Source organism: Paenibacillus sp. MAHUQ-45 (assembly GCF_058133325.1).
Genome location: NZ_JBYUPV010000015.1, coordinates 1 through 57,671 on the forward strand (window position 1 = coordinate 1; position 57,671 = coordinate 57,671).

Sequence of the window (57,671 nt, forward strand, 5' to 3'; positions counted from 1 at the left end):
TTATATCGTTGTCTTTGTTCTCCCAAGTGAACACACCTCCACTGATTTCATTATCGGTCTGTCCGTTAACGGGTGTCCACTATTTATTCTAATTGCATTTTGTATGCTAATTCTTCCTGAAGCGGTCCTAGGAGGACACTTTTCACAAAATAAGGTACAATATTGCTCTTATATCCTTAATTTCCCTTAAAACAAGAAATATAAGGTACAAAAATGCCGCTAATTTGGAATGCAGAATGAAATACCGTTGATCATCTTTATGGAGTCCAAGACAACGGTGGCCGAAAGCTCGTCTTTGCTGGAGAGCCACGGGGAACACTGTTTGAATTTTAAATTCCCATATAACTAAGGTAATAAATAGTCATCTAAATAACAAGGAGTTAACGAGATATTAAAGGGCTAACAAGACATTAAAGAACTGTTGAGATAACAAAAATAGCTAAAAGATCAATAGAAAGGAGCACCTCTATTATGGAAACAACACAAAATACCTTCGATGCCGCCGCAGTGTGGGGGAGATTGGAGCGGAAGACGGAGCTTATGCTCCGCCTGATTGGTGATAAATCCCCGCATGTAGCCGGGAAAGACGGTAAGTATGACGATAAACGGATCGACTGGTGGACGTCCGGCTTCTGGCCGGGCATCCTGTGGCTCATGTATGACATGACCGGCAAAGAAGCATATAAAGAAGCCGCCTGGAGCTGGGATGAACGGCTTGAGCGGCTCATGCTGGAGCCGAATAGCTACGATCATGATGTGGGCTTTCAATTCCTGCCCACAGCGGTGTTTAAGCATCTGCTGATTGGCGATGCAGATGCTTTGCGCCGCGGATTGTTCGCGGCGAATTTCCTCGCCGGACGATACAATCTGAACGGCCAGTTTATCCGGGCCTGGAATGGCGACAAGCATGGCTGGTCCATCATCGATACCTCGATGAACCTGTCGTTGCTGTTCTGGGCATCGCAGCAGTCCGGCGATCCCCGGTTCGCGCAGATCGCCCGGTCCCATGCGGAGACCGTGCTGAAGCACTTCATCCGGGATGACGGGTCGGTGAACCACATCGTGGTGTTCGACCCGGATTCCGGCGAGCGCCTCGAAGTGCTCGGCGGGCAGGGCCATGCCCCGGATTCCGGCTGGAGCCGGGGCGCGGCATGGGCGCTCTACGGCATGGCGAATACCTATCGCCACACCGGCGATGAGGTATTCCTGCATGCGGCGCGGCGAGTCGCCCATTTTTTCCTCGCGAACCTCCCGGAGGATGGTGTCGCACACTGGGATTTCCGCGCGGCAGCGAGCCTTGATGGCGAGCCGCGCGATTCCTCAGCAGCCGCCTGCGCAGCGTCGGGGCTGCTGGAGATCGCCGAGCGTCTGACACCGGCCGAAGGCCGAGTCTATCGCGCGGCGGCGGAGCGCATCCTGTATTCGCTGGATGCGCACTACAGCACATGGGAGGATGAAAGCCATGAGGCCATCCTCCGCCACGGCACCGGCCACAAACCGGCCGGTGAGAACGTGGATGTGTCGCTGATCTATGGCGACTACTTCTTCGTGGAGGCCATCGCGAAGCTGAAGGGCTGGGAGCACCGGATTTTTTGATGGCAGCACCAATTTTTTAAGGTGTTGTCACCACATATCCGCGTGGTTGCGGCTTTTTCCAGATGTAAACACCCAAATGACAATGACCCGAAATGGAACCCTCCACTCGGGTAATTGTCATTTTTATCTATCCGTTTTAACTTTTTGAACATTCCCTCTGCTGAAATGATCGCTATAATAAGGATACGCCGAATTCAAATCATATCAGAAGATGAGGGGTTTTTTTGAATCTAAAATTTTTGTGGGAGAAACGGAAAAGTATCATCGTGACCTGGTTAATCTCATACAGCGCCGTCTTGTTCGTGCCGATGATCGTCAGCTTGCTGGTATACGCTCAGTCAAGTCAGGCACTGAAAAGTGAGATTCATCGTGCCAATGACTCCATGCTGAGACAGGTTCGATATACCATTGATACCCAGATTGATCTCATGAAGCGTCTGAATATGGAGATGACCTGGAACAGCAAGCTGCAGGATCTGATGTATTCTAGCAAAACCCAGGGCGATGCCCAGTTCACGGTCTATCAATTGGTCAAAGAACTGCGGATGTACCAGACTTCGTATGCCTCTATTGATGAGTTCTATGTCACCTGGGATCAAGACGGTTCCGTCATCCGGTCTGGTAATGTGCGTGATTTGGAAACCGCTTTCAATACAATTCACAATAACGGTGTCCTGACCTATGAACAGTGGCTGGATACGATCCATCAATCGACGAATAACCGTTTTCTGCTACTACCTCATCTAGATTCGGCCAAACCGCAGACCAGCATAGCCTACCTAACCCACTTGCCCAAGGATCTGAACGGTAGGGAGACGGGGACAGTAGTGGTCATGGCGGATACCGCCAGGTTCCAGCAGGCCATCGAGAGCATATCCGGCTTCAGCGGCGGGCAGGTCCTGGTTCTTAATGAGGAGAACGAGGTCCTGTTGTCCAACCTGCCAGTCTCGATCAATCAGGATCTGTTATTGCAGGATTTGCCGGCCGACAGCAGCCAAGTGATGAATATCCCGACACGAGACGGGGATTCCGAGCTTTTTTACATCCAATCTTCCATCTCCAAATTAAAATATGTCCTGATGATCCCGAGCAGTATTTATTGGGAAAAAGCGGAGTATGTCCGCAGATTCACTTATATCAGCCTCTTTCTCAGTGTTGTGAGCGCAGGGGTGCTGACCTGGTTCTTTATGCGCCGCAATTATTCACCGATTCAGCAGCTTGTGCAGCTTCTGACAGACAAGAACTCTCATGAAGAACGTAGGGACTGGAACGAGCTAAGCTTTATCCAAAGATCGATTTCGAAGACGAGAAGTGAAAAGGAAAAAATTGCACTACAGCTGGAATCACATCAGCATGTGCTGCGTTCCAATATGCTCAATCGGCTCCTCAAAGGCAAGTCGGACCATCTTATTCCCTATGAAGAGGCTTTCGAGTCTTTTGACATCAAGCTGTTATCCGAGGAGTTTGCCGTGATCCTGTTCATGGTGGAGAACGGCGAAAGTCTGTCCGCTCAGCTACCCGGTATTGATCTGCATGAGAAAAGCAAGCTGATTCAGTTCATTATTAGCAACGTGGTGGAGGAACTGGCCGCTCAGTACCATCATGTTGGATATGTGGTGGAAGTGGATGACATGATGGTGTGTCTGGTGAATTGCGGAGAGCCGGAGTCGGCTGTTTTCAAAGAAGACCTGAAAGCTATTGCCGCGGAAGCGCAGCGTTTTCTAGCCAGCTATCACATGGTACTGACTCTGTCTATTGGCGGTATTCATTCCTCCCTGACAGGTATCGCTGAAGCATACCGCGAAGCTGTAGATGCTATGGCCTACAAAATGGTGCTGGGCAAGCAGGAGATCATCACCTATGACGAAATTCGCAGAGAGACTACGGAGCATTCGCAGACCGGATATTATTATCCGCTGCAGGTGGAGCAACAGATTATCAATCTAATCAAGGTTGGAGATATAGAGCAGGTCACGAAAATCATCGATGAGGTGACAGACCGCAACTTCAATCAGCCGATTATTTCACTGACGCTTGCCCGCTGTCTGATCTTTAATTTAGCTGGAACCATGGTGAAGGCGATGAACGAGCTTGGCGACGGGAACAGCGGCATGTTGGGCGATAACCCGTTATGGCTGGATCAAATCATAGCTTGTGACACAATCCTGGAGATGAAGGCAGAGCTCCAGACACTGGTTGCGGAAGTCTGTGCATTTGCCGCGGCCAAGCTGGAGCAGAACGTCTCACACGAACGGGCAGAATCGCTGCGTGATCTGGTTCTCAAGGTTACAGCGCATATCGAAGACGAGTACAGTAATTCCAATCTGAGCGTCAATATGATCGGCGAGCATTTTAACATGAAGGGCAGTTATTTATCGAAGCTGTTCAAGAGTCAGACCGGGGAAGGCGTGCTGGATTATATCAATAAATACCGGATTGGACAGGCCAAGGAGATGTTGAAGACAAGACAGGCTTCAATTTCCGATATTGCCAAGCAGGCCGGGTACAACGAGGTGGCAACCTTTATTCGTGTGTTCAAGAAATATGAGGGAATTACTCCGGGGAAATTCAAGGAAATGACGTGACATATCCGGAAGAAAGGAGGACGTTTCATGAGGGGGGAAGGAACGGAAAGCAATGGTGAAGAGAGAGGCGGGGGAGAACAGAATACAGCCAGTGTGCAAGATCATAACGTATCAGCTAAGGCTGACAAGCAGAATCGATTCCGGCGATCCCGGTACATCCTGTGGCTGCTGCTGATACTCGCAATGTTAGGTTCCTCTTGCAAGGCACAGGCGCCGAAGCAGCAGGAGGCCTCATTGCCATCTTTGGCGCAAAAGAGCATAGAGGAGATTCCCCAAGAGGATGGTTATCCGCTCCATACGAACAAGACGCTCACTTATTGGGCAGAACTGAATGGCAACGCTGGCAATATCAAACCCACCTTTCAGGACGTTCCCTTCTTTCAGGAATGGCAGCGCCGGACCGGGGTGAAGCTGAATTTCATTCAGCCTCCGGCCAACCAGGCCAGAGAAGCCATGAATGTGCTACTAGCTTCCGGAGATCTACCGGATATGCTGGAATATGAATGGGCCGGCTTTCCTGGGGGACCGGAAAAAGCGATTAATGACGGGTACATTTTGCGCCTGAATGAAGTTATAGACCAATATGCACCCCATCTGAAACAATATCTCCGTGAGCATCCCGAGATCGATAAGCAGATCAAGACGGACAGCGGCAGCTATTATGTATTCCCGTTTATTCAAGGGGATGAAAGGCTGCTTACGTATCAGGGTCCGATTATCCGCAAGGATTGGCTGGATGAACTGGGGCTTCAGGTGCCTGTTACCATTGACGATTGGCATACTGCCCTTAAGGCCTTCAAGGAGAAAAAGGGTATTGCGGCACCCTTAAGTTTTCTGGGCGTTCCTAGCCCCTTATTCGGTATCGAGAGTGGGGCTTTTGTCGGGGCCTACGGGATCAAGAAAGGCTTTTATCTGGATCAAGGTCAAGTGAAGTACGGGGCAGTAGAACCTGGGTACAAATCCTTTCTGGCTCTATTTCGACAGTGGTATGCAGAAGGTCTGATCGACAAAAATATGGCTTCGGTTGACACCAAGACGCTTGATGCCAATATGATCTCTGGCAGAAGCGGGGCCAGCATTTGGAACGCGGGTGCAGGTATTGGCATGTGGCAGCCCGCAGTGAAGGACAAATGGCCGCAGGCCAAGTTCGTTCCGGCTCCCTATCCGGTGCTTCATGCCGGAGAGAAGCCGAAATTTGGGCAGCGGGCCAATGCCTACATGGGCAGTGGTGGCGTAGCGATTTCCAGCAGTAGCAAGAATGTGGAGGAAGCAGTTCGTATGCTGGATTACGGCTACAGCCCGGCAGGACATCTGCTCTTCAACTTTGGTATGGAGGGCGTCAGTTATGAGATGAAGGACGGTTATCCTGCCTACACCGATCTCATCATGCAGAATCCAGACAGACTGGCTCCAGCCCAGTCGCTTGCCATGTACACGCGAGCCAGCTATTTTGGCCCTTTTGTGCAGGACGTTCGTTATCTGGAGCAGTACTACTTCCTGCCGGAGCAGCAGGATGCCGTTGAGATCTGGTCGGGAACCGATGCCAGAAACACCCTGCTGCCGCAAATTTCCAAGACGGAGAAGGAGAGTGCGGAATTCTCTGCGATCATGGCGGATGTTACGACTTTGGTAGATGAAATGTCTCTGAAGATTATTTTTGGCATCGAGCCGTTGGAGAGCTTCGACGACTATGTAGCCCAGATCAAGGATTTGAAGATCGACCGGGCTATAGAGATCCAGACAGCTGCGCTTAATCGGTACTCCGAGCGGTGAAGGAGACAGGTTAATGAAGATATAGCATCATAAGAACGCTGCCGGATAAGTGGCAGGGTTCTTTTTTATGCATCCTGGGCAAACTGGATGAGGTTCCGTTTGAAAAACTGGATGGTGTAAAAGATGCAGTCTTGTCTTAAACTAATCATTGATAATAATTATCATTTTCATAAGAGGGGAAGAAAAATAGAGATGCGTAAAAGAAAGCTACATATGGGGATTGTTTTTACTATTCTGCTAAGTCTAGCTTTGGCTGGCTGCGGCAATAAAGACCAAGCGGCGGTTTCCGGCTCTAACACAAAATCAGAGGGTGCCGCTCCTACCGAGCAAGCTTCCAAGTCCGTTTCTATAAAACATGCATGGGGCGAGTCAGAGTTTGCACAGACGCCGCAAAAAATCGTTACGCTGGATTTTTCCTTTATTGATACATTGACTGCCCTTGGAGTGACGCCAGTCGGGAATGCGGGCGTAGGCAAAACCAAGATTCCTGAATATTTGGCGGATAAAGACACTGGAGTGGCCGATGTGGGAGAGCGCAAGGCACCCAATCTGGAGGTCGTCCAGTCCCTGCGGCCGGATCTGATCATTGCCAGTGTGGACCGGCACAGTATGATCCAGAAGGAATTGGAAGGCATTGCGCCTACCATTGCTTTTGACGATGCAAGCTATGATCAAGTGATTGCTAATGTAACTACCATCGGCGAGTTACTAGGCAAGAAGGAAGAAGCCAAGCAGGTGATTCAGAACCTGGAGGATAAGATTGCTTCTCTCAAACAGGAGGTTCAGGGAAATCCGACAATTCTGGTCAGTGGTTATTTTGACGACAGCTTCTCTGTATGGGTTAAGGATTCCTTCATTGGTACATTGATAGATCGGGTAGGCATGAACTATTCGTTCAACGGTGAAGTAACCAGTACGGAAGGCAAGGGCGAGGTATCGAGAATGGCGCTTGAGCGGGTGCATGAATTGAATCCGGATTATCTGCTACTCTATGGAGATAGCCCCGATAAGCTTAAGGACAATCCGTTGTTTAAGGACCTGAAGGCTGTAAAAGAGGGACATTTCCTTACTGTGGACCGGAATCTTTGGGCGCGTGGACGCGGTCCGATTGCCGCCACTAAAATCCTGGAAGAATTTCAGGAAATACTGAAAGCAAACAGTGCATCCAAGTAGGGAGAGATCTCTTTTGAGTGATATTGGTTTGAAAAAAGAAGGGGAGGCGCGTAAAGCGCTCCCCTTGTGGTTGGTTTTCAGCATTCTCGGAGTGATTCTGCTTGTTATAGCGGCTGTCACCCTCAGCTACCGGGTAAAGGGGTTGACCTGGTCGACGCTTTTCTCCACGACTAGCGATGAAGTCTTGAATTACACATTGTGGTCCATACGCGCACCCCGGCTGCTTCTGTCCATCATTTTGGGCGCCGGACTTGCGATTGCCGGCTGTCTGCTGCAGAGTATGACCCGCAATCCGCTGTCTGATCCTGAGATTCTGGGCATTAACCAGGGTGCTTCCTGCTTTGCCGTCATTGCCATCGTCGGATTTGGTGAAAAGGACAGCTCGACAGTGATCCTGCTGGCTTCTTTATGCGGTGCCGGGGCAATCGGTCTCTTAATTTCCTGGCTATCCCGTTACAGTGGAAATGATGCCTCCCGGCTAATGCTGGCGGGTGTTGCGATAAGCGCATTCATGGGTGCTTTAACGACCGGATTTATTTTGCTCTATGAGACGCAGCTTATCGAGATTTTGTACTGGATGGCTGGAAAATTGACAGGGACGACCTGGAGTGACAACAAACTGGTCTGGGCATTGGATATTCCTGCCCTGATCGTGGCTTTTTTGTTGGCCAGAACGTTGAATTTGCTGGGTCAAGGGGAAGAACTGGCCACCGGGCTTGGGGTAAATGTACCCCGTGTCCGGCAACTGATCGGTGTACTGATCGTTATTCTGACAGGCAGTGCCGTCGCCGTAGCGGGACCGATCGGTTTTATTGGTCTCATGGTGCCGCATATGGCCAAACGGCTGGGCGGTCTAGATCACAAGGTCATTTTGCCGCTATCCGCTATCATGGGAGCGGTGCTGCTGTCTGCTGCTGATTTTTTGTCACAATGGCTGACTTATCCTGCTGATCTGCCAGTAGGTATTATTACAGCATTCATGGGGGTACCTTTCTTTCTGTACCTGCTGCGTAGGCAGAAGGAGGGCCATCGATAATGAAACTGAGAAAATGGAGTCGTTTTGGGCAGATCGTTGCGGTGTTAATATTGCTGCTGATAGTAGCGGCGGTCTTGAGTCTCCGTTTTGGTGCGGTGAATACGCCGCTGCGGGAGATTCTGGCCGAGCTGGCTGGCGGAGAACCGCTGGTGCTTAAATATCGTCTGCCGCGGCTGATTATCGCAGTCCTGACTGGGATCAATATGGCCGTCTCCGGGGCCATTCTGCAGAGCATCACCCGGAACCCGCTGGCTGCACCTGATATTGTCGGTGTCACCGCTGGCGGCGGCTTTGGTGCGGTGGTTGTGTTGCTTGCCTTTCCGACATGGAGCGCGGCGGGACTCCCGTTAGCGGCTTTTGCCGGGGCAGTGACCGCTGCTGTGATCGTCTACCTGTTCGCTTACCAGCGCGGCGGAATCCGGCCTACCCGGCTTGCACTGACTGGTGTGTCTGTATCCCTGGGCTTTCACTCACTGATTACGTTCCTGATCGTCAAATATGCGCTGGATTCTTCCCAGGCGCTTGTCTGGCTGAAGGGTAGCCTCTATGCCCGCTCATGGCAGCATGTGGAGATGCTCTGGCCCTGGACACTGGGGGGAGTGATTCTGGCATTGTTCAGTCACCGGCAGATCAATGCGCTGCAATTGGACGAAGATACCGTAACCGGTCTAGGGCTGCGCATCCAGATGGTGCGCGTGCTGCTGCTGCTTACAGCGGTAGGCCTGTCTGCTAGTTCTGTGGCTGTCTCCGGCACGATCGGCTTTGTCGGCCTGGTCATCCCGCCGTTGTCCAAATGGCTTGTCGGTCCTGACAGCCGATTGTACTTGCCAGTAGCGGCTCTGCTCGGAGCTTTGCTGGTAACGCTGGCAGATCTGGCCGGCCGTGTAGTTCTGCCGCCGCTGGAAATTCCGGCAGGAATCTTCACCGCGCTGATCGGTGCGCCTTATTTTATCTATCTGCTGCTCATTCGCAGAGCACAACCAAACAAGAGCCGGTCCCGCTAAGGGCTGGCTCTTGTTTGGTTTGTTTAATGTCATCTTCAAATATTATTTCTGCAATTCGGCGCGTACAGCGTCTGCTAGCCTGGCTATGCCAGGTAGAATGTCTTGGTCTGTCGGCCTGCCATAGGCCAGCCGCAGATAACCTGACTCAGCGCCGTATACCCCGCCCGGCACAAACGCCATCCCTCTCTGCAGCGCCGCCTCCAGCAATCGACTTTCATTGATCTCGCCTGGCAGCTTGCACCACAAATAGATTCCCCCCTCAGGCTTGTTGAAGCTAACTATCCCAGGCAGCTCTTGTTCCAATGAGCTGATGGTTAAATCTCGCTTGTACAGCAGCCTTTGCCGTAAAAACTCCAGGTGTGACACGAAGGTGGGCGAGGACATAAACTCAGCCGCAATATGCTGAGGTATGATACTGAAGCCAAGATCCATCTGCCGTCTGGCATCGGCTAGGCGACTGAGGACGGACTTCGGTGCAACAATCCAGCCGATGTGCAGGCCCGGTGCAGCTATTCTGGAGAAGGAGCCTGTATAGAGCAGACCGGAGGCCGTATCCTCTGATTTCAACGGGAAGGCCATTTCTCCGTTGTATCCGGTCAAGCCCAGCGGATCATCCTCTACAACGGGAAGCCGCAGCTCGCTGGCTGTCTCCAGCAGCAGCCTGCGTCTTTCCCTGCCCAGCAGCGTTCCAGTGGGATTCTGGAAATTGGGGTTGATGAAGAGCATCTTGATCCGGTGCTTCCTGTGCAATGTGCGCAGACTGTCCGGGCAGATGCCCTGATCGTCCACTGGCAGCCTGAATAACCGCAAGCCTGTCGACTGGAACATTGACAATGAACGGAAAAAAGAAGGGGACTCGACCCCAATGGCATCCCCTGGAGACAGCAGGCATTGGGTTATTAAGTGAAGCGATTGCTGTGAACCCGAGGTGATCATTATGGAATCCGGGGTCGTCTGGATACCTCTGTAACGCGCAAGAAATTCCGCCAAGGCCTGACGTAAGGGGAGATACCCCTGGGGGAGATCAGGCCCTTCATGGGGCGAATAACGGTACTCGGAAATAATCCGATTGATCTCATCTGTCGGTAACAGTTCTAGCGAAAGCTTTCCGCTGGCAAAATCAATCAGCGCTGGATCATGCCCCAGCGCTTCGCGGACACGACGGAGCAGCGGAAGATTGGGCAAAAAGTTGCCGCTGTCCGCGTAAGCCTGCCAACTCGGCGTAGAGAGCGCACTTTTTTGTCTGAGCGGGCTGACAAGTGTCCCGCTGCCGGGCCGGGTCTCGATTATGCCCTGTGAGCGCAGCTCCGAATAAGCAAGTACCACCGTGCTGCGATTGACTTTGTACTGCTCCGCCAGCTTCCGTTCCGAGGGCAGCCGACTGCCCGGCGGGTACTCACCTTGTACTATTTTTTCTCCCAGAAGATCAGCGATTTGAAGATACACTGGCCTGCTGCTTTGCCGATTCGGTTTCCACATATATTCATCACCTGCCATAATGCTATTCTGTAATAGAACTAACTTGATTTTCCAAACTGCTAGTCCTAATTAGGATTGTTTTTTCATTCTACACTATCCAGCGTGGACAACCCAGTCTAACCGTATTCCAACTTTTGAGGTAAATATGTTGTCTTGGAGTACAGACTTAACAACGTATTTAGTGTAAACTGAATGTAAAGCGGTCACGGATAAGTTGGTATTTTTCATGAAAAGGCTCTTCATATGAAGAGTTTTTTCCAATTTTACAGAAAAGAATGTGATGATGGTTATGCAGCTTCGCGCTCGTCTTCCGAAGAAAGGCTTGCTGGAGAAATATCTGTCCGGGGAGAGTATGGATTATCGGCAAATTATAGCTTTGTTTATTCCGATTCTGATTGATCAGGCCTTTATTATCGGGCTCAACCTGGTGAATACCGCGATGATCAGCTCGTCGGGGGTATCGGCGGTCAGTGCGGTAAATATGGTGGATTCGCTGAATATTTTCCTGATCAACGTCTTTGTCGCGGTTGCCACTGGGGGAACGGTAGTAGTCGCACAGTATAAGGGGAGCGGCAATGACCGTATGGTCTCTCAGGCGACAGCAGGCTCCGTTACTTCGGTGTCACTGATCGCGCTTGGTATCGGCCTTCTGCTAATGGGCTTCCACACCCCTATACTTAATCTTCTGTTTGGTTCAGCTTCGGCTGATGTGCTGGATAGTGCGCGGATTTATCTGATCGGCAGCAGTATCTCTTACCTGGGGATTGCCGTAGTTCAGGCGGTGTGCGGGGCCTTACGCGGTGTCGGCAAGACCCGGGCATCCTTGATGCTGTCGTTGATTATGAACCTGCTGTACGTCGTTCTCAACGTGGTTTTCATTAGCCTGCTGCATATGGGTGTGTTGGGGATGACGCTTGCGATTAATATCGCCCGTTATGTGGGCATGGCCTGTGCCCTGTACTATCTGTTCAAGATAGACACTACACTGCGTGTCCGTGTGCGCGACTTATTTCATATCCCAATGACCATGCTTCGGAAAATCATGTTCATCGGCCTGCCATTCGCCGCGGAGCAGATGTTCTTCAACGGCGGAAAGCTGTTGACCCAGGTGTTCATCGTTAGCTTGGGCACCTATGCTATTGCGACCAATGCTATTGCCGGCTCGCTGGCGATGGTGTTCCAGATTCCGGTCAGTGCACTCTCCTTGACGATTGTAACGGTGGTAGGTCAATCTATCGGGCGAGGTAATGTCTCTGATGCAAGAAAATTCATCAAGGCCTTTCTCTGGATCGGTTCCGGATCGTTAGCAGTGATCGCCTTGATTCTGATGCCACTGTTCCACCCGCTGGTATCGATCTTCTCGCCGCCACCGGAGATCATTCATGATCTGTTTGTGGTATTGCTGGTCAATTCCATCGCTCAGGTGCCGCTATGGGCCATCAGCTTTGTCTTGCCATCCGCGCTACGGGCGGCGGGAGACTCCAAATTTACTTCCATCACCTCGATGCTGACCATGTGGCTGTTCCGGGTAATTCTTGGCTACATCTTGGGAATCGTACTCGGCTACGGTATTCTGGGGGTTTGGCTGGCCATGAACAGCGAATGGGCGGTCCGCGGAGGCATTTTCCTGTGGCGGTTCCGTGGCAAGAAGTGGTATGCGCATAAATTGATTTAGAGCTATAAGGAACAAAATGGGATCGACCATTTAGTTTAGCGAGGGCTGAACACACGATGTGCAGCTCTCTTTATTTTTACTAGAGTACCTTTTCTTTAAAAGATAGATTGCCTATGACTGGATATTCGTGTAAAATAAACTTTTGCGCATAAATATACAGAGGTGATTTTACCATGGCAATGCTCCTTACATACGTTTTACTAGGTTTCTCTATAGCCCTTCCAGTCGGTACGATTACGATCGAAATGACAAAGCAAGGGCTCAAAAATGGATTTATGCACGGCTGGATCGTCGGACTTGGCGGGATGACCGTAGATGCGCTGTTAATCATCGCATTGTATTTGGGCCTGGCTTCCGTGCTATCTCTACCTATTATACAAGTCATTATGTGGTTGGTTGGGGCGCTGTTCTTGTGTTACGTAGGCTATGACAGTATTAAAAATGCAGATCATGATATCTCGCTGTCTGGGGAAAAGAAGACCAAATCGCTATTTTCTTCTTATAAAAATGGACTGCTTGTAGCCGTTTCACCAGGGAACCTGGTGTTTTGGGTGAGTGTCTTCGGTACTGTGTTGGCCGATTCATTCGACAAATCCAATACCGGCAGTTTTCTGATTGTCGGTCTAGGCATTATGCTGGGCATCCTGATTCACGATTTGGGACTAATGACGATTGTAGCTACCACCCGTAAGGCCATGAACCACACAGCGATCAAATGGGTGACGATTGCAGCAGGCATTGTCCTGATTGGATTTGCAGGATATTTCTTTTACCAGTTCGGTGTGAGTGTGAAAAAATATTTTTGATCTTTTATGAATTTTCTGTAACGAAGATTGGAAAACCGACAAAATTAGCTGCGCAGTACGCCACAAGCAGCATGTGGTGACTGAACGCGGCTTTTTTTTATTGACGGTAAGGCTTATTATTTAATCGAAGTACGGGCTACCAGGTGTTTAAGCTGGATGCATTTCTGGTTAATACAATACACCTAATGCTGGAAATTAGAGAAGGATAGTTCCATGTAAGGGTTTTAATTAGTAGGCCCGAAGTTACAAACCAGTAAGCTTTCTTTCATTGAATCGTTACTTACCGCAGGATTCTCCATGCTAAGATGGTCTGGTCCTATCATAAGTGCTATACACAAGGAGGAAGTTTACGATGAGTTTGAAACAGTCATTTCTAAAAATCACCCTTGCAGCGTCATTGACCGGTGCGGTTGCCGCAGGGGCCGTTATAGTAAGTCCGAGCTTTTTACCGGCGGGTCAGGCTGCAGCTGCAAGCGCACCCGTAGCCGATACAGCGCAAGCACTCAAGACATTAAACAGTTTCTACAAGCCAGCATTGAAAGGTCAGTTTCCTGGTTCTGTTAGCGGCCTGACCGTAGGCAAAAGTACACGTAAGGATGTGTACAAAACAATTGGTAAGCCGGAACAAAAAGGCAATGATGCGGACGCTTTTGAACTCTATCATGCTGAAATGGGCCATCCGGGATATGCCTTCTCCTACAAGCTGGACAAAATCCGCGAAATGCGTTATTTCGGTACGAATATCGAACGCCAAACCAACATTGGCGGGATCACCATGAGCATGCTGAAGAAAAATTGGTTTGCCCCTAACTCCACAACTACCATTAAAAATGGCAAGCTCAAACAAACCAAATTAACCTATGTTCGCGGTGATTATAAGCTGGAGTTTATTTTCAACAGCAGCACGGATTTGGATCATATTAATTTGCTGCATTCTTGATGACATGATATAAGAAGCCGATGTTATCGGCTTGAAATAGAAAAAAGCAGAACAGCGCTTCCCTAATAAGGAGGCGCTGTTATTTATTCAAATATAGAATAGACCTATTTACTCTTCATAGGATAATATGAAGTGACCAAGAGTGATAGGAGTTATTGGGAATTGAAGGAATTAATTGTTTCTATTGTAGTGTTGTCTTTATTAAGTACTGGGAGCGCTTCGAAGTCATCCTTATCCGAAGCCTTAGCTGATGCTGAGACAAAGTCTGCACAAATGAGTCAAATCATCAAAGATAAGATATTTAAGCTGTCTGATCAAACCCTGAGCGATGCGATTGCCTTGGCTAGAGCAGATGATACTGTCCTTCAATCCTTCGAACGTTCTCGGTATTTACCGATCACTACTGATAAGGTGCATCACGATCAACCAGAAGTAAAATTAATTACACCTTATCTGTTGACTGTGAGAAAAGCTTATATGAAATTTGAAAATGACGAAGATTTTTCTTTGACCGATGCCAAGAAGGTAGTAGATGATTATGCAAATTTGCTATTGTTATCTTTTGAAGTCACAGCCAAGGGGGATGAGATTGATTTTGCACGCAACGTTGATATTTCCTTAAAGCAGGGAAGTACAGTTCTCCATTCTTACGTCATCATCAATAAAGATAATGATGCTGCAGAATCTGAAAACTGGCCGAATTCGCCTGCGTACATAAATCGGTTATTTGTACCTTTTGATATTTTTGAGATTAACTATGCTCAGGATGCGGAGTTAATCTATCAATATGGCAGTAACAAAGATACTGTTACTTATAAAGTGGATTTCTCGAAAATCAAGTAGTGTCTGCGCTCTATCACACCAGTATATCCCAATCCTTGAACACCGGCTGCAGCCTGTTCTGATACAGCATCTCCCGGATCTCGGATACACTGCGTCCGTCGGAAATCTCAAACTGGGGCGTGCCTCCGTCGCTGACGTGTCCGCCTACTGCGGTGGATACACCTGCTGACATTTTGGTTACGCCAAGATGGATGAGGCGATCGCGCAGATGCGCTGGCTCGCGGGTGGAGAGAGTGATCCCGGCCCGGGGCAGAAAAAGACGATAGGCAAGTATAACCTGCACCAACGCACTGTCGGTTACATCCGAATGTGGGTGATAGTCTCCCAGAAACGGGCGGAATCTCGGGATCGACAGGCTGAGTTCACAGTCGGGATATTTGCTTTGCAGATAATTAGCATGCAGTGCTGTAATAAAAGCCTCTTGCCGCCAATCATGCAGGCCGAGCAGCGCGCCTATCGTGACGGAGCGATATCCAGCCGCACAGCCTCGTTCAGGAGCATCCAGACGAGCCCGGAAATTTCGTTTAGGGCCCTTAATATGTAGCTTTCTGTATGTCTCCTGATGATAGACTTCCTGAAATAGCGTCAAGCTGTCTACGCCGGCCTCTCCAAGCTCACGGTACTCCTGAACGGACAATGGGTTGACTTCGATACCGATGGAAGAGAAGTGCTTCCGCAGCACCTGAACGCATTCCTTCATATAACTGACAGGGGAGTCCTTAGGAGATTCGCCGGTCAACAGCAGGATATGCTGGATGCCTGTCTCAGCAATCGCCCTAGCTTCTTTTTCGACTTCAGCCATGTCTAGTTTCTTGCGCGGAAAATCATAGACGTAGCTAAAGCTGCAATATTCGCAATGATTCACACAGTAATCTGATACATAGATCGGCGTAAAGAGCTGCATCACATGACCGAATTGACTGCGGGTGACTTGCTGCGCTTTCTGAGCGATAGCCTCCAGATGTCTGCTGGCGGCAGGGGAGAGCAGGGCAAGCAGGTCTTCTTCAGTGATTTTTTGTTTAGTCAAAATGCGCTGGATATTCAGGTCTGTATATTCCGACAACCGCTCTCGAAACGGGAAGCGTTCCAATTCCAGTAATCTATCATAGAAGCTCATATTTATCCTCCTATTGGCTCAGAAATCCCGTCAAGGGCGAAGAAGCGGCGGCTTCTTGTTGTACCGGGCCCAGCCCTGACAAATAAGCAAGCCTTCCTGCTGTTACCGCATTCCGGAAGGCAGCCGCCATACCTAGCGGATCACGTGCCGTGGCGATGGCTGTATTCAGCAGTACAGCGGCGGCGCCCATTTCCATGGCTTCCGCTGCTTCCGAAGGGCGGCCGATCCCTGCATCCACGATGACAGGCAGATCTACTTCCTCAATCATGATGCTGACCAGCTCTTTGGTCCGCAGTCCCCGGTTGCTGCCGATGGGTGATCCAAGCGGCATAACCGCTGCCGCCCCGGCATCCCGCAGCCGCAGAGCAGCGCCCAGGTCGGGGGTCATGTAAGGGAGCACGATAAAGCCTTCTGCAGCCAGCACTTCCGTTGCGCGAATCGTCTCCATATTGTCAGGCAGCAAATAGCGTTGGTCTTTAATAACCTCAAGTTTGATCCAATTGCCCATATCAGCCGCCTTGGCGAGCCGGGCGATACGGATGGCTTCTTCTGCGTTTCGGGCACCGGAGGTGTTGGGTAGTAGCGTCATACTGTCAGGGATATGCTGCAAAATATTTTCCTCCCCCCACTCAGGATTGACTCTCCTTAACGCAACAGTAATGACTTCTGCACCTGATGCTGCAATCACCTCGGGAATCAGGGTATTGCGGTTATACTTGCCGGTGCCGATGAACAAGCGGCTGGTCAGCGCTTTGCCGCCAATCTGGAAGATATCGTTCATGCTGAGAACCCCTCTCTATAATCCGATTTTTTAGCCAAAATATCGATGGTATACTGTACGGGCCTCAGCAGTATCTGAGGTTCCGTGGATGAATACCCGGCCATCCGGGAACAGAGCAATCCGGTGTTTTGCTAAGTCCAACGACAGCATGTATGGATTTCGTCTCACCTCTCCATGCACTGCGAGAATTTCTTCCCATAGTTTCAGATTTAGGCGGCTTGAACGGGCCGGGCGGATCTGCACGGTCTCTCTGCCGCATAATACAGCGGTCTTGGACAGATTGGTCGCAGACAGGAAGGGATAGAGGGGTTTTTCGCCGCAGCTGGGACAGTCGGTACGTTTAAGCTGTTCCGTAACGATCGAGACATGCCGATTCTCCCACAGGTCAAAGGAAACCAGTGTCCCGCGTAGAGATTCCTTCTGTCCGGAGAGCCATTTTAACGCCTCGGCAGTCTGGTAAGCAGCAGTCATCTGTACAGCCGGCTGAATAATACCCACCGAGTCGCAAGTATCCCCTTCGGCGTGAAGCTCGTCAATCAGGCAGTGGAGGCAGGCGCTCTCTCCGGGGACGACCGTCATAGATATACCGCTGCTTCCTGTGCAAGCTCCGTAAATCCAAGGGATACCTGTCTTGGCCGAAATATCGTTAATAATCATTCTGACCTCAAAATTATCGGAGGCATCGAGAATCAAATCGACCCCACGTGCATACTCTACAATCTCATCGGCGGCAGCATCGGCTACAATTCCTTCCACAGTCACATAAGAGTTCACGCTCTGTAGTCTCTGTGCCGCTGCGATTGCTTTGGGTAATCTTTGCTCTGCATCGGCTTCACTGTACAAATTCTGGCGCTGGAGATTGCTCCACTCCACGTAATCCCGGTCGACGATCACTATTTTGCCTACCCCGGCGCGGACCAGCGTCTCGGCAATAGCAGACCCCAGTGCGCCTGCACCCAGAATGAGCACACTGGAGGCGGCTAGTCTTGCTTGACCTTCCGCGCCTATGCCGTGAAAACGTACCTGCCTGCTGTACCGCTCCTGTTCTTCCGTAGTTAGAGTCAATTCGTTCAACCTCCCCCCACAAAATGTACAAACTCTATCCGGTCACCTTCGGACAGCCGGGTGACGCCATATGCGTCCTTGGGCACCACTTCACCGTTTACTTCCACCAGAACTCGCCGCCCTTTCCAGGGTGTCTCTGCCAAAATATCGGCAACAGTAACACAATGCTGTCTTAGTAGGGTGTCTTTTCCATTCAGTTGAACCTGCATATCTTCACCTCCCCTCAAGCCATGCAGTCTGAATGGCTGTGTGGTAAGCTTCTGCTTGTGCCACTGGATCTGCTGCGCTGCTAATGCCAGATAGAATGGCAATCCCCTCTGCACCGCGCCTGATGACTGCTCCGGCATTGTCCGGCTGAATTCCTCCGATGGCAATGACCGGAACCGGGCATCTAGCTGCGGTTTCTTCGAGAATGTCCAGACCACGTGGGGGCAGACCCGGCTTGCTGGCAGATTCATAGACATGGCCAAAAAGGCAATAATCTGCTCCTTCACCCGCCGCGCTGACTGCTTCTTGTGGCGAATGGATGGAGCAGCCGATGCGCATTCCTGGGGCTAAAGGTCGCGCCGAAGTTACACGTAAGCTATGTCCTGCAAGCTGTACACCGCCGGTCCCTGCGGCAAGAGCGACATCCAATCGATCGTTCACAACAATAGCTTCCAGAGGGATGCCTGCTTGGTGCATTTGGGTTACGATTTCGAAAAGCGCTTTGGCTGTAAGCTGTCTATCCCGCAGGTGGAAATAGTCTACATAGGGGAGAACAGCTAGGGAAAGACGCAGCCAATCTGCAAGCGATATTCCTTCCGGGGAGATCAGATGCAGTTCAGGGCCGTTAGCGGCGGGAAATCGTTTTTTCATAAAAGGAATCGCTCCATGTTACGTAATGGTGTTGCACTCCATAAAATCCAACACAAAAAGCCGCCCTCCTGATCGGAAGACGGCTAAGCACGACAACGGAAAACAAGCCATAACAAAAGGCAAGCCCGGACTCTTAACGCGCACTTCCCTACGCTGGTATTAACCAGATCAGGTTCAAAGGGTCCGAATATTGCATTCGTCTCAGCCACGCGGCTCCCCTAGTGTCGGTTCGTATGAGATTGTTAATGTCACTATACACGATTATTCAGGGAGATACAATTGGAAATTGGGAAAATGTTGAATAAGAGTAGACGGATAAAATTCATAGAAATGAGGGCGAAGGTTGTTCTATCTTGGTATAATAAACGATAAGAAGAATGGAGCTAACCGATATGGAATTGCTCGATCCGAGAGTCGATTTTGTGTTCAAACGAATCTTTGGCAGTGAGAATAACAAGGATGTGTTGTTGGCTTTTCTGAACCGTATATTTATTCAGGCTGGAGAACCACCGCTTACCGAGATTATCCTGATGAACCCTTACACCGACAAGGACGATCCGCTCGACAAGCAGTCCATATTCGATGTTTATGCAAAGACAACTGAGGGTAAGCTGATCGATATCGAGATGCAGTTATTCAACAAGTATGATATTGAAAAGCGGACGCTGTTCTATTGGAGCAAACGGTATGCCAGTCAGCTTAAGGAAGGTGAAAAGTACCAGGAGTTGAAGAAGTGTGTGACGATCAACATTCTGAACTATGCTTTCCTGTCAAATGACGAATACCACAGTGTATTTCATCTCCGTGAAGACCGCACTGGAATACAGTTTATTGATGATATCGAGGTGCACTTTTTGGAGCTGCCGAAGCTTGAAGATATGATTCCTTCGAATAGCGGACTAGAAAATTGGCTGCTGTTCCTCAAAGGAGTAGACCCAACCCATTGGGAGGTGCTGAAGATGAATGAACCAGGACTGGAAAAGGCTATGGACACCCTGCAGTACTTAAGCCAGGATTCGGAGGCCCGCCGTTTGTATGAAGCCCGTCAGAAATATCTGCATGACGAAGCGTCAATGATCGAAGGGGCGAAGCAAGCCGGACTTAAAGCTGGTGTTGAGGAAGGAATTAAAGAGGGGATCAAAGAAGGGATCAAAGAGGTTGCCAAGAACATGCTGTCCTTGAATATGGATATCGCTACCATTTCCAAAGCAACTGGATTGTCGGAACAAGAGATTCTTGCGCTGAAAAAGTAGCTAGAGGATTGAAATAGTCAACTCTGTTCCGTGGAAAACTACAGCAAGTTTTATTGTGAATTTAAGAATAATTAGCTATTATATAGCTACAAATAAATACCGTGCTTGTTTTTATCCCCGGGTAAAAACGAAGAAAAGCATTGAGTCTCATTCCCGTTAGGGCCTATTTATTAGGAGGGGTGAGATTCAATGCTTTTTTTAAACCTATATAAGACGAACTTAAGAACCGAACGTAAGGCTCATCGTCACTACGGTGGAATGTTTGGACTTCCGGTCGCTGTTGTCCCCAGATTTCCTCTTTAATACCGCTTCTAGCGGTTGGAATCTGGTGACAAAGGCGATCGCTTCGCTCCTACAGTTCCAAACTTCCCCCTTCACTCCTCTTCGCTTTTCGTTACTTTCTTTTGTTCGGCTTATATAATTCTACTTTCCAGAGGTGCCACGAATGCGAATCTTAAGTGATAAGGATGTTAAAAAAGTATTGAATGTTCAGCAGGTAATTAACCTTGTTGAAGCAGTTTACAGAGCTAGAAGCGATAATAAAACTGAGACATGGCCAACTATTTTCTATGATTTTGATCCAGGCAAGGCAGATATGGACATTAAATCAGGCTACCTCAAGCAAGACAAAGTGTTTGGGCATAAAACAGTTACATGGTTTGCTGATAATGAGGAGAAAAATATTCCGACTTTAATGGGGCTGATTACTGTATTTGATGCGGAATCAGGGCAAGCGTTAGGCGTTACTAACGGTTCTTTCATTACAGGAATACGGACGGGGGCTTCGGGGGCGATCGGAGCCAAATATTTGGCTAGAAAAGAATCTGAGAACCTTTTTGTTGTAGGATCTGGCAACCAAGCTATATATCAAATTGCATGTGCTTTATATGCGCTGCCGAATTTGAAAGTAGTCAGAGTTGCTGCCAGAGATAGAGTGAAATTGAAAAGTTTTGTCGATAGTATACCGCATAGACTTCAAGATGAATTTGGGATGGAAGCCAACGCAATTATCTTTGAAGAAGTAGATGGTTTAGAGGATGCAGTGAAGAATAGTGACATTATCATAACGGTGACGTCTTCAAGAACTCCTATCATCCACATGGAGTGGGTAAAAAAAGGAACGCATATTTCTTGTATCGGTGCAGACATGGCAGGAAAACAGGAACTAGACTCACGCATTTTTTCAGGTGCCAGCATCTTCTTAGATGACAAAGAACACTGTATGCAGGTTGGCGAAATTGAGATTCCTCTTAAACAGGGCATTATTAATGAAAGTGATATAGCTGGTGAGATAGGTGATTTAATTTTAGGAAAAACAACTGGAAGAACGGATAATGAGCAAATCACTATATTTGATGCTACAGGTATGGCGATTTTGGATATCTACGCAGCGAAAATTGCATTACAACGTGCAGAAGAAAATGATCTTGGTGTCGAGTTTAACCTTTAAGGAGAGAATAAGAAAATGACTTTTAGCTATGAAAATGTGAAAAATGCTTATGATCGGATCAAGACTTATTTGAAAAAAACACCACTTGAGGAGTCCTTTTACTTAGGTGATGAAGACAGAAGATATTTTTTCAAGCTTGAGTCTCTACAAAGGGCGAAAAGTTTCAAAATCCGTGGGGCTTTAAACAAAATGATGACGTTAACGGAAGAAGAAAAAAGCTGTGGTGTGGCAGCCATTTCTTCAGGAAACCATGGAAGTGCCGTAAGCTATGCAGCATCCATCTTGGGAGTCAAAAATGTAACTGTAATTGTGCCACAAACAACTCCTCAAAGTAAGATAGATAAAATTAAGTATTTTGGGGCGAATGTAATGCTATTAGGTGGTACTTTTGATGAGGCTCATTCATTAGGTATGAAGTATATTCGTGAGCACGGGTTAACCTATATTGACGCCTACTATAGTGATCCAGAAATCTATGGTGGACAAGGTACCGTTGCCATTGAAATTCTGGAACAGAATAAAGATATTGATACTATAGTAGTTCCGGTAGGCGGTGGAGGTCTTATTACGGGGATCGCGGTTGCGGCGAAATTTATTAAACCATCTATCCGTATTATTGGCGTACAAACAGAGGCTTGTCCTGCAATGTTAAAGTCTTACGAAGACAATGTCTTCTATGAAGAATATCCTAGCGAAGAATCATTGTGTGATGCTCTGCTTGGTGGGGTTGGGAAACTGAGTTATGAGATGGCAAAAGATTATGTTGATGATTTCATAGCCGTTTCAGAAGACTCTATCGCCAAAGCTGTAAGTTTTATAGCCAAAGAAGAGAAATATATTATAGAAGCAGGAAGTGGTACAGCAGTTGCAGCCATTATGGACTACAGAGAAAGAGTTGGAGGAACAAACATTGCGCTTGTTCTAAGCGGAGGCAACATTGATGGGGATGTCTTAACATCTATATTGAGCAAGTATTGATTGTAGTGGCGAACCCGTTAACTGTAAAAGAAATCGAGACGACAGGATTTGAACCTGCGACCTCTTGCTCCCGAAGCAAGCGCTCTACCAAGCTGAGCCACGTCTCGTTGTTAGCAGTCGTAATGCTCTAGTTAATTGAGATTATACGCTTGTGTTAACGTGGTGTAAATTGGAATTTTGGTGACGAGTTGCGGAATATGTGCGGGTTAGATTGACAGGAATCAGGGCTGTGGATATACTTGAAATGTTAAAAAGCAAATGTGATAAAACGTTGATGAAATGGAGTACACCGGAAGATGGCTTGCACAGAGAACGGGTTCCTTTACGAAGATGTTCGTAATGGCTGTGAGAACCCTGGAGACAGGCCGGTGGAAAGCTGATTTCGGAGTGCGGGTTCAAGTCCGCCGGGGGTTCCCGTTAACAGCCGCGACAAGGCGATCGTCTGTAGTTTTCCCGCTATAACGGGATAAGGCGATAACCAGGGTGGTACCGCGATCTAATCGTCCCTGAATTTTCAGGGGCGTTTTTTTGTTTTCCATTTGTTTTTCGAAATAACCGTGATCTCAAAATTAAGGATAAGACGGGGGCTGTATACGATGAAAGCAAGTGAAATCCGTTCCAAATGGTTGCAATTTTTCGAAAGTAAAAGTCACAAAATCGAGCCGAGCGCCTCGCTCGTACCTCACAACGATCCATCGTTGCTGTGGATCAATGCCGGGATGGCGCCGCTGAAGGCGTACTTTGACGGCCGGGAGATTCCTGAGAATCCACGTCTGACCAATTCCCAAAAGTGTATCCGTACCAACGATATCGAGAACGTCGGCAAGACACGTCGTCACCATACGTTCTTCGAGATGTTGGGTAACTTCTCTATCGGCGACTATTTCAAGGAAGAAGCGATTACCTGGGCTTGGGAATTCCTGACGGGCAAAGAGTGGATCGGCTTTGATCCAAACCGCATCTCTGTAACTGTATACGCTGAGGATGAAGAAGCCTTCAAGCTGTGGAACGAAAAAGTCGGCTTGCCGGCTGAACGCATCATTAAGCTAGGTGACGAGAACTTCTGGGATATCGGCGAAGGCCCTTGCGGACCTTGCTCGGAGATTTTCTATGACCGCGGCGAAGCCTACGGCAACGATCTGACGGATCCGGAAATGTATCCAGGCGGGGAAAATGAGCGTTGGCTGGAAGTCTGGAACCTGGTATTCTCCCAGTTCAACCATAATAAAGACGGTAGCTATACACCGCTTCCTAACAAGAATATTGATACAGGCGCAGGTCTGGAACGTTTTGCTTCGATCCTGCAGGATGTAGATTCCAACTTCGATACGGACTTGTTCCAGCCGATTATTCAGAAGACAGCCAAGCTTGCAGGTGTAAATTATAAGGATAGCCTGGAGCAGGATATTGCACTTAAAGTCATTGCTGACCATGTGCGTACAGTTACTTTCGCTGTGGGTGATGGCGTTCTTCCTTCTAATGAAGGTCGTGGATACATTATCCGTCGTTTGCTTCGCCGCGCAGTCCGTTACGGAAAGACACTGGGTCTGGATCGTCCATTCCTGCATGAGCTGACTGAAACCGTAGGCGACATTATGGGCGTGTACTATCCGTCTGTGGTGGAGAACCGCGAATATATCGCGAAGATTATCCGTACGGAAGAAGAGCGTTTCCACGAGACACTGTCCGACGGTCTGGCCATCCTTAGTGAAATCAGCAGCAAAGCTAAAGAGAGCGGCGCTAATGTGATCGGTGGTAAAGATGCGTTCAAATTGTATGATACTTACGGCTTCCCGTTTGACCTGACAGAAGATTTTGCAGCTGAACAGGGATTGACCGTGGACCGCGAAGGCTTCGATGCAGCAATGCAGGAGCAGCGTGACCGTGCGAGAGCCGCACGCCAGGATGGCGGCAGTATGAAAATTCAGGGCGGAGCCCTTTCTGAACTGACGGTTAAAAGCGAGTTTGTTGGTTATAATGACTCGGTAACCGAATCCAAAATTGTGGCGATTGTTGTCGACAATGAGCTGGCAGATATCGCTGGCGAAGGCACAGAGGCCCAAGTTATTCTGGATACCACACCGTTCTACGCGGAAAGTGGCGGTCAGGTAAGTGACACTGGTGTGCTGAGCGGCGGTTCCGTAACCGCTAAAGTCAAGGGGTTGTTCAAGGCACCGCATGGACAGCATGTACACCTGGTAACAGTAGAAGCTGGCGAGCTGCGGGTAGGCGATACCGTTCGTGCCGAGGTCAATCGCGCTGAGCGTGAGGACATCGTGAAGAACCACACCGCTACTCACTTGCTGCACAAAGCGCTTAAGGAAGTGCTGGGCGGACATGTTAATCAGGCAGGATCTTTGGTAGAAGGTGGACGTCTGCGCTTTGACTTCTCACACTTTGGTGCTATTACGCCTGAAGAGCTCAGTGAAATTGAGCACCGTGTAAACGAGCAAATCTGGCGCGGTCTGGATGTAGTAATTGAGAACAAACCGATTGACGAAGCCAAGGCAATGGGAGCTATGGCATTGTTCGGTGAAAAATATGGCAACATCGTCCGCGTGGTTCAGGTTGGCGACTACAGCTTGGAGCTGTGTGGTGGCTGCCACGTTAGCAATACTTCGCAGATTGGTATCTTCAAGCTGCTCAGCGAGAGCGGCATCGGCTCCGGTGTGCGCCGGATCGAGGCCGTAACTGGACGCTATGCATACCAGTTCACTGAGAGTCAGCTGGATCTGCTCAAACAATCCGCAGGACTGCTGAAGTCTTCCCTGAATGATGTGCCGAAACGGATTGAAGCTCTGCATGGTCAAGTGCGTGAGCTGTCGCGTGAGAACGAGTCACTGCAATCCAAGCTGAGTGCTACATTTGCAGCTGAGCTTACTAGTAGTGTCAAGACGGTTGGTAGCGGCACGCAACTACTGGCTGTATCTGTCCAAGCAGGCAGCATGGATGCACTGCGTTCCACAGCCGACGAGCTGAAGGCCAAGCTGCCTGACGCAGTGCTTGTTCTGGGCGCAGCCATGGACGACAAAGTGAACTTTGTCGTAGCCGTACCTCAAGAGCTGGTGAAGCGCGGCTACCATGCCGGCAAGCTGGTGAAGGAAGTTGCTGCGGTATGCGGCGGCGGTGGCGGCGGACGTCCAGATATGGCGCAAGCTGGCGGTAAAGATGCTTCGAAGCTGGCCGAGGCTTTGGCCAAGGCTGAAGAACTGGTAGCAGCCCTGGGATAAGCGAGCGTTCGAACTTTGGTCCAAAGGGCCAAAGCCGAAATTTCATTTGCGAAGACAGACAGCGGTACTGAGTCTTTCCTCTCAGTACCGCTGCTTCGTGGCTGGGCCATCTGATTTAGGTGAAATATGGTTTTGGCAATAGCTTAAAGACCAAAAAATTCACGTTTTTTGTAGATGAAATGCCAAAAAAAGCGTTATATCTAGGCAGGATTTTCTTGTTGGGGCATGAATATGTTATGATGAGGGCAGCAAGTGAGCTGTACAGCAGCGAGTTTGCGAAGGCGCCTGCTACAGGTGATTTGCAGAAGGAAGGTGTCACATATGGACTCCATGGACAAAACAGTTAAATTCAATGTGAAGGGCGACGAGAAGGAAGCTTCTCCCGAGGAAATTCTGCTTGCGGTATATAATGCGCTCGTAGATAAGGAGTATCACCCGATCAACCAGATCGTAGGGTATCTTCTTTCCGGAGATCCGGCTTATATTCCCCGTCACAACAATGCTAGAAGTTTGGTCCGGAGAAAAGAACGTGATGAGCTGATTGAGGAACTGGTGCGGTTCTACTTAGCCAATCATCAGGTGGATAAAACCAAATGAAGATGCTAGGTTTGGATTATGGCGACCGTAGAATCGGCGTCGCCGCAAGTGATATTTTCGGCTGGACGGCACAATCTCTGGAGACCATTGAGCGGCGCGGAGACGGAAGAGAGTTCGAACGCATCCGCGAACTCGTCAAGGAGCATGAAATCGGAGAAATCGTGGTTGGGCTGCCGAAGAACATGAACGGCACCGTAGGTCCCCGTGGTGAAATCTGCATAGAGTTCGCTGACAAGCTTCGGGAACAATTGGAAATGCCCGTACACCTTTGGGATGAGCGTCTGACGACGGTATCCGCCGAGCGGGTGCTGATTGAAGGGGACGTGAGCCGAAAGAAGCGCAAAGGGATTGTGGACAAAATGGCTGCAGCCCTGATTTTGCAAAATTTTTTGGATGCTAACAGTAAAAGGTGAGGGGTGCGCATATGACAAACGAACATATTGGCCAAGAAGAAGAACCGGAAATTATCTATATTCCCGATGAGGAAGGTAATGAAGAGGAATTCGAGGTCATCATGAAGTTTGAGGTTGACGGTTCGGATGCCAAGTACATGATGGTAGTTCCGCTGGATTCCGAAGACGAAGAGTCCGACGAAGTGTACGCCTTCCGCTATGAGGAAGACGGCGATGATCTGCAACTGTTCATGATCGAGAATGACGAGGAGTGGGAGATCGTCGAAGAGACGTTCAATACCCTGGTCGACGAGCTGGACGGGGGAGCAGAGAATGACTGAGTTGTCCGCTGATCAGGCGGTATGGACTTCCCGTCTTAAAGATGCGTATGGAGAGACTGTAGAACTGGAAGATGAGCAGGGCAAATCTTCCGTTTACGATATTATTGCGGAGTTTGAAGTCGGTGGCCGCGGTTATGCGGTGCTGGAGGGTTCCGGCAAGAACGGAGAATATGATATTCTTCGGATTGTAGTCTCGCCTGACGGGCTTCCTGAACTGGAAGTCATCGTCGACGATGAAGAATGGGAAGATATTTCAGAGCTGTATGACGAGCTTACTTTTCCAGAGGAAGATTTGGAATAGGACGCTGGCGGCGTACATCACATTTAGAATTGGCATGAAGGAGGGCGGAGTATTCCGCGCTCTTTTTGCTTGGAAAGGCTTAATTTAACTGGACCTATAATTCCTTGTATAATCTATAAATTGGGCTTTGACAGCGATCGGAAGAACCCTCTGAGCCCGTAATGCCCCCATGCAGCGTCAACCGCTGATTTTGGTATAGAGCCATAAAATTATAGGTTGAATTTGGGACGATAGAATTTTATACTTTATAGTCGAATCGATTTCATAATCCATAAGTGAGCGTCTAATCATCGATATCTAGTTGGACATGGTTTAGGTGTAACTAGATATCATACCTATTCGGATTGAAATCCGCATTATGAAATCGATTCAGTCGGAAAGTGAGGAGATCCATTGAAATCCGCAATCCGCACTGTGCTGCTGATCCTTCTTCTGCTAATAGCAGTGGGAGGTGGAGGAGCGTGGTATATTTGGAACGGGATGCAACCGGTAGCTCCTGCCGGACAGCCCGTAACGTTCACGATTGAGAAGGGCACGGGAAGCGCAGGAATTGCTGACCTGCTTGAGAAGAACGGGATAATCCGCAACAGTCTTTTTTTCAAAGGATATCTGAAATGGACCAAAGAAGGCTCGAAATTCAAGGCTGGCACCTATATGGCGAAACCAGGCGACACCTATGATGAGCTAATTGCAAGGCTAAACGCTGGCGATGTGGTCAAGGAAGAGACCCTGACTTTCACCATTCCTGAAGGGTACACGGCAGAACAGGTGGCAGACAAGCTAGCTGTTGCCTCCAAGCTGAATGCGGCTGTCTTTGTGGATCTTATGAATTCCGGCAAGGCGCTGAAAGAAGCCGACGTCCTTGGTATTCCCCAGGAACCAATGCTGCGTCATCGTCTGGAGGGATATCTGTTCCCGGAAACCTATGAGTTGCCGAAGAATAGTACACCACAGGAAATTCTGGAAGCGATGTTGGAACAGCTGGCGAAGAAGCTTGATACCATTCCGAATTGGCACGAAAAGCTCAAAGCAAGAGGCCTCAGTCTGCATGAGTTGCTGACCGTCGCTTCCCTGGTGGAACGTGAGGTTGTAGTTGACAGGGAACGTCCGCTGGTAGCGGGAGTGATCTATAACCGGCTGAAGAAAGAACAGAAGCTGGAGATTGACGCCACGGTTCAGTACCTGCTGGATCAACCGAAGGAAAGACTGCTCTACAAGGATCTTGAGATTGAGAGTCCTTATAATACGTACAGGCATGCAGGGCTTCCGCCGGGACCAATTTGCAACCCTGGTTTGCCGTCGATCCAGGCGGCGCTGGAGCCGGAAGCTTCTGATTATTATTTCTATGTCACGAAGAAGGATGGCAGCAAGGGTCATCTCTTTGCCAAGACGTATAAGGAACATTTAGCCAATATTCAAAAAAGCAAACAAACTTCGCAGTAACGCATTACAATGGAGGGTGGTGCATACTGTGGGCCTGCTCAAGGTGCCGCAGGTCATCACCGGCTTGCAAGCTGTGACAGACGTAGGAGGATTATCAATGAACAAAAAACCGGAGCTGCTGGCGACGGCAGCATCGCTGGAAGAAGCGGCAGTCTTGCTGGATGCAGGCGCAGATGCGCTGTTGATCGGGGATGACCGTTTTGGCATGAGGTTGGCTGGGCATTTTACATTAGAAGATACCAAGGCAGTCGTAGAGATGGCCCATGCCCGGGGCTGCAAAATCGTTGCTGGGCTGGGCGGTCTGATGCCCAACAGCTTGCTGGAAGAACTGCCAGCCTATGTGAAAGCTATAGGCGAATTGGGTGTTGACGCTATTGAATTCGGTGACCCGGCGGTGCTGGCTGCCGTGCGACAGGAGGCACCGGGCCTCAAGCTGCACTGGAACGCGGAGATGACATCCACCAACTACGCTACGTCTAACTATTGGGGACGCAAAGGCGCATCCCGGGTTGTATTGGCTCGTGAGCTGAATATGGACGAGATTACGGAGATGGTGCCGCTGCTGGAAATAGAGGCCCAGGTTCAGGTGCATGGCATGACGAATATTTATCATTCCAAGCGTAAGCTCGTAGCGAGTTACATGACCCACCAAGGACGTCCAACAGATGGCGGAAGCCTGGGCAAGGAGCGCGGTCTATTCCTGGTTGAAGCCGAGCGTCCGGGTGAGATATTTCCGATTTATGAAGATGACAACGGCACTCATATTATGAGTTCGGATGATATTTGCATTATGGAAGACCTGCATATCATGCTGGAAGCAGGTGTGCAGAGCTTTAAGATTGAAGGGCTGCTGAAGCCGACAGCTTATAATGTTGCCGTTGTTCGAGCTTACCGCACAGCGATTGATGCGTATGCAGCTGATCCTGAAGGTTATGCCTTCCAGGAGGAATGGCTGGATGAGGTTCGTAAGCTGCAGGACCCTGAGCGCGAGCTGTCCTTCGGATTCTTTTATAAAGAGCAAGTGTACTAAACGTATAGACCCCGCAGAATGGGGAAATGGAGGGGAGAACAGGAATGAGTACCATGACCAAGCCGCAGCATAAGGGCAAACGTTATCGTCTGGACAAACCGGAGCTCCTGGCTCCGGCGGGCAATTTGGAAAAATTGAAATTCGCCGTACATTATGGTGCAGATGCCGTCTATATTGGCGGCCAGAAATATGGCTTGCGTTCCAATGCTGACAATTTCAGTTTTGAGGAAATGCGCGAAGGTGTAGAATTCGCCAAGAAATATGGCGCGAAAGTCTTTGTAGCAACGAACATCTATGCTCACAATGAAGATGTCGCGGGGATTGAAGAATACCTGCGTAATTTATATGAAGCCGGCATCGCCGCGATCATTGTAGCCGACCCAGCCATTGTCGATACGGCTCGCCGCCTGGTTCCGGGTCTGGAGGTGCATCTCAGCACCCAACAGTCTACTTTGAACTGGCAAGCTGTATCCTTCTGGAAGGAGGAGGGGCTGCCTCGTGTCGTTCTCGGCCGGGAGACTAGCCTGGAGGAAATTGCCGAGATCAAGAAGCATGTGGATATTGAGATTGAGAGCTTTATCCACGGCGCGATGTGTTCCTCCTACTCCGGTCGCTGTGTACTATCCAATCACTTCACAGACCGGGACTCTAACCGTGGGGGCTGCTGTCAGTCATGCCGCTGGAAATACGATCTGTTCGAGGATGCGCGTCCGGAAGGAACCTGGGTGTCTGAAGAAGAGCAGGCGGAAGCTATGCAGTCTCCTGAGCGTCTGCTGCCAGGAGTGACTCAGCTTCCACTGCATGAGCCACAGGACAATCCATTCACCATGGGGTCCAAAGACTTGTGCATGTTGGAGAGCATCCCCGATTTGATCGAAGTCGGCATCGACAGCTTCAAGATTGAAGGCCGGATGAAATCCATTCACTATGTGGCTACCGTAGTAAATGCTTATCGTAAGGCGATTGATGCCTACATGGCTGATCCTGAAGGCTATGTACTGAAGCCAGAATGGCTGGAAGAGCTGAACAAAGCGGCGAACCGTCCGCTGAACACAGGCTTTTTCTACGATACGCCGGACCATGAGGATCATATCTATGAACCTGAAGAAAAAGCGGCTCCGTATGATTTTGCCGGATTGGTGCTGGAGTATGATGCTGAGACAGGTACCGCACTGATTCAGCAACGCAATCACTTCAAGCCGGGCCAGCAAGTGGAGTTCTTTGGACCGAACGATACCTTTTTCAAGCAGACGGTAGGAGAGATCTGGGACGAGGAAGGCAATTCGCTGGATGCCGCCCGTCACCCGCTGCAGAAGGTGCGCATGAAGGTAGATGCACCAGTGGCTTATTTTGACATGATGCGTAAAAGAAAATAAGAATTGACAAAGATACGGGACTTTCCTCTCTCAAGCGAGGATGGTCCCGTTTTTGAGTTTCCTAAATAGGCTAAAAGTTACAAACTCATGGAAAAGATTATTCAAAAAACCTAAGAAAAAAAGGACTGTTTGCCGATATATATGTCAGACAACGCTTACATACATCTCTAATCTAACTGGTGGGTGATCTAATGGGAACTCCGGAACAGGAGAGTAAGAGTGATGAGCAGAAAGAGAGAAGGATGAGAGTGGGAAAGAATGAGAAGTCGGTGAAAGAAAACACAGAGAAAAAGAACCAGCGTAAGTCCGGTGCATCCAGTATCGGCAAGCTCAAAAGCGGCGTAAAATCAGGCGTAAGCATGAAAAGCGTGCTGCGGGGCTCGGTGAGTCAGATGAAAAGAGTAAATCCGGTGAAATCTGTCGGGGTCAAGCTGTTCCTGATCTTTTTATCGTCCATCGTGATTGTCGTACTGCTTCTGGGTTTGTTGTCGTATTCAAAAGCGAAAAGTACGATTAAGAGTAATGTCGCAGAGGCCAACCGTCAAACGGTCATTCAGACCTCGGAGAAGATGGACATCATACTCAAACAATATGAGACGCTTGCGCTTCAGTTGTTTTTTGATCCGCAGATTCAGGGTGATCTGACGTCACTGAGCAAAGCGGATACCTATTACGATAAATTTGTAGCTTCAAGTACCATCGGCAAGAAGCTATCGAGCCAAACGACCTCCGATTCCAACGTAGTCAGCATCTCTTTGATTCCAGAAGAGGCGAATTCCGATGTTATTACCACTGGTAGCTCGGGCCTGGTGCTTGAAGGGATCAGAGACACGGATTGGTTCAAGCAGGCGGTTGAACGGACCAAAGAATATAAATCGCATTATTCCGATACGAATGGCGCACAGAATTACTGGTTCTCTACTGCAGTCGAGGGCAAAGGCGGAACGAATATCGCTATGGTACGCTCACTCCGAAATCTCGGTGAGAATTCAGGGTATGTGATGCTGCTAGAACTGAAAAATAATATGCTGGAAGACGCCTTCAAGAGTGTTAAGCTGGGCGACGGTGCCCGTATCCAATTGGTAGATCCTAATGGTATCGTCATCGCCTCTAATATACTCGCAGATGATGGGAAGGAATCCAAGTTTGCATTTATCAAAGACAGCAAGACAAAGAATAAAAGTCAGGAGAATACAAACGAAGAAGGAAAGCAGGTTCTGGCTGTCTTCAATCCAATGACCAAAGCGGACTGGAAGCTGTCTGGTATTATTCCTACTGGGGAGTTGGTCAAGGAGGCTTATCCAATCCTCCTTACTACCTTTGTTGCTGCCGGGGGAGCAGCCTTGCTTGCCATCCTTCTTGGCTACTGGATGGTTCGCATGATTGCCCGTCCGCTATCCCGGCTTAAGGATCTGATGGTAGAAGGGGCAAAGGGCGACCTAAGTGTTCGTACCGAATATGCATCGCAGGATGAAATCGGCCAATTGTCCGCATCCTTCAATACGATGATGGGACGAATTACAGAGCTTGTGGCGCAGACGACCGAAACGGCACGTGACGTACTGGAAACTGCCGGAGAGCTGGGCGATGCTTCACGCAAAACAGCTGTGTCTGCCAAAGAAATCGCCGCAGCCACAGAAGAGATTGCCGGTGGTGCAGGCAGTCTGGCCTTGGAGGCAGAGCGCGGCAATGAATTGACTGAACTGATCGCTACGCAAATGCAGACGGTTGTGTCTGCCAATTCCGAGATGGATGAAGCAGCGCGCAGTGTCGGAGAGGCCAGCAGCAGAGGTGCTAATCAGTTGGAGGAGCTACTGGGTCAGACGAGCCGTACGGGAGAGATGACAGGAGCGCTGGTCGCGCGTGTCAACAATCTGAAAGAAACGGTGTTCTCTGTCATCAAAGTACTGGATGTCATGAAGAATATTACCCAGCAGACGAACATTCTGTCCCTGAATGCTACAATTGAAGCCGCACGCGCAGGCGAAGCCGGCCGGGGCTTCATGGTTGTTGCCGGAGAGGTCCGCCAACTGGCAGACCAGTCCAAGCAGTCGATTGCGCTGGTGGCCGGAATTACTGACAAGATCATGACCGAGATGAATGAGACAGTCGCTGTCTTGTCCGAAGTTACGCCACTCTTTGAGGCGCAAATGGGTTCGGTGAAGAACACTAGTGATATCTTCGTATCCGTAAAAGAACAAATGGATGAATTTATTATGAGTTTGGAGTCTGTAACGGCCTCCATCAACAGTCTGAGTCATTCTCAAGGGGTCTTGTCTGAAGCGATGGGCAATGTAAGTGCCGTTGCCCAGCAATCGTCTGCGACCTCGGAAGAAGTAGCCTCGCTAAGCAGCGAGCAGCAGAATGTCAGCGATCAATTAGTATCGCTGTCCGGGAAGCTGGAAAGCGCATCAGGGCAATTGAAGGAAAAGCTGTCCTTGTTCACAATTTAAATAACACTACTGACAAGCTACCGGGCCTACGAATACCGGTCACTGCCGCCTCTTATCCTTGGAGAGGCGGCAGTTTTATTTTTCAAGGAGGAAAAAATAAGTAAATAAGGAGTTGCATCTCAAATTGTCTGCGTACAACTATATCACAGCAATCACGGAAATTTTGGTTTAAAATAGTAGTTTGTAATATTTAAAGTAAACAATAACTGTAAATGATGGCAGGTGATCTGTATTTATGAAGTCAACAAACCAACCACGCAGTCTTCTTTACCGGCTGCATCCCGCTAAGTCTTTGGGGCTGCGGCTTTTTCTCGTTTTTTTCATTGCCACTATGGCAATAGTGCTCTCGCTCGGTTACACCTCATATTCCGTTGCCAAGCAGACCATTGAAGACAATGCATTGTCATCCAACCAGCAAACGGTCATTCAAACGGCGGAGAAGCTGGATGTTACCATGCTCCGTTATGAAGATAATTTGGGCCAGATTGCTTATAACAAAGAGATACAGAGAGTTATGAAAGAGGCCAGTCAGTCTGGTTCCGGACTGTCAGCCGATGTTATTGCCGCAGAGCTCAGCAACTGGTTGTCGAGCGCCAAGGGTGTGCAAGCCGTATATCTCGTTCCTGCGAATGGATCAATACCTATTGTGGCTGCGGGTGTGAGGGATGAGGCTTTTATGGAAAGTATCCGCTCGGCATCCTGGTTTGATCAGCTGCCAGACAAGCCCGAAGGGCTGTGGTTGACCAAAGAGATGAAGGGGGAAAAAGCTCCTGAGGTTTTTCATTATGCGAAAGCGATTTCAGGAGAAACTCCAGATTCAGAATATGTAGCGATCAGCGATATAAAGGTCAGTGAGATTGAAAAGCTGCTAGGCGAGGTAAATCTGGGTACAGGCTCCTACATTCAGCTGCTGACTGGAAAAGATGAGCTGATTGCATCCTCCATGCAGAAAGAGACGGATACTTACTTAAGTCTGGGAGGCACCTTGTTCACGGGGCTGAAGCAAGCTTCTTCAGGTGCACTGCCGACCAAGAATGAGGAGGGCAAATCGATTCTGGCGGTCTACGGAACGATGCAAAGCTCTGGATGGAAGCTGCTGGGGGTTGTGCCTGCCGAGAATTTAACCCAAGATACGGTACGCATTCTGAAGACGACCTACATTGCGGTTGGAGCCGCCGTTGTTATTGCCCTTTTAGTGGGGCTGTGGATGGTGCGGATGGTTGCTAGACCGTTGACCCGGCTCAAGGACTTGATGTTTCAGGGAGCTGAGGGGAATCTTAGTGTGCGGACATCGTTCAAATCACGGGATGAGATCGGCCAATTGTCGCTCTCCTTCAACACAATGATGGAGCGAATTACAGAACTTGTCGATCGCACCAATGAGACCGCTCAGGAGGTACTGGAGATGTCAGATATCCTGAGCAGTGCTTCTCGCAAAACGGCATCTGCAGCTAAAGATATTGCTGCCGCTATGGAGGAGGTTGCTGGGGGTGCGGGCAGCCTAGCCTTGGAAGCGGACAATGGCAATGCCTTGTCCGGAAAGATCTCGGAGCAGATGAACAGGGTAACAGACGCTACGCATGAGATGAATGGCAGAGCGCACAGTGTGGGCCAGTTCAGCACCGAAGGTGTAGCAATGCTGAAGGAACTCAAGAGCCGGACACAGGTCACGGAGGAAAGAACCCGGACACTGGTTAACAAGGTGAACAACCTCCAGACAACAGCTTCGTCCGTGATTCAGGTTCTGGATGTCATGCAGCGCATTGCGCAGCAGACAAATATTTTATCCCTGAATGCCAGCATTGAAGCTTCTCGTGCCGGTGATGCGGGGCAGGGGTTCATGGTCGTAGCTAGCGAAATCCGTCAGCTTGCTGATCAATCCAGAAGTTCGATCGCAATGGTGGGAGAAATCACTGACAAGATCATGCTAGAGATGAACGAAACGGTCGCGGTTCTCGCAGAGGTGGCTCCGATGTTCGGGGAGCAAAGTGCTTCAGTACAAAGCACCAGTGATCTCTTCGTATCCGTACAGGGTCAGATGAATGAATTCATCACCTTCCTGGATGCAGTTACCGATTCGATTGACGGGCTCGGGGAATCGCAACGGGTGCTATCGGTGACGATGGACAGCGTCAGTATTATTGCTGAGGAATCGTCAGCTGCCTCAGAAGAGGTGGCTTCGCTCGGCGGGGAGCAGCAGGGTGTTAGTGACCACCTGGTGGAGCTTTCCGCAAGTTTGCAGAAGGCTTCCGCCAAATTAAAGGCTAGTCTTGAAAGGTTCAGAGTATAGTTACGGATTAAATCTAAAAGGTGAATTGCAAAAGAGCAGGCTCCGAAAGTTAGGGCTTGCTCTTGAGTTTGTTAATCGCCAGGGGAAAGATTCTAATGACGGAAGGTGGGACATAATAGGGATAAGGAATCCTGTCAGGGGGGGAAGACAACATTGCGCACCAACAATCATCGTCGTCTGTTCAGCTCGTTAGTGATCTTGTCCGCTACCGTGGGAATATTGATCTTGCGGCTGGCCTGGGTACAATTCGTAATAAAGGATCGGCCTGTCCCTGGTAGCCCATATTCCTTAGCCAAAATGGCGGAAATCCAGAGCGAGCGCGAAACGGTGCTGGATAGCGGGCGTGGGCGTCTCTATGACCGTCACGGCGTGCCTCTCGCGGGAGAAACGATCTGGACAGCTGCTCTTTTCCCGCAGAAAGAATTGGCGGCTAGTGTAAAGTCACAGGTAGAGCGAAGCGAAGCCGACCCTATGCATCGACTGGCGGCCATCTTGGGAGTCAGCTATCAGGAACTGCTGAACAGGGTCGCAATTCAGAAGGAGCCTCTGCTATGGCCATCTCCGATAGGAAAATCGCCTTTGGCGCTTTCCGCTGCTCAAGCTGATGCAGTGAAACGACTTGATATTGATGGGGTGATGGTGCTGCCATTTACCCGCAGGTATGACGGTCAGTTGTCTGGACAACAGTGGCTTGGCTACCTGTCCGAAGCGGTCCCGCAGGCAGACGGCGGGCTGGCAAGTGCTTCAGGCCTTCGAATTCCAAGGACAGGAACGGATGGACTGGAAAAGACGCTGGAGCCTTTGCTACGAGGAGTAGGGCATACCGAGGCGTATGTGCAGGTGGATGCCATGGGCAATCGTATACCGGACAGTCCGCTCAAAGTCCGTTCTCCAGGCAACCCGTATTACCCGTTGTCTTTATACACAACGATAGACAAGAAGCTACAGGATGGTATTGAGAAGCTGGCGGTTCAGGCGGGGATGAAGGAGGGCGCAATTGTCGTATTAGACTCACGGACCGGGGATATTGAAGCAATGGTATCTCTGCCTTTATATAATCCAGAGAATATCTCACCCCAGGGTGGACAATGGAATAATCGAGCGCTGCAAGCCGCCGTTCCCGGCTCCATCTTCAAGATTGTGACTGCCGCTGCGGCTCTGGAGGCTGGTGTTACAACACCGCAGGAAGTCTTCACTTGCTCCGGCCAATATGAGAAGTACGGATTGTCCTGCCTGAAAGGAAAAGGACACGGCTCCCTTACGCTGGCGCAAGGGTTCGCCGTGTCCTGCAATACCGTATTCGCCGCGCTCGCCGAACGTCTGAGCGGCGCGCAGATCCAGTCCACCGCGCTGGCGCTGGGACTGGGAAGAGACATTGGCTGGCAGTCCGAGGATACCCTGGGACTGCCTCTTCTGAGGCCGCTGGCGGGGGAGCAGCACGGGACGATATTCACGTCCCTGGTGCCAGATGACAGCGGCGCAAGAGTACAGACCGCCATCGGGCAGCGCGATGTGCAGGTCACCCCGCTTCAGGCCGCCAATCTGGTAGTGACCCTGCTACATGGCGGGGAGGTCACCGCTCCCCGTATCCTGCAGAAGGTCACTTTTGCGAACGGCCAGACGCTGGAGGAATTGCCGGGACATCTCTCACCGTCCGGGGCTGGAACAATCTCAGCATCCACGACCCGGCTGCTCTTGTCATGGATGAGACAGGTAGTGACCGAGGGAACCGGAAGGAGTCTACGCACCGCCCACTGGCCGCTGGCTGGTAAATCAGGTACAGCCCAGACGCAGGTCAAGGGTATCCCCCGAAATAATCAGTGGTTCATCGGCTACGGGCCCGTAGAGCAGCCGCGGTATGCTGTGGCTGTGTCTGTTCAGAACGTGTCTCCCGGCAGTACTCACACCGCTACGAAGCTGTTCGGTCAAGTATTCGACTTGCTCTCGTCGACTTCCGGGGCTTGATCCCCCGGGTGTTCTGTTTCAGGTTCAGTATGGTCAGCCGTGGCTTTCGCTTCTGATCCGGATGCCGCGAACGGAGAGACGATGAATTCTTCCTGCGGCAGATAGATCCAGCGCTGGAGGTAGCCCTGCTGAATTAATTCCTTAATTAGAATCAACAGTATCGGGGACAGGATCAAGCCAGCTACGCCAAACGCTGACATGGACAAGATTACGAACGAGAGCATCAGGAACGCGGAAGATACGCCGATGGAGTTACCAGTGATTTTCGGTTCCATTAACTGACGTTGGATTAGCACTACAGCGAGAAGGATAATCAGTCCGATCGCCATTGAGGTATTGCCGACGATGAAGAGATACACGATCCAAGGAATCAGGATGGTCGATACGCCGAGGAGCGGGAGAACGTCGAACACGGCGCAGATCAGGGCCATCGTCAGCTCATTGCCAGTGCCCAGGATGAATAGACCAACCAGCACGATGACGAAGGTGATACTGATGAGAATGAGCTGGGCTTTGATATAAGCACCGATCGCTTTAAACACATTTCCTTGCAGAAAAGCATAAGCCGTCTTAAGGGTTTTTGGCATCTTCTCATGGACAATTTTCTTCCAGTCCTTGATCTCCATACTGAGGAAAAAGGCCAGAATGATGGCGATTCCGAAATTCCCCATAAAAGAAGAGAACGAGCCCAGCAGTCCGATCATATACTTAAAGAAGACAATAAGCCATGAAGAGAGGATGTCGGTGGCATCCTTGAAATACCCGTTGATTTTATGAGTCACATCCGGTGGGAGCGTGTCGACTTTATTCTGAAGATAGCCGGTAAGCTGAACGAAATGCTCTTGCACAATAGCTGTATATCTGGGCAGGCTGTCCTGAAAATGCAGTGCCTGAGTCGTAATCAGAAGGCCAGCACCGAACAATGTACCCAACAGCAGAATGAGGAATAACAGAACCGAGATGGCCGAGGCGAACGGTTTGCCGATCCCGCGACGATTCAGAAACCGGGCCAGCGGCTCAATAATGATAAAGACGAAGAAAGACAGGAACACAGGGGCGGCCAAATGGTATAGCTTGCTGAAGGCAAACATGACCAGATACACTGTAAGTACAATTAATCCAATATCAAAGAAGGTGCGCCAATATTTTTTGTACAAGGGGAGCATAAGATTCTAACGACTCCTTTTCATATAATATGTAAGGTCTTTACAACTTGAGTCCATTGTACACGATTTTACTTAAAAAGCGTCTATTTCTTTGCTAGCTGTGTTAAAATAGGGGGTAACGTTTTTTTGTGACGATGATACATATCCGCAAAAAGGCGGTTAAAGCTATACACACTTGGCCGTATCGCTGTATCTGCTTGCAGACCTAAGGCGAGCCAAAGTCAACTCTGGAAAAGCGGGGAATAGACATGCAGACTTTGCTGCTCTGGTTGTTTTACATCTCATCTTTCTATGCCTTTATACCCGGTATTATCAGCCGTATTTTCGGTTACCGCGTGTTCCGTAAAGGAACTGGAAGCCATGAATTTGCGCTGACCTTTGATGACGGGCCGGATCCTCGTTTTACGCCGAAGGTGCTTGAACTTCTGAGGCGTTATGACGCTAAGGCGACCTTTTTCGTGGTGGGATCCCATGCAGAGCTTTATCCTGACCTTATCCGCAGTATTCATGCGGAGGGCCATCTCATCGGTATTCATAACTATGTGCACAAGACCAACTGGCTGATGCGTCCGGCAACGGTAAGCAAACAGATCCAGCGCACAGACGAAATTATTTACAGCATTACCGGGGAACACAGCACTTACTATCGTCCGCCTTGGGGAATTGTGAATTTGTTCGATTTCTCGAAGCGTCGTCGTGTGAAGATTGTATTGTGGTCAGCGATGTTCGGCGATTGGCGCGAGAAGCAAGGGGCTGAGAAGCTTACGGAGAAAATGCTCGCCCGCCTTAATCCCGGCGAAGTGATGCTCCTGCATGACAGCGGTGCGACGCTCGGTGCCGATCCTGATGCTCCAGGACTGATGCTGATTGCCTTGGAGCGAACCTTGGAGGAAGCGCAAAAACGCGGCCTGCGTAGCATCCGTATTGACCAAATGATCAAGACGGCTGAGAAATCGTCCATTCAGCAAATTTCCTTCGGAAAACGCCTGATTGTGGGACTGTGGCTAGGATGGGAGAAATTATTTCAATTTCTGTTTAAGTTAAGAACTCTTTCACCGGCCGAGCCTTTCCTACATTATCGTCTGCGTAAGTATCAGGGACAACCGATCACTTTGGATGATGGAACCACGCTAAGCAAAGGTGACAAGGTGATCGAGCTACATGTCGATAATCGGGAGCTGTTCGAGCTTGGGATGCATTCCCGTTCTTCGGCTCAGCTTGCGATCCGTATGATTCGCCGGATGGAGAAGGATATGCCGGTGCTTGCGGAAGAGATTGCCCATGACGAAGACCTTCTGGAAGCCAAGGCTTTATATGGGGTCAGCATGATCAATCGGGGACCGGAGAAGTTCGGTTTCACGGTACTGGATATGCCAGACGGCTGGTTCGCCCGCTCTAGTAAGCTCTACCTGAGTCTTTTGTTAAGCGTAATACATCCGGCTGGTGGAGCAAGACTGAAGGAGCGGACTGAGGTGCTTGTGCCTAAGCTCATCCTGATGCCGCTGTCTGAACTGTTGAAGCGGCATGATCAGAAGATGCAGCCGCGCAGCGCGAACCGCAAACGGGAACTGAGGGAAGAAGAGATAGATCGTAGCAATGCGCTGGATGAAGTAGAGTTGCCGGGTGCAACTGTTGTTCATTAAAGCACAGAGAAATTATAGTTTGAATCATGGAAAAAGGGAATGCCTCAGACCAACGAAACTTGGCTGAAAGGCATTCCCTTTTTATATTTAGTTGCATAAAAAAAAGGTCCCCCACAGCATGGTGAATGCTGTGAGGGACCACTTTTGATGTAGAATTACGTTCTGGCATGGCCTGAGACGTAATTAGATTTTCAACACGCCGCCATTACTAGCGTTGGTAACCAGCTTGGAGTAACGAGCGAGGTAACCAGTCTTCACCTTCGGCTCGAAGCCTTTCCAGCCTGCTCGGCGGGTAGCAAGGGTTTCTTCGTCTACCAGCAGCTCAATCTTGCGATTGATCAGATCCAGCTCGATGATGTCGCCATCTTCGACAAAGGCAATCGGTCCGCCTTCAGCTGCTTCTGGAGAAATGTGCCCGATGCTGATTCCGCGCGATGCGCCGGAGAAACGACCGTCTGTGATCAGGCCGACTTTGGCGCCAAGGCCCATGCCCACGATTTGGGAGGTAGGAGCCAGCATTTCTGGCATACCAGGACCGCCTTTTGGACCTTCGTAACGGATAACCACAACGTGGCCTTCTTTAACCTTACCGTTCGCAATGCCTTCCAGCGCAGTTTCCTGAGAATCGAAGCAGATTGCTGGACCTTTGTGGTAGCCGCCTACGGAAGCGTCAACCGCACCAACCTTGATAATGGAACCTTCCGGTGCCAGGTTACCGTAGAGTACAGCCAGGCCGCCAACTTCCGAATAAGGATTATCAAGCGTATGAATAACGGAAGTATCCTTAATCTCATGTCCTCTTACGTTTTCGGCCAGTGTCTTGCCGGTAACGGTAATGCAGTCACCGTACAATGCGCCTGGCTTCTTCAGCAATTCGTTCAGTACGGCGCTAACGCCGCCCGCACGGTCTACGTCCTCGATGAAGATATCGGAGGCAGGAGCAAGCTTAGCCAGATAAGGTACCCGGTTAGCCACTTCGTTGATACGCTCCAGTGGATAATCCACTTCAGCTTCCTTAGCCAGGGCCAATGTGTGAAGTACAGTGTTGGTGGAACCGCCCATAGCCATATCCAGTGCAAAGGCGTTATCGAGCGATTCGATAGTTACGATATCGCGTGGTTTCAGATCAAGTTCGATCAGTTCCATCAATTGTTTCGCCGATTTACGTACAAAGTCTTTACGTTCTTCAGCTACAGCCAGAATTGTACCGTTACCCGGCAGGGCAAGGCCCATCGCTTCAGCCAGACAGTTCATTGAGTTAGCTGTGAACATACCGGAACATGATCCACATGTCGGACAGCCGTATTGTTCCAGTTCAAGCAATTCTGCATCGTTGATTTTGCCAACTTGGTGTGCGCCAACGCCTTCGAATACAGAAGTCAGGGAGAGCTTCTTGCCTTTACTGTCCACGCCAGCCTTCATCGGGCCGCCGCTGACGAAGATCGTAGGAATGTTGACACGCAGAGCGCCCATCATCATACCAGGAGTGATCTTGTCACAGTTCGGGATGCAGACCATACCATCGAACCAGTGAGCAGATACAACTGTCTCCAGGGAATCAGCGATGATCTCACGGCTTGGCAGGGAGTAACGCATGCCGATATGTCCCATGGCAATCCCGTCGTCTACCCCAATTGTATTGAACTCGAACGGTACGCCACCGGCTTCGCGGATAGCTTCTTTAACGATTTTACCGAATTCCTGCAAGTGTACATGGCCCGGTACAATATCAATATAGGAATTGCAGACCGCGATAAACGGTTTGCCGAAATCTTCTTCCTTTACACCGGCTGCACGCAAAAGACTGCGGTGCGGGGCACGGTCGAAACCTTTGGTGATCATGTCTGAACGCTTTTTCTTGACTGCCATTATGAATTTCCCCCCTAGTAAATTGCTAAATCTGATATAGTGGCGCATTAACGCATTGCACTCATAAGAGGCAACGAGATGCGGTTTATAGAATTAACGGGGTCCAGCTTCTTACAAAGAGAAGAGGGGAAGCCGTTTCTATAACTGATTGCAATGAGCCTATGATGACTGTGAATGACGGCTGTCCGAAGCCGAACTCGTCATTGTTAATAGTGAGTCTATCACAAACGGGTAGTTTTTTCTACCGATCTTGTGTCAAGGATATCTGCTCTTCAAGACAAAAAGACCGCTCCTTCCGGTGATATGGATATTCACCAATACAGTTGTTGACAGAAGGAGCGATCTCATATTCTATTTTGGATGCTGGATATACGCCAACCAGTTTTTTATAACGACCGACGCAAAGCTTCGCGTTGCAGGTGAACCATCCAACTGACTGAAGGCTCTACCAGACGGTGCAAGAGGCGTTTCACTGCGGGCTGAGCCAGCAGAATAGTCAGTAATACAGCCGTACCAATTAGTACTGTAATTCCTGCAGCGCCGTTGATAGCATCATATATACCTGATACCACAGCTAAGCGGATAATAAATCCGTGAAGCAAGAATACATATAGCGTTCGGCGTCCCCAGTCAGTCATACGGCTCATTCGGTAAGGGACCCATCCCAGAAAAGTAAGGGAAGCTGCCAATTGCCAACCGTAAAGTCCCAAACGGTACAGTCCGGCATACCATTCATGATGGTCAAGCTGCATGTAGGTCATTGATCCATACAACCAGCCGTGTGGAAGAGTTGTTCCCCATAATCCCAGGGGGATAAGCAGTAGGATAGAGCAGACGCAGGCAGAGGCTTTGGCCCACTTGCGAAATATGCGGAGGAAGGCGGGAAACGAAAAGTGATAGCCGATCACGAAAAAGGGCAGATATACAAAGGTGCGACTAATGCTGAACCAGACGCCGTCAAGCTGGAGGTATCCCACAAGCACACCCGCGATGATGGCAAAAGCTAGCTGTGCGCGGAACTTCCATCCTCTCATTCCAATCATCAGCAGCCGCCAGAAGGCGTGACTCGCAAGAAACCATAACAGCAGATAAGGCGCGAAGAAGGAATGCTGAATACCGTTTACATGGAAGTAATTACTGTCGAGCAGGGAATATAGACTTTGAAAAATAATGTACTGCAATCCGATTTGCAGAAGCAACCGGCGACCGGCGGTTCCGTATAGATTTTTCCGGGCAAAATACCCGGTTACGAGTACGAAGAGCGGCATATGGAAACTGAAAATCCACAGATATAGTTGATGCATAACACTCACCCCGCTCACCAGCGGTTCAATGGCATTCCCGACGAAGACAGTGACAATAAGCATAAAGCGCAGATTCAGAAAAAAGGTCTCCCCGCGTGCTTCCAGAGCGTCGTCTCCCATCCTGATGTCCCTCCAAGTGTATCCATTACTTTAATTTTAAAATACCGTATTCCATTTCTTTGAATTGTGATTAATCTCACTAGCGTAAGCGTTGTCATCAAAATGAATGTGGCGATGTGTTGAAGGTTGTTTGAAAGCAACGATTCAACTATAATTTTCATATTAAGAGGAAGCAGTATATGCAGAACCAGCCGGGAGTGACATATGTGAAGGGTAAAATAACGAAACGCCGCGTGTTCGTCATCCTATTAATCATTCTCGCCGCTGCGGGCCTGCTTCTGTGGAGATATTTGACGCCCTATGCGCCTGAGCAGAGCGCCGAAACGGCTCTTATCTCGGGCGGAGGCATTTCGGTAGAACAGAACGACAATTGGATTTCTTTTGAACCGGGACTTATCACAGGCGCAGGAGTAATCCTGTATCCTGGCGGGCTGGTGGAAGCGGAAGCTTACTCTCCGCTCGCGAAGACCATCGCCTTGGCTGGTCATCCGGTGTATATCGCCAAGATGCCGCTTAATCTTGCAGTGACGAAGGCTGATGCCGCAGAAGAGATTATCCGTGTGCATCCCAAGCTGACGTTTGTACTCGGCGGGCATTCCCTGGGAGGCGTTATGGCATCCCGTTATGCCGCGGAGCATCCCCGTCAACTAAAGGGCGTGTTCTTTCTGGCGTCCTATCCGGATGAGAAAGGCAGTCTGAAAGCAACAACACTGTCGGTTCTGTCGATCCTGGGTACGGAGGATGGGGTAATCAATAGGACCAACTACCGCAAAGGGCGCTCCTATCTGCCGGACAATACCATTTATTACTCCGTGGAGGGTGGAAATCATGCCCAGTTTGGTAGTTATGGTAAGCAAAAGGGAGACGGGGAAGCCACAATCTCCGAGGAAGAGCAGCAGAGTCGCACGGTTCGCGCACTGCTCGATTGGTTGAGTAATCTGGGTTAACCCATAGACTGGGGGACAATGACAACATGCCTTTATTACATGTGAATCATACGACTATTCCTTGCCAGGGCATTCTCTTTGATAAGGACGGAACGTTGCTGGATCTTCTGGCTACATGGGGACTTTGGGCGGAACTGGTACTGCGCGGGATGGAGACACAGCTGGCAATTAGGGGGAAAAGGCTGGAAGGCGGAATATCTGGACTGCTCGGTACCATCCATGATGACAACGGGAAAGTAATTGGCTACGATCCCTCCGGACCGCTCCCCATGGCAACAGCGGGAGAAACGGAGGGGCTGCTGGCGTGGCATCTGTATGCCTCAGGCCTTTCGTGGAACGAAGCCGTAGCTAAGGTGAAGCACATCGTCAAGGAAGCGATGAATGAGCTGCGCAAGAGACAGGCGGCGTATCCGCTGCCGGGGCTGCTGCCCTTCCTGAAGCAATGTGCGGATGCCTCGCTGAAGCTGGGGGTAGTGACTTCGGATGGAGTCAAGACGACGGCTGAGCAGTTGGAGTGGCTTGGAATTGCACCTTATTTTCAGACGGTGGTAACGAGAGACCATGTGGTAAACGGCAAACCGGACCCCGAAATGGCGGAGAGGGCTTGCCGCGAGCTTGGCCTGAGTCCTGGTGAGGCCGTGATGATCGGGGACAGTAATGCGGATATGCAGACCGGCAAAGGCGCAGGTGTCTCCCTGGCCATCGGTATTGCTGGTCAAGACGGCGGAAGCGCACATCTGCTGGATGCCGATATCGTGATATCGGGCTTCCATGAACTTCGGATTTCTTCCTAAACTACAGTATAGAAAGGATGGACTGAATGCCCATGGATCAATTACAGACCTTGACTTCTTGGATCAATGACAGTGAATCTATAGTTTTCTTCGGCGGAGCGGGTACCTCCACAGAAAGCGGAATTCCCGATTTTCGTTCTGCGGCAGGCTTGTATCAGACCGAGCATCAGTCACCATATCCTCCCGAGGTGATGCTCAGCCGTACGTTTTTTATGTCCTCACCGGACATTTTTTTTGATTTCTATCGCAGCAAAATGATTCATCCACAGGCTCAGCCGAACGGGGCGCATCTCCTACTGGCAGAGCTGGAGCAGCAAGGCAAGCTTAAGGCTGTCATTACGCAAAATATTGACGGCCTGCATCAGAAAGCGGGCAGCCGCCGGGTACTGGAGCTGCACGGCTCGATTCACCGGAACTACTGCATGGCTTGCGCCCGATATTACGGTCTGGAGCAGATTATGGAGAGCAAAGAGGTCGTGCCCCGCTGCCCGGACTGCGGCGGCATTATTAGGCCGGATGTGGTGCTCTATGAAGAGGAACTGGACCAAATAGTGCTGACTGAGAGTGTGGAGGCCATCCGGGGGGCCGATTTGCTGCTGATTGGCGGCACCTCGCTGACCGTGTATCCGGCGGCTAGCCTGATTACTTATTTTCGTGGAAGACATACAGTATTGCTGAATGGTGAACCTACGCCATATGACCGTCAAGTGAATCTTATTGTTAGAGACCGTATTGGTGAGGCGCTTGGCAAGGTGAGTTCGCTGCTGCGAAAGTCTTGATTCCCCAAAGGTGGCACTGAAGCTCAAGCGTAGTCTTAACCTAAAGGAATTACAGCAGGAACAATAACAGCCCGTTTCCTTGTACAGAAACGGGCTGTTATTGTTCTAGTGTCAGGGCTGAGATTTGAGGACAAGGGCTAGCGTGAGGATTTGTCTCCAGGTCTCGCCGTGGCAATGCGGTAAGCCGTCGGGGACTGGCCGCAAAAGCGTCTGAACTGGCGCGAGAAATATAGCGCGTCTGTCAGGCCGACCGAGGCTGCCACCTGCTCTACAGACAGCTCCGGGCGTTCGCGCAGCAATTGCCTGGATTTATCGATACGCAGCTTCAGCAGGTAGGTCACCGGGGACAAGCCGGTTTCCTGCTTGAATACTCGGGACAGGTAGGCTCGGTTATAGCCCAGACTGTCGCACATTTGTTCAATAGAGACAGGGTGGGCATACTGGGAGGACATGTAGTGAATCATCTGCTTCACGGTTCGCTGCACCTGTGATCCCACACCAGGTAGACGCGAGTGAGAGGATAAACGCTCTGCTGCTTCTCCTATAATAAGATACAAATAGCCCAGCGAGGTGAGATGCGCGCTCTCCCGGTTGGCATTGAAGGCGCCCATCATCCCGGCCAGCGCCTCGGGAATCACGCTGCCCTCAGCAGAGGATAGTACTGGCGTGTCTGGACTGAAGCCGGCCTGCTGTACCAGCCGGTCGGCCTCCGCTCCGGTAAAAGCTGCCCAGCGGTAGCGCCAAGGCTGGTGCGGATCGGAGATATAACTAACCAACTGGGCAGGATGGATCAGGAAGCAGTCCCCTTCGCCCAGTTCGTACTTGTGCTGCTCTGTATGAAAGCTGCCCGACCCTGATTCAATGAAGTGCAGCAGATAATAATCGTAGATCTTGGGGCCAGCCTGATGCAGCGGCAGCGTCTGGCTCTCGCCGGCAAACAGTACATGCAGCGGTTGGCTGTCGTAAGAGACGGGATTTGAGCCAACGGAATAGGTATATGAATTGGAACTGGATGAATCCATTAGGCAGGACAACCCCTTTTGTCGGCCGCTCAGAAATATGGTTGATTAGCAGGCGTTATTTTTAATATTGATTATATCCGGAAAAGTCACATATATCCATACATTACACACATGATTGCATTATCAGACCAAGTCTGATTTTATTATAATATAAGCAGAAAGAAAGCATTACCAAATCCCGCGATCGCAAACAGTGAAAGGATGGAGTGGCATTTATGAGCATACAGCAACTTAGCCAGACGTTTATCGGAAAATATGGGGAGAGCAGCCAGGAAGCACGCGTGTTTTACGCACCAGGCCGTGTCAACCTTATTGGTGAGCACCTGGATTACAACGGTGGATATGTGCTTCCCGCAGCACTTGAATTCGGTACCACGCTGATCGTGCGTCCGCGCAGTGACAGCAAGGTCACTTTTGCATCGACTAACTTCCCTTATGAAGCATCTATAGATTTCAGCGATATCGGCAAGAACAAGACTGGTGAGTGGGTGGATTACCCGATCGGCGTAATGGTTGAATTGCAGAAAAAGAACCTGCCGCTGACTAAAGGTTACGACCTGCTGTTCCACGGGGATATCCCGAACGGAGCAGGCTTGTCTTCTTCCGCATCGCTTGAAGTAGTAACCGCTTATGCATTCTTGACGCTCGAAGGCGGCGATACCGACACTGTTGAGATTGCCCTGCTCTCCCAGCGTGCTGAGAACCAATATGTTGGCGTGAACTCCGGAATCATGGACCAGTTCGCCGTTGCCAACGGCAAGCGCGATCATGCCATTCTGCTCATGTGCGATACGCTTGAATACAACCTGGTGCCTTTCGTGACCGGTTCTTATAAACTTATCATCGGCAATACGAATAAGCGCAGAGGTCTGGTGGATTCCAAGTACAATGAACGCCGTCAGCAGTGTGATGAAGCCCTGTCCATTCTGCAAAAAGAAGTTCCATCTCTGTCCTATCTGGCCCAGCTCACCCGTGAGCAGTTTGAGACTCATCAGGATAAGATTGCTGACGAGACGGTAAGACGCCGTGCACGTCACGTTGTGGAAGAGAACCAGCGTGTGCTTGAATCGGTAGAGGTGCTGAAGAACAACGATCTGAAGCAGTTCGGACAGTACATGAACGATTCGCACGCTTCACTTCGTGACTTGTATGAAGTTAGCTGTGCAGAGCTTGATATCATGGTAGAAGAAGCACAGCGCATTCCAGGCACACTTGGCGCGCGTATGACAGGTGCAGGCTTCGGCGGTTGTACGGTATCCCTGGTGCATGAAGATGACGTAGAACGCTTTATTAGTGAAGTAGGCGCGGCTTACAAGGAAAGATCCGGTCTGACCGGCGAGTTCTATGTATGCGGCATCGGCAATGGCGTGGAAGAACTGAAGGGAGAGAAGTAAACATGGCGATTCTGGTAACGGGCGGAGCCGGGTATATCGGCTCCCACACGGTAGCTGAGCTTCTGGAGCGCGGCGAAGAAGTCGTAGTCATCGACAACTTGCTGACAGGACACCGCGAGGCACTACTGGGTGGCAAATTGTACGAAGGCGACCTGCGTGACAAGGAACTGCTGGCGAAGCTGTTCTCCGAGAACAATATTGAAGCGGTCATTCACTTTGCGGCCAGTTCCCTGGTGGGCGAAAGCATGAAGGACCCGGTTAAATATTATGACAACAACGTCTACGGCACTCAATGTCTGCTCGAAGCTATGCAGAAGGCAGGCGTGGACAAAATCGTCTTTTCCTCCACGGCTGCGACCTATGGCGAACCGGAAAAGGTGCCGATTGAAGAGACTGACCGCACTGAGCCTGCGAATGTCTATGGTGAGACCAAGCTGACCATGGAGCGCATGATGTCCTGGTTCGATAAAGTACTCGGCATCAAATACGTGGCTTTGCGCTACTTCAACGCCGCAGGCGCACATGCCAGTGGTAAGATCGGAGAAGATCACCGTCCAGAGAGCCATCTGATTCCGCTGGTGCTGCAAACTGCACTGAAGCAGCGTGAGAGCATCGCCGTGTTCGGTGACGACTACCCGACAGAAGACGGAACCTGTGTACGTGACTACATTCATGTTAGTGATTTGGCTGACGCCCATGTGCGTGCAGTGAGCTATCTGCGCAGCGGAAACGAAAGCAACGTTTTCAACCTTGGAAACGGTCTGGGCTTCTCCGTGAAGCAAGTGATTGAAACAGCCAAGAAAGTAACCGGTCTAGAAATTCCTGTAGTCATTCAGGAACGCCGGGCTGGAGACCCAGCCGTACTTGTGGCTTCATCGGCGAAAGCACGCTCTGTACTGGGCTGGAATCCGCAGCATGCGGATCTGGAGAACATCATCCAAAGTGCGTGGAACTGGCATTCGGCTAATCCGCAAGGGTACGGGGAATAAAGGAGAATTTGAAATGGACAACGAGAAGATAACGGCTGCCTCTGGGCAAGAGGCACTGCATGCTATTGAGCAGTTGGTTCTGTTCGCCCTGCGGCAAGACCTCATCAAACCTGCGGATGTTGATTATAGTCGCAACCTGTTACTGGACCAGTTTGGGTTCACTGAGCCTTTTGCCGGAGAAGTGGATCAGGCGGTGCTGGAAGGCCCGCAGGGTCCGCTGGACCAATTGATCGACTACGGCTTCGAAATCGGCTTATTCCCAGAGAACAGCGATACTTACCGTGATCTGCTGGACGCTAAGATTATGGGCCAACTGATGGCTCGTCCTTCGGAAGTGAATCAGGAGTTCAATACTCTGAGACAGGAACAGGGTGTTGAAGCTGCAACGGATCGATTCTATAAATTGAGCATTGATTCCAATTATATCCGCATGGATCGTATTTCCAAGAACGTTTACTGGCTGCAGGAGTCGTCTTACGGAGACATCGAGATGACGATCAATCTGTCCAAGCCAGAGAAAAGTCCAAAGGAAATCGCGATGGCCCGGCTGCTTCCGCCGCCAGTCTATCCGAAATGCCTGCTCTGTCGTGAGAATGTCGGTTATGCCGGCCGGGTCAACCACCCGCCACGCCAGAATCTGCGCGTTATTCCGCTGGAACTGAATAAGGAGAAATGGTTGTTCCAGTATTCTCCTTATGTTTATTACAATGAGCACTGTATTGTGTTCCATCATGACCATGTGCCGATGAAGCTGACGAAGGATACGCTGAAGCGCCTGCTTGGCTTTGTGGAGTCTTTCCCGCATTACTTTATCGGTTCCAATGCCGATCTGCCGATTGTCGGCGGTTCGATCCTGACGCATGACCACTTCCAGGGTGGACGTCATACATTCCCGATCCAGAAGGCACCGAAGGAAGATACCTTCAATCATCCGGACTATCCGGGCGTCAGCATCAGCATTGTGAAGTGGCCGATGTCTGTGCTGCGTATGAACAGCCAAGACCCGGCCGTACTGCTGGAATGCGGCAATGCTATTTATGAAGCTTGGAAAGCTTACAGCGATCCTGAAGCCGAAGTCTTCGCATTCAGCGAAGTGGATGGCGAGCAGCAGCCTCATAATACGGTTACGCCGATTGTACGTCGCGGTGAAGATGGAAGCTTCGAGATGGATCTGGTATTGCGCAACAACCGGACCAGCGAGCAGTATCCTGAGGGGATTTTCCACCCGCACCGGGAGATGCACCATATCAAGAAAGAGAACATTGGCTTGATCGAAGTCATGGGTCTGGCGATTCTGCCTGGCCGCCTGAAGGAAGAGCTGGATGCCATTGCTGGCATTCTAGCCGGAGATACGGCTTCTCGCGAGGCGCTTAAAGGCAATACTGATCACCCACTGGCGCTACATGCCGCCTGGGTAGAGGAACTGGTAGAGCGTTTCGGTACTTCCCTGGAGCGGGAAGCTGCTGTGAAGACGGTGCAGAACGAAGTCGGCATCAAATTCACACAAATTCTTGAGCATGCTGGTGTCTACAAGCGTACGCCGGAAGGTCAAGCGGCTTTCCGCAGATTTGTCGGCAGCTTTGGCGCACAGTAATCTATTCATTAACCTTATAGGCGGGGATGCTTGGGAGTCGTAGACTCCTGTAGCATCCCTGTTTTTTTGCGTTTGTTGTGCTTTTCTTGAGGAATACCGCCTCACGACAAGTGGAACAGCTACTGTTTAGGTGGTACTGCTATTTTTATATTTGGTTATTTTCGTTACTGATTTGAAAGGAGACTGGCAGAGGACTATAATAGTGGGTGCATTACCAATTCATGAACTTACGGAGGACTGTACACGTGCAGAATTTTGAATTCTATAACCCGACGAAGCTGATCTTTGGCCGGGATACCTTGGAAGCATTGCGTAATGAAGTTCCCAAGTACGGAAAGAACGTACTGTTGATGTATGGAGGCGGCAGCATCAAGCGCAGCGGTCTTTACGATAAAGTTATAGCTCATCTTAAGGAGCTGGATGTGCAGATTACTGAGCTTAGCGGCGTTGAGCCGAATCCTCGTCTTTCCACAGTACATAAAGGGGTGGAGCTCTGTCATCAACACAACATTGATCTCATCCTGGCTGTGGGTGGGGGAAGTGTAATCGACTGTGCGAAGGCCGTTGCAGTTGGTGCCAAGTATGACGGCGATATGTGGGACTTCTTGGAACGCAAAGCGGCACCGCAAGCTGCACTGCCACTGGGTACGGTTCTGACAATCGCAGCTACAGGTTCGGAAATGAACGGCGGTTCTGTGATTACAAACGAAGTTACACAGGAGAAATTGGCTTGGGGCAGCATCCATGCTTACCCTGCATTCTCTATTCTTGATCCTGTGCATACCTTTACCCTGCCGCGTGACCAGACTGTGTATGGCATGGTGGACATCATGTCCCACGTGCTGGAGCATTATTTCCATACCGATGGCAATACTCTCGCACAGGACGGATTTTGCGAAGGATTGCTCCGCACAGTGATTGAGACAGGTCCCAAACTGGTGGAAGATCTGGAGAACTATGAGCTTCGCGAGACGATCCTCTACTGTGGAACTATGGCACTGAACGGAATGGTCAGCATGGGATTTGCCGGCGACTGGGCCACACACAACATTGAGCATGCGGTCTCTGCGGTATACGACATTCCACACGGCGGCGGACTAGCGATTCTGTTCCCGCAATGGATGAAATATAACCTCGCCACCAACCCGGCACGTTTCCGCAAGCTGGCGGTTAATGCTTTTGGCGTGAACCCTGAGGGCAAGACTGACGAAGAGATTGGACTCGAGGGCATTGAAGCGCTGCGCCGGTTCTGGGATGCCATCGGGGCCCCAAAAACACTGGCCGATTACGAAATCGACGACAGCCAAATTGGCGTGATGGCGGATAAGGCGATGCGTTTTGGGCCTTTCGGCAACTTCCGCAAATTGAACCGTGAGGATGTTGTAGAGATTTATACAATGGCGCTGTAAGACAAGCGTCTCCATGTGGTGCGAGCAGTCTGGGCTTGTTAAGAGCCTAGGCTGCTTTTTTAAATAAGATTAGAAATGAATATCGTACTCCATGTGTTTAGCTGTGTCTTGCGCCACAGCTGTGTCCAGCAGTCGCTGAACGACATGAAAGGCCATATGAATGCCTGCAGATATACCTGCTGAGGTGACGATCCTTCCAGCATCCACAAACTTCGTATTCTCTTCGACTCTAACCGCTGGGTAAGTCTCTCTCATTCGTTCGATGCTAGCCCAGTGGGTAGTAGCGGATTTGCCATCCAAAATGCCGGCTTCCGCCAACAAGAACGCCCCTGTACATACCGAGGTCATAAGCTCTACCTCCGGAAATTTCTCCTTAATCCAGGAGATCACATTCCGATTATCCACTTCCTTACGTGTACCTATCCCTCCAGGAATGACGAGAATGTCGTATGCAGGTGCACTTGAAAAGCTGTAATCGGTGGTGACCTTTAGTCCATTGCGGGCAGTGATCATTCCCCCTTGTTCAGAAACAGTCGTAACAGAGAAGGGCGCGAAGGCTTCGGGCGTGAAACGCTGGGTAACGGTGACGGCGAATACTTCAAAAGGTCCGGCGAAATCGAGTACCTCAACATCATCAAACAGGAAAATTCCTACTGTACGTACGTTCACGTTCATCACCTCTTCATGGATTTTGCTAATTGAAAATATAGGTTCGTGCATATTGTATTATAATAATAGTTGTTAGACTATCGCTCTAAAGGGTTAGGTTTGCAATTGAAATCGGAAATACAAGCGTATTCAAAGGGATTATTAGAAAATAATCCAAAGTTTGTGAAACCAAGGACGAACTTTTTACGTTTAATGTAGTATGACAGTCCGGAACAAAGACGGGAGGAGAAGACTATGCAAACGCTGTATTTGGGCTGCTTGGCGCTAGGCGTCATTTTTGCCATAGTCAGCGTGTTGGTGGGAGATCTGATCGGAAGTGCACTGGATGGGATATTCGATATTGTGTCCGTTGATTTTCTTAATCCCACCGTCCTGGCAGGGGTAGTGACCGTATTCGGCGGCGCAGGCATTCTGCTAACCCGCTACAGCACACTTGATGACGGGCCGATTGTCGCTTTATCCCTGCTGACTGCTGCATTCATGGGGGTGCTCTTGTTCCTGGGGTTCGTGAAACCAATGGATAAGAGCCAGACCTCAAATGGTTTTTCCATGCGGGATCTGCCAGGAATGATCGGGGAGATTACGGTTCCCATCCCGGCAGAGGGTTATGGGGAGATCATGGTAAAATTCGGAGCTGGTAACAGTTTGCATACGGCGTCCAGCTTCGACCATCGCCCTTTATTGGCCGGATTGAAGGTTGTTGTGGTCGATGTCAACGAGGGTGTAGCGCTGGTAACAGAATTTGATGAGGGAAGAGGAGTGGATATTTAATGTTCGGCATACCTGACTTTTTGTTAATTCCTGCTGTGGTAATTGCTGTTCTGCTGGTGCTTGGTATAGCTTTCTGGGCCCGTTACAAAACGGTGGGACCGGATGAAGCAATGATCGTTACAGGTTCATTTCTTGGCAATAATCATATTTCCGATGATGGCTCCGGCCGGAAAATCAAGATTGTCCGCGGGGGCGGCGCATTTATTCTTCCAATCTTTCAGAAGGCTGAATTCATGTCCTTGCTATCACATAAGCTCGATGTGACGACACCGGAAGTGTATACAGAGCAAGGGGTGCCGGTTATCGCCGACGGCGTAGCCATTATCAAGGTTGGTAGCTCCACTGAAGATGTGGCGACCGCTGCCGAGCAGTTCATGGGCAAGCCGATTGAATCGCTGAAGAGCGAAGCCCAGGAAGTGCTGGAAGGACATCTACGGGCCATACTCGGTACAATGACCGTTGAAGAGGTTTACCGTAACCGGGACCGCTTCGCACAGGAAGTACAGGGTGTAGCGGCACGCGATCTTAAGAAAATGGGTCTGCAGATTGTCTCCTTTACTATTAAGGATGTTCGCGATAAGCACGGCTATCTGGATGCACTCGGTAAGCCGCGAATTGCTGCTGTGAAGCGGGATGCGGAGATCGCTGAAGCGGAAGCCGTACGGGATGCGCGTATCCAGAAGGCCAACGCCGAGGAGCAAGGACAGAAGGCGGAACTGCTGCGTGATACGAATATTGCTGAGGCCTCCAAGGAGAATCAGTTGAAGGTAGCGGCCTTCAAACGCGATCAGGACACGGCGAAGGCGGAAGCTGATCAGGCGTACCACATTCAGGAAGCGCGCGCCAAGCAAACTGTGGTGGAAGAGCAGATGAAGGTTGAGCTCGTTCGTAAAATGCGGGAAATCGACCTGCAGGAGAAAGAGATTCAAGTCCGCGAGAAGCAATATGATGCGGAAGTGAAGAAGAAGGCTGAGGCAGACCGTTACGCGGTAGAGCAAGCGGCAGAAGCCGATAAGGCGAAAAGAATGCGCGAGGCCGATGCGGTGCAGTACAGCATTGAGACGCAGGCAAAGGCGACTTCAGAGCAGAAGCGGCTTGAGGGTCAAGCGATTGCGGATGCGGAGCTGGCCAAAGGTAAAGCGGAATCCGAAGTTATCCGTCTGCGCGGTCTAGCGGAAGCGGAAGCCAAGGAGAAGCTGGCGGAAGCATTCCAGAAGTTCGGCGAAGCAGCCGTGCTGGACATTATCGTCAAGATGTTGCCGGAACTGGCAGGCAAAATTGCCGAGCCGCTGGCATCGATCGACAAGCTAACTGTGGTCGATACTGGCAACGGCGAGGGCGCAGCCCGGGTCAGCAACTATGTGACCCAGCTCATGTCCACTGCGCCTGAAATGCTGAAGAGCGTCTCCGGGATTGATGTGGAAGAGTTGATCAAGGGACTAACTCGCAAAGCTACTCCAGCATCAGCGGGTAACACTAGCCCAGTGTCTGCCGTGACTCCAGTAACTTCGGTTCAGGCACCTGTCACAAATTTCAAAACAGTCTTAGAGGAAAAACCTGGAGAGTAGAGAATACTTAATATAGTTGCAGTGAAATATGTCCGGCAATTTGCCGGACATATTTTGTTGTTCTGACGATCTAATCCCTGTCCGTGCATACATAACAAGACACCTGAAGGAGCTTAATTAATGAACACTGAGCTAGATCTTAACAACACTCGACCAGCCAAGACCAGTCTGACGCCATGGCTGGCCGTTTGGACTGCACCGCGCCGAACGATCCGAGGATTTCTGGATTCGGCTAACCCGCGCCGGAATATGATTTGGCTGTCTATGGCCGGTGGATTCCTAAGTGCGCTGGGGCGTGCATCTTCCAAGAACCTCGGCGACGAAATGTCGCTGCCCACGATCTTCCTGATGTCCATTCCAGCGGGCATTGTCGGCGGGCTGTTTGCACTTTATGTTAGCAGCTTCCTGCTGAAAATAATCGGCGGATGGTTGGGAGGCCAAGGCAGCCGGGCAGAGCTGCAGACGGCGCTGGCGCGAGGATTGTTTATGCCAGCAGTCCTGCTTGGGGTGCTATGGGTTCCGGAGTTGCTATTCCTTGGCAAAGAGATGTTTACCTCGGAAATGCCGACGCTGGAGAGCAACTTGGCCGCAACGGCCGTTTATTTTATTTGCGTAGTCCTGGAGTTTGTACTTGGAGTCTGGAGTTTCATAATCACCATGAAGGCCATTGGAGAAGCACACCGTTTCTCTGCCTGGAAAGCACTACTCAGCAGTGTAATGCCCTTCCTGATCCTACTTGTGTTGTTTTTCCTTGTAATGCTAGTGGTGCAGTAGGCCCTTCTTTTCCCGAAGCCTTGCTGTAGGGTTGGCTACACATGTATAATCTACTCGTGCCCTTTAACGATATGGCTGCTGTCAGCAGCGGGGATTCAGAACTAAAAGAGGTGTCTTTATTGAGCAGCATCACCGTAGCCAAGGTATTGAATAACAATGTTATCATTGCCGATCATCCCCAGTATGCCGAAGTAGTCGTGATTGGCAAGGGGATTGGCTTTAACCGCAAAGTACGCGATCATATTAATCTGTCCTCCGTAGAGAAGATGTTCATTCTTCGCAGTCGTGAGGAGCAGGAACAATATAAACAGCTCGTTCCTCAGGTCGAAGAGAGACTGATTGAGGTTGTTCAGGAGATTGTACTTCACATCATGCACAGCAGCCGTCAGCCGCTGAATGAGCATATTCATATTGCCCTTACCGATCATATCTCATTTGCCATACGTCGCCATGAACAAGATATTGCTATTCATAATCCGTTTTTATATGAGACCAAGGAGATTTATCCCGAGGAATACAGCATGGCTGAATATGCGATCGACCGGATTAACGAGGCCATGGGCGTTACGCTCCCGGCAGATGAGGTGGGTTTCGTTGCATTGCATATTGTTAGTGCGATCAGCAACAGACATATCTCGGAGGTCAAGGAGCATTCCCAGCTCATCGGGGATCTTGTGAATTTGGTAGAGAACATCCTTGAGTATCATATTCCGCGCGAATCGCTGGATTACTCCCGCTTGGTGACCCATCTGCGGTTTGTGCTGGAGAGGTTGCGCCGGGGTGAGGCGGTACGGGAGACGTCGTCGCTGGATGGACTTATGAAACGCGAGTATCCTGAGATGTATTCGTTATCATGGAAGTTAACCAAGGTAATCGAGCAGCGTATGCGCATTCCCGTATATCCCGCAGAGGTTAGCTATCTGACCATACATCTGCAGCGCCTGGCTCAGAAAAAAGAAGATGAGGCAGATATGCGGCGGAGTACTGGCGACCAATGAGTTTTTTTAAAAAAGTGACTTGCAAGTTCGA

Annotated in this window: 47 protein-coding genes, 1 tRNA gene and 1 riboswitch; of the genes, 36 read left to right on the plus strand and 12 right to left on the minus strand. The window is 50.0% G+C overall.

Features of this window, described 5'->3' with window-relative positions; all coding sequences use genetic code 11:
* The first annotated feature begins 471 nt into the window (after window positions 1–471).
* From AC3Y23_RS25130 to AC3Y23_RS25155, 6 genes are all read left to right on the plus strand, one after another.
* Entirely contained in the window at window positions 472–1,596 is a 1,125-nt protein-coding gene (locus tag AC3Y23_RS25130; protein ID WP_379204273.1) for a glycoside hydrolase family 88 protein, read from the plus strand.
* A gap of 224 nt (window positions 1,597–1,820) precedes the next feature.
* Window positions 1,821–4,181 (plus strand): helix-turn-helix domain-containing protein, encoded by a 2,361-nt coding sequence (locus AC3Y23_RS25135; protein WP_379204275.1) that lies wholly within the window; start codon window positions 1,821–1,823, stop codon window positions 4,179–4,181.
* Between the two features lie 27 nt (window positions 4,182–4,208).
* Window positions 4,209–5,954, plus strand: a complete 1,746-nt coding sequence (locus AC3Y23_RS25140; protein ID WP_379204277.1) for an extracellular solute-binding protein — start codon at window positions 4,209–4,211, stop codon at window positions 5,952–5,954.
* 192 nt (window positions 5,955–6,146) lie between these two features.
* Entirely contained in the window at window positions 6,147–7,127 is a 981-nt protein-coding gene (locus AC3Y23_RS25145) for an ABC transporter substrate-binding protein (protein ID WP_379204279.1), read from the plus strand.
* A 13-nt stretch (window positions 7,128–7,140) separates the two neighbouring features.
* Entirely contained in the window at window positions 7,141–8,163 is a 1,023-nt protein-coding gene (locus AC3Y23_RS25150) for a FecCD family ABC transporter permease (RefSeq protein ID WP_379204281.1), read from the plus strand.
* Entirely contained in the window at window positions 8,163–9,167 is a 1,005-nt protein-coding gene (locus tag AC3Y23_RS25155) for a FecCD family ABC transporter permease (protein WP_379204283.1), read from the plus strand. Before AC3Y23_RS25150 ends, AC3Y23_RS25155 begins: the two co-directional genes overlap by 1 nt.
* A gap of 42 nt (window positions 9,168–9,209) precedes the next feature.
* Here the strand turns inward: AC3Y23_RS25155 and pdxR are convergent, their stop codons facing one another.
* On the minus strand, window positions 9,210–10,646 hold the full coding sequence (pdxR, locus tag AC3Y23_RS25160; RefSeq protein WP_379204285.1) for a MocR-like pyridoxine biosynthesis transcription factor PdxR: 1,437 nt from the start codon (window positions 10,644–10,646) through the stop codon (window positions 9,210–9,212).
* Window positions 10,647–10,929: 283 nt separating this feature from the next.
* Here pdxR and AC3Y23_RS25165 point away from each other — a divergent pair, with 283 nt between their 5' ends.
* The 4 genes from AC3Y23_RS25165 (at window position 10,930) to AC3Y23_RS25180 (ending at window position 14,910) form a co-directional block, all read left to right on the plus strand.
* Entirely contained in the window at window positions 10,930–12,321 is a 1,392-nt protein-coding gene (locus tag AC3Y23_RS25165; RefSeq protein ID WP_379204465.1) for an MATE family efflux transporter, read from the plus strand.
* Between the two features lie 173 nt (window positions 12,322–12,494).
* A complete protein-coding gene (locus AC3Y23_RS25170; RefSeq protein ID WP_379204288.1) occupies window positions 12,495–13,127 on the plus strand; it encodes a LysE family translocator in 633 nt (210 codons plus the stop codon).
* A 352-nt stretch (window positions 13,128–13,479) separates the two neighbouring features.
* Window positions 13,480–14,067 (plus strand): YjgB family protein, encoded by a 588-nt coding sequence (locus tag AC3Y23_RS25175; RefSeq protein ID WP_379204290.1) that lies wholly within the window; start codon window positions 13,480–13,482, stop codon window positions 14,065–14,067.
* Window positions 14,068–14,229: 162 nt separating this feature from the next.
* The gene (locus AC3Y23_RS25180; protein ID WP_379204292.1) at window positions 14,230–14,910 is read left to right on the plus strand and encodes a hypothetical protein; all 681 of its coding nucleotides are present in this window, start codon (window positions 14,230–14,232) and stop codon (window positions 14,908–14,910) included.
* Between the two features lie 13 nt (window positions 14,911–14,923).
* On the opposite strand, the gene thiH is transcribed toward AC3Y23_RS25180, so the two are convergent.
* Genes thiH through AC3Y23_RS25205 form a run of 5 tightly spaced genes read right to left on the minus strand, consistent with a single transcriptional unit; the run spans window position 14,924 to window position 18,731 of the window.
* Window positions 14,924–16,027 carry a 2-iminoacetate synthase ThiH gene (thiH, locus tag AC3Y23_RS25185; RefSeq protein WP_379204294.1) on the minus strand — a complete coding sequence of 368 codons (1,104 nt, stop codon included), beginning with the start codon at window positions 16,025–16,027 and terminating at the stop codon, window positions 14,924–14,926.
* Window positions 16,028–16,037: 10 nt separating this feature from the next.
* Complete coding sequence (locus AC3Y23_RS25190; RefSeq protein WP_379204296.1) at window positions 16,038–16,808, minus strand: thiazole synthase; 771 nt, start codon at window positions 16,806–16,808, stop codon at window positions 16,038–16,040.
* Between the two features lie 30 nt (window positions 16,809–16,838).
* Window positions 16,839–17,873, minus strand: a complete 1,035-nt coding sequence (locus tag AC3Y23_RS25195; protein ID WP_379204298.1) for a ThiF family adenylyltransferase — start codon at window positions 17,871–17,873, stop codon at window positions 16,839–16,841.
* A gap of 5 nt (window positions 17,874–17,878) precedes the next feature.
* Complete coding sequence (gene thiS, locus AC3Y23_RS25200) at window positions 17,879–18,082, minus strand: sulfur carrier protein ThiS (RefSeq protein WP_379204300.1); 204 nt, start codon at window positions 18,080–18,082, stop codon at window positions 17,879–17,881.
* 4 nt (window positions 18,083–18,086) lie between these two features.
* On the minus strand, window positions 18,087–18,731 hold the full coding sequence (locus AC3Y23_RS25205) for a thiamine phosphate synthase (RefSeq protein ID WP_379204302.1): 645 nt from the start codon (window positions 18,729–18,731) through the stop codon (window positions 18,087–18,089).
* A gap of 128 nt (window positions 18,732–18,859) precedes the next feature.
* Window positions 18,860–18,961, minus strand: a riboswitch (TPP riboswitch).
* A 162-nt stretch (window positions 18,962–19,123) separates the two neighbouring features.
* On the opposite strand from AC3Y23_RS25205, the gene AC3Y23_RS25210 reads away from it, so the two are divergent.
* The 3 genes from AC3Y23_RS25210 (at window position 19,124) to AC3Y23_RS25220 (ending at window position 22,412) form a co-directional block, all read left to right on the plus strand.
* Entirely contained in the window at window positions 19,124–19,984 is an 861-nt protein-coding gene (locus AC3Y23_RS25210; RefSeq protein ID WP_483874858.1) for an Rpn family recombination-promoting nuclease/putative transposase, read from the plus strand.
* Between the two features lie 445 nt (window positions 19,985–20,429).
* Window positions 20,430–21,434 carry an ornithine cyclodeaminase family protein gene (locus AC3Y23_RS25215; protein WP_379204306.1) on the plus strand — a complete coding sequence of 335 codons (1,005 nt, stop codon included), beginning with the start codon at window positions 20,430–20,432 and terminating at the stop codon, window positions 21,432–21,434.
* A 15-nt stretch (window positions 21,435–21,449) separates the two neighbouring features.
* Complete coding sequence (locus AC3Y23_RS25220) at window positions 21,450–22,412, plus strand: threonine ammonia-lyase (protein WP_379204308.1); 963 nt, start codon at window positions 21,450–21,452, stop codon at window positions 22,410–22,412.
* 33 nt (window positions 22,413–22,445) lie between these two features.
* Here AC3Y23_RS25220 and AC3Y23_RS25225 read toward each other — a convergent pair.
* Window positions 22,446–22,519 (minus strand) — tRNA-Pro (locus AC3Y23_RS25225).
* 489 nt (window positions 22,520–23,008) lie between these two features.
* Between AC3Y23_RS25225 and alaS the strand changes: the two genes are divergently transcribed.
* From alaS to AC3Y23_RS25280, 11 genes are all read left to right on the plus strand, one after another.
* Window positions 23,009–25,642: an alanine--tRNA ligase gene (alaS, locus tag AC3Y23_RS25230; protein ID WP_379204310.1), complete on the plus strand. Its 2,634-nt coding sequence runs from the start codon at window positions 23,009–23,011 to the stop codon at window positions 25,640–25,642.
* 321 nt (window positions 25,643–25,963) lie between these two features.
* Window positions 25,964–26,239, plus strand: a complete 276-nt coding sequence (locus AC3Y23_RS25235) for an IreB family regulatory phosphoprotein (RefSeq protein WP_379204467.1) — start codon at window positions 25,964–25,966, stop codon at window positions 26,237–26,239.
* A complete protein-coding gene (gene ruvX, locus AC3Y23_RS25240; protein ID WP_379204312.1) occupies window positions 26,236–26,652 on the plus strand; it encodes a Holliday junction resolvase RuvX in 417 nt (138 codons plus the stop codon). The genes AC3Y23_RS25235 and ruvX overlap by 4 nt, the downstream gene beginning before the upstream one ends.
* An 11-nt stretch (window positions 26,653–26,663) precedes the next feature.
* Window positions 26,664–26,972 carry a DUF1292 domain-containing protein gene (locus AC3Y23_RS25245; protein WP_379204314.1) on the plus strand — a complete coding sequence of 103 codons (309 nt, stop codon included), beginning with the start codon at window positions 26,664–26,666 and terminating at the stop codon, window positions 26,970–26,972.
* Window positions 26,965–27,273 (plus strand): DUF1292 domain-containing protein, encoded by a 309-nt coding sequence (locus tag AC3Y23_RS25250; protein ID WP_379204316.1) that lies wholly within the window; start codon window positions 26,965–26,967, stop codon window positions 27,271–27,273. Before AC3Y23_RS25245 ends, AC3Y23_RS25250 begins: the two co-directional genes overlap by 8 nt.
* A gap of 393 nt (window positions 27,274–27,666) precedes the next feature.
* Window positions 27,667–28,716: an endolytic transglycosylase MltG gene (gene mltG, locus AC3Y23_RS25255; protein ID WP_379204318.1), complete on the plus strand. Its 1,050-nt coding sequence runs from the start codon at window positions 27,667–27,669 to the stop codon at window positions 28,714–28,716.
* A gap of 97 nt (window positions 28,717–28,813) precedes the next feature.
* Complete coding sequence (locus AC3Y23_RS25260) at window positions 28,814–29,746, plus strand: peptidase U32 family protein (RefSeq protein ID WP_379204320.1); 933 nt, start codon at window positions 28,814–28,816, stop codon at window positions 29,744–29,746.
* A gap of 44 nt (window positions 29,747–29,790) precedes the next feature.
* The gene (locus AC3Y23_RS25265; RefSeq protein ID WP_379204322.1) at window positions 29,791–31,122 is read left to right on the plus strand and encodes a peptidase U32 family protein; all 1,332 of its coding nucleotides are present in this window, start codon (window positions 29,791–29,793) and stop codon (window positions 31,120–31,122) included.
* 191 nt (window positions 31,123–31,313) lie between these two features.
* On the plus strand, window positions 31,314–33,575 hold the full coding sequence (locus AC3Y23_RS25270; RefSeq protein ID WP_379204324.1) for a methyl-accepting chemotaxis protein: 2,262 nt from the start codon (window positions 31,314–31,316) through the stop codon (window positions 33,573–33,575).
* A gap of 235 nt (window positions 33,576–33,810) precedes the next feature.
* Complete coding sequence (locus AC3Y23_RS25275; RefSeq protein ID WP_379204326.1) at window positions 33,811–35,865, plus strand: methyl-accepting chemotaxis protein; 2,055 nt, start codon at window positions 33,811–33,813, stop codon at window positions 35,863–35,865.
* 153 nt (window positions 35,866–36,018) lie between these two features.
* On the plus strand, window positions 36,019–37,830 hold the full coding sequence (locus tag AC3Y23_RS25280; RefSeq protein ID WP_379204328.1) for a peptidoglycan D,D-transpeptidase FtsI family protein: 1,812 nt from the start codon (window positions 36,019–36,021) through the stop codon (window positions 37,828–37,830).
* Here AC3Y23_RS25280 and AC3Y23_RS25285 read toward each other — a convergent pair.
* Complete coding sequence (locus AC3Y23_RS25285; RefSeq protein WP_379204330.1) at window positions 37,791–38,996, minus strand: AI-2E family transporter; 1,206 nt, start codon at window positions 38,994–38,996, stop codon at window positions 37,791–37,793. The genes AC3Y23_RS25280 and AC3Y23_RS25285 overlap by 40 nt on opposite strands.
* A gap of 248 nt (window positions 38,997–39,244) precedes the next feature.
* Here AC3Y23_RS25285 and AC3Y23_RS25290 point away from each other — a divergent pair, with 248 nt between their 5' ends.
* The gene (locus tag AC3Y23_RS25290) at window positions 39,245–40,639 is read left to right on the plus strand and encodes a polysaccharide deacetylase family protein (protein WP_379204332.1); all 1,395 of its coding nucleotides are present in this window, start codon (window positions 39,245–39,247) and stop codon (window positions 40,637–40,639) included.
* Window positions 40,640–40,822: 183 nt separating this feature from the next.
* On the opposite strand, the gene ilvD is transcribed toward AC3Y23_RS25290, so the two are convergent.
* Window positions 40,823–42,508 (minus strand): dihydroxy-acid dehydratase, encoded by a 1,686-nt coding sequence (ilvD, locus tag AC3Y23_RS25295; RefSeq protein WP_175374088.1) that lies wholly within the window; start codon window positions 42,506–42,508, stop codon window positions 40,823–40,825.
* A gap of 386 nt (window positions 42,509–42,894) precedes the next feature.
* Complete coding sequence (locus AC3Y23_RS25300; RefSeq protein WP_379204335.1) at window positions 42,895–43,932, minus strand: acyltransferase family protein; 1,038 nt, start codon at window positions 43,930–43,932, stop codon at window positions 42,895–42,897.
* A gap of 179 nt (window positions 43,933–44,111) precedes the next feature.
* Here AC3Y23_RS25300 and AC3Y23_RS25305 point away from each other — a divergent pair, with 179 nt between their 5' ends.
* The 3 genes from AC3Y23_RS25305 to AC3Y23_RS25315 are packed head-to-tail and all read left to right on the plus strand — an operon-like array spanning window position 44,112 to window position 46,452.
* Complete coding sequence (locus AC3Y23_RS25305; protein WP_379204337.1) at window positions 44,112–44,879, plus strand: alpha/beta hydrolase; 768 nt, start codon at window positions 44,112–44,114, stop codon at window positions 44,877–44,879.
* A gap of 26 nt (window positions 44,880–44,905) precedes the next feature.
* Entirely contained in the window at window positions 44,906–45,673 is a 768-nt protein-coding gene (locus AC3Y23_RS25310; protein WP_379204339.1) for an HAD family hydrolase, read from the plus strand.
* 32 nt (window positions 45,674–45,705) lie between these two features.
* The gene (locus AC3Y23_RS25315; protein WP_379204341.1) at window positions 45,706–46,452 is read left to right on the plus strand and encodes an NAD-dependent protein deacylase; all 747 of its coding nucleotides are present in this window, start codon (window positions 45,706–45,708) and stop codon (window positions 46,450–46,452) included.
* A gap of 137 nt (window positions 46,453–46,589) precedes the next feature.
* On the opposite strand, the gene AC3Y23_RS25320 is transcribed toward AC3Y23_RS25315, so the two are convergent.
* The gene (locus AC3Y23_RS25320) at window positions 46,590–47,474 is read right to left on the minus strand and encodes an AraC family transcriptional regulator (protein ID WP_379204343.1); all 885 of its coding nucleotides are present in this window, start codon (window positions 47,472–47,474) and stop codon (window positions 46,590–46,592) included.
* 215 nt (window positions 47,475–47,689) lie between these two features.
* Between AC3Y23_RS25320 and AC3Y23_RS25325 the strand changes: the two genes are divergently transcribed.
* The 4 genes from AC3Y23_RS25325 (at window position 47,690) to AC3Y23_RS25340 (ending at window position 52,860) form a co-directional block, all read left to right on the plus strand.
* Window positions 47,690–48,868 (plus strand): galactokinase, encoded by a 1,179-nt coding sequence (locus AC3Y23_RS25325; RefSeq protein ID WP_379204345.1) that lies wholly within the window; start codon window positions 47,690–47,692, stop codon window positions 48,866–48,868.
* Window positions 48,869–48,870: 2 nt separating this feature from the next.
* On the plus strand, window positions 48,871–49,857 hold the full coding sequence (gene galE / locus AC3Y23_RS25330; RefSeq protein WP_379204347.1) for a UDP-glucose 4-epimerase GalE: 987 nt from the start codon (window positions 48,871–48,873) through the stop codon (window positions 49,855–49,857).
* Window positions 49,858–49,870: 13 nt separating this feature from the next.
* Entirely contained in the window at window positions 49,871–51,451 is a 1,581-nt protein-coding gene (locus AC3Y23_RS25335; RefSeq protein WP_379204349.1) for a UDP-glucose--hexose-1-phosphate uridylyltransferase, read from the plus strand.
* 245 nt (window positions 51,452–51,696) lie between these two features.
* Entirely contained in the window at window positions 51,697–52,860 is a 1,164-nt protein-coding gene (locus tag AC3Y23_RS25340; RefSeq protein WP_379204351.1) for an iron-containing alcohol dehydrogenase, read from the plus strand.
* Window positions 52,861–52,929: 69 nt separating this feature from the next.
* On the opposite strand, the gene AC3Y23_RS25345 is transcribed toward AC3Y23_RS25340, so the two are convergent.
* Window positions 52,930–53,535, minus strand: a complete 606-nt coding sequence (locus tag AC3Y23_RS25345; protein WP_379204469.1) for a DJ-1/PfpI family protein — start codon at window positions 53,533–53,535, stop codon at window positions 52,930–52,932.
* A 228-nt stretch (window positions 53,536–53,763) separates the two neighbouring features.
* On the opposite strand from AC3Y23_RS25345, the gene AC3Y23_RS25350 reads away from it, so the two are divergent.
* From AC3Y23_RS25350 to glcT, 4 genes are all read left to right on the plus strand, one after another.
* Window positions 53,764–54,300, plus strand: coding sequence for an NfeD family membrane protein (locus AC3Y23_RS25350; protein ID WP_379204353.1), 537 nt, complete (start codon window positions 53,764–53,766; stop codon window positions 54,298–54,300).
* Window positions 54,300–55,868 carry a flotillin lipid rafts scaffold protein FloT gene (gene floT / locus AC3Y23_RS25355; RefSeq protein WP_379204355.1) on the plus strand — a complete coding sequence of 523 codons (1,569 nt, stop codon included), beginning with the start codon at window positions 54,300–54,302 and terminating at the stop codon, window positions 55,866–55,868. Before AC3Y23_RS25350 ends, floT begins: the two co-directional genes overlap by 1 nt.
* 120 nt (window positions 55,869–55,988) lie before the next feature.
* Window positions 55,989–56,642, plus strand: a complete 654-nt coding sequence (locus AC3Y23_RS25360; RefSeq protein WP_379204359.1) for a YIP1 family protein — start codon at window positions 55,989–55,991, stop codon at window positions 56,640–56,642.
* A 119-nt stretch (window positions 56,643–56,761) separates the two neighbouring features.
* A complete protein-coding gene (glcT, locus tag AC3Y23_RS25365; RefSeq protein ID WP_379204471.1) occupies window positions 56,762–57,640 on the plus strand; it encodes a glucose PTS transporter transcription antiterminator GlcT in 879 nt (292 codons plus the stop codon).
* The last annotated feature ends 31 nt before the right edge of the window (window positions 57,641–57,671 follow it).

Bases quoted from the DNA above. Each gene is read 5' to 3' on its own strand.
- AC3Y23_RS25265 (WP_379204322.1), top strand. From the start codon at position 29,791: ATGAGTACCATGACCAAGCCGCAGCATAAGGGCAAACGTTATCGTCTG.
- AC3Y23_RS25310 (WP_379204339.1), top strand. From the start codon at position 44,906: ATGCCTTTATTACATGTGAATCATACGACTATTCCTTGCCAGGGCATT.
- AC3Y23_RS25270 (WP_379204324.1), top strand. From the start codon at position 31,314: ATGGGAACTCCGGAACAGGAGAGTAAGAGTGATGAGCAGAAAGAGAGA.
- ilvD (WP_175374088.1), bottom strand. From the start codon at position 42,508: ATGGCAGTCAAGAAAAAGCGTTCAGACATGATCACCAAAGGTTTCGAC.
- AC3Y23_RS25140 (WP_379204277.1), top strand. From the start codon at position 4,209: ATGAGGGGGGAAGGAACGGAAAGCAATGGTGAAGAGAGAGGCGGGGGA.
- AC3Y23_RS25205 (WP_379204302.1), bottom strand. From the start codon at position 18,731: ATGAAAAAACGATTTCCCGCCGCTAACGGCCCTGAACTGCATCTGATC.
- AC3Y23_RS25235 (WP_379204467.1), top strand. From the start codon at position 25,964: ATGGACTCCATGGACAAAACAGTTAAATTCAATGTGAAGGGCGACGAG.
- AC3Y23_RS25155 (WP_379204283.1), top strand. From the start codon at position 8,163: ATGAAACTGAGAAAATGGAGTCGTTTTGGGCAGATCGTTGCGGTGTTA.
- thiH (WP_379204294.1), bottom strand. From the start codon at position 16,027: ATGAGCTTCTATGATAGATTACTGGAATTGGAACGCTTCCCGTTTCGA.
- pdxR (WP_379204285.1), bottom strand. From the start codon at position 10,646: ATGTGGAAACCGAATCGGCAAAGCAGCAGGCCAGTGTATCTTCAAATC.
- AC3Y23_RS25320 (WP_379204343.1), bottom strand. From the start codon at position 47,474: ATGGATTCATCCAGTTCCAATTCATATACCTATTCCGTTGGCTCAAAT.
- AC3Y23_RS25335 (WP_379204349.1), top strand. From the start codon at position 49,871: ATGGACAACGAGAAGATAACGGCTGCCTCTGGGCAAGAGGCACTGCAT.
- AC3Y23_RS25305 (WP_379204337.1), top strand. From the start codon at position 44,112: ATGCAGAACCAGCCGGGAGTGACATATGTGAAGGGTAAAATAACGAAA.
- AC3Y23_RS25260 (WP_379204320.1), top strand. From the start codon at position 28,814: ATGAACAAAAAACCGGAGCTGCTGGCGACGGCAGCATCGCTGGAAGAA.
- AC3Y23_RS25345 (WP_379204469.1), bottom strand. From the start codon at position 53,535: ATGAACGTGAACGTACGTACAGTAGGAATTTTCCTGTTTGATGATGTT.
- AC3Y23_RS25360 (WP_379204359.1), top strand. From the start codon at position 55,989: ATGAACACTGAGCTAGATCTTAACAACACTCGACCAGCCAAGACCAGT.
- AC3Y23_RS25145 (WP_379204279.1), top strand. From the start codon at position 6,147: ATGCGTAAAAGAAAGCTACATATGGGGATTGTTTTTACTATTCTGCTA.
- AC3Y23_RS25285 (WP_379204330.1), bottom strand. From the start codon at position 38,996: ATGCTCCCCTTGTACAAAAAATATTGGCGCACCTTCTTTGATATTGGA.
- AC3Y23_RS25350 (WP_379204353.1), top strand. From the start codon at position 53,764: ATGCAAACGCTGTATTTGGGCTGCTTGGCGCTAGGCGTCATTTTTGCC.
- AC3Y23_RS25175 (WP_379204290.1), top strand. From the start codon at position 13,480: ATGAGTTTGAAACAGTCATTTCTAAAAATCACCCTTGCAGCGTCATTG.
- thiS (WP_379204300.1), bottom strand. From the start codon at position 18,082: ATGCAGGTTCAACTGAATGGAAAAGACACCCTACTAAGACAGCATTGT.
- AC3Y23_RS25300 (WP_379204335.1), bottom strand. From the start codon at position 43,932: ATGGGAGACGACGCTCTGGAAGCACGCGGGGAGACCTTTTTTCTGAAT.
- AC3Y23_RS25220 (WP_379204308.1), top strand. From the start codon at position 21,450: ATGACTTTTAGCTATGAAAATGTGAAAAATGCTTATGATCGGATCAAG.
- AC3Y23_RS25315 (WP_379204341.1), top strand. From the start codon at position 45,706: ATGGATCAATTACAGACCTTGACTTCTTGGATCAATGACAGTGAATCT.
- AC3Y23_RS25165 (WP_379204465.1), top strand. From the start codon at position 10,930: ATGGTTATGCAGCTTCGCGCTCGTCTTCCGAAGAAAGGCTTGCTGGAG.
- AC3Y23_RS25275 (WP_379204326.1), top strand. From the start codon at position 33,811: ATGAAGTCAACAAACCAACCACGCAGTCTTCTTTACCGGCTGCATCCC.
- AC3Y23_RS25170 (WP_379204288.1), top strand. From the start codon at position 12,495: ATGGCAATGCTCCTTACATACGTTTTACTAGGTTTCTCTATAGCCCTT.
- ruvX (WP_379204312.1), top strand. From the start codon at position 26,236: ATGAAGATGCTAGGTTTGGATTATGGCGACCGTAGAATCGGCGTCGCC.
- AC3Y23_RS25190 (WP_379204296.1), bottom strand. From the start codon at position 16,808: ATGAACGATATCTTCCAGATTGGCGGCAAAGCGCTGACCAGCCGCTTG.
- galE (WP_379204347.1), top strand. From the start codon at position 48,871: ATGGCGATTCTGGTAACGGGCGGAGCCGGGTATATCGGCTCCCACACG.
- AC3Y23_RS25210 (WP_483874858.1), top strand. From the start codon at position 19,124: ATGGAATTGCTCGATCCGAGAGTCGATTTTGTGTTCAAACGAATCTTT.
- alaS (WP_379204310.1), top strand. From the start codon at position 23,009: ATGAAAGCAAGTGAAATCCGTTCCAAATGGTTGCAATTTTTCGAAAGT.
- AC3Y23_RS25245 (WP_379204314.1), top strand. From the start codon at position 26,664: ATGACAAACGAACATATTGGCCAAGAAGAAGAACCGGAAATTATCTAT.
- AC3Y23_RS25290 (WP_379204332.1), top strand. From the start codon at position 39,245: ATGCAGACTTTGCTGCTCTGGTTGTTTTACATCTCATCTTTCTATGCC.
- AC3Y23_RS25250 (WP_379204316.1), top strand. From the start codon at position 26,965: ATGACTGAGTTGTCCGCTGATCAGGCGGTATGGACTTCCCGTCTTAAA.
- floT (WP_379204355.1), top strand. From the start codon at position 54,300: ATGTTCGGCATACCTGACTTTTTGTTAATTCCTGCTGTGGTAATTGCT.
- AC3Y23_RS25130 (WP_379204273.1), top strand. From the start codon at position 472: ATGGAAACAACACAAAATACCTTCGATGCCGCCGCAGTGTGGGGGAGA.
- AC3Y23_RS25325 (WP_379204345.1), top strand. From the start codon at position 47,690: ATGAGCATACAGCAACTTAGCCAGACGTTTATCGGAAAATATGGGGAG.
- AC3Y23_RS25215 (WP_379204306.1), top strand. From the start codon at position 20,430: ATGCGAATCTTAAGTGATAAGGATGTTAAAAAAGTATTGAATGTTCAG.